General features: G+C 64.0%; 56 protein-coding genes and 2 pseudogenes (1 of these 58 only partly in view). 35 read left to right on the forward strand and 23 right to left on the reverse strand.

What is annotated here, in order from left to right; genetic code table 11:
• Positions 1 to 122: 122 nt before the first annotated feature.
• Entirely contained in the window at positions 123 to 326 is a 204-nt protein-coding gene (locus F0185_RS27055; protein ID WP_229477210.1) for a hypothetical protein, read from the reverse strand.
• A 466-nt stretch (positions 327 to 792) separates the two neighbouring features.
• Between F0185_RS27055 and F0185_RS27060 the strand changes: the two genes are divergently transcribed.
• The 3 genes and pseudogenes from F0185_RS27060 (at position 793) to F0185_RS27070 (ending at position 3826) form a co-directional block, all read left to right on the forward strand.
• On the forward strand, positions 793 to 1269 hold the full coding sequence (locus F0185_RS27060) for a pilin (RefSeq protein ID WP_308624525.1): 477 nt from the start codon (positions 793 to 795) through the stop codon (positions 1267 to 1269).
• A 488-nt stretch (positions 1270 to 1757) separates the two neighbouring features.
• A pseudogene (locus F0185_RS27065) lies at positions 1758 to 2790 on the forward strand (reverse transcriptase domain-containing protein).
• Between the two features lie 559 nt (positions 2791 to 3349).
• Positions 3350 to 3826, forward strand: a complete 477-nt coding sequence (locus F0185_RS27070; protein WP_223164591.1) for a pilin — start codon at positions 3350 to 3352, stop codon at positions 3824 to 3826.
• 18 nt (positions 3827 to 3844) lie between these two features.
• Here the strand turns inward: F0185_RS27070 and F0185_RS27075 are convergent, their stop codons facing one another.
• Complete coding sequence (locus F0185_RS27075; RefSeq protein ID WP_167229965.1) at positions 3845 to 4213, reverse strand: hypothetical protein; 369 nt, start codon at positions 4211 to 4213, stop codon at positions 3845 to 3847.
• Between the two features lie 58 nt (positions 4214 to 4271).
• Here F0185_RS27075 and F0185_RS35010 point away from each other — a divergent pair, with 58 nt between their 5' ends.
• Positions 4272 to 4715, forward strand: a complete 444-nt coding sequence (locus F0185_RS35010) for a pilin (RefSeq protein ID WP_167229968.1) — start codon at positions 4272 to 4274, stop codon at positions 4713 to 4715.
• A 90-nt stretch (positions 4716 to 4805) separates the two neighbouring features.
• Here the strand turns inward: F0185_RS35010 and moaC are convergent, their stop codons facing one another.
• Positions 4806 to 5306, reverse strand: a complete 501-nt coding sequence (moaC, locus tag F0185_RS27085) for a cyclic pyranopterin monophosphate synthase MoaC (protein ID WP_167229971.1) — start codon at positions 5304 to 5306, stop codon at positions 4806 to 4808.
• 84 nt (positions 5307 to 5390) lie between these two features.
• Between moaC and F0185_RS27090 the strand changes: the two genes are divergently transcribed.
• A complete protein-coding gene (locus F0185_RS27090) occupies positions 5391 to 6983 on the forward strand; it encodes a beta-barrel assembly-enhancing protease (RefSeq protein ID WP_502572708.1) in 1593 nt (530 codons plus the stop codon).
• A 105-nt stretch (positions 6984 to 7088) separates the two neighbouring features.
• Here the strand turns inward: F0185_RS27090 and F0185_RS27095 are convergent, their stop codons facing one another.
• The 5 genes from F0185_RS27095 to F0185_RS27115 form a co-directional block, all read right to left on the reverse strand.
• On the reverse strand, positions 7089 to 8102 hold the full coding sequence (locus F0185_RS27095; RefSeq protein WP_167229974.1) for an Rpn family recombination-promoting nuclease/putative transposase: 1014 nt from the start codon (positions 8100 to 8102) through the stop codon (positions 7089 to 7091).
• A gap of 65 nt (positions 8103 to 8167) precedes the next feature.
• The gene (locus F0185_RS27100) at positions 8168 to 8794 is read right to left on the reverse strand and encodes a DUF2946 family protein (RefSeq protein WP_167229976.1); all 627 of its coding nucleotides are present in this window, start codon (positions 8792 to 8794) and stop codon (positions 8168 to 8170) included.
• Positions 8787 to 9755 (reverse strand): YheT family hydrolase, encoded by a 969-nt coding sequence (locus F0185_RS27105; RefSeq protein WP_229477216.1) that lies wholly within the window; start codon positions 9753 to 9755, stop codon positions 8787 to 8789. Before F0185_RS27105 ends, F0185_RS27100 begins: the two co-directional genes overlap by 8 nt.
• A 67-nt stretch (positions 9756 to 9822) precedes the next feature.
• On the reverse strand, positions 9823 to 10248 hold the full coding sequence (locus F0185_RS27110) for a YybH family protein (RefSeq protein ID WP_167229981.1): 426 nt from the start codon (positions 10246 to 10248) through the stop codon (positions 9823 to 9825).
• 33 nt (positions 10249 to 10281) lie between these two features.
• A complete protein-coding gene (locus F0185_RS27115; protein WP_099874977.1) occupies positions 10282 to 10476 on the reverse strand; it encodes a zinc-finger domain-containing protein in 195 nt (64 codons plus the stop codon).
• A gap of 211 nt (positions 10477 to 10687) precedes the next feature.
• On the opposite strand from F0185_RS27115, the gene F0185_RS27120 reads away from it, so the two are divergent.
• The 13 genes from F0185_RS27120 (at position 10688) to F0185_RS27180 (ending at position 23738) form a co-directional block, all read left to right on the forward strand.
• Positions 10688 to 11464, forward strand: coding sequence for an AzlC family ABC transporter permease (locus F0185_RS27120; protein ID WP_167229984.1), 777 nt, complete (start codon positions 10688 to 10690; stop codon positions 11462 to 11464).
• Complete coding sequence (locus F0185_RS27125) at positions 11457 to 11786, forward strand: AzlD domain-containing protein (protein WP_166894634.1); 330 nt, start codon at positions 11457 to 11459, stop codon at positions 11784 to 11786. Before F0185_RS27120 ends, F0185_RS27125 begins: the two co-directional genes overlap by 8 nt.
• 62 nt (positions 11787 to 11848) lie before the next feature.
• Positions 11849 to 13054, forward strand: a complete 1206-nt coding sequence (locus tag F0185_RS27130) for a phosphoglycerate kinase (protein WP_167229986.1) — start codon at positions 11849 to 11851, stop codon at positions 13052 to 13054.
• 48 nt (positions 13055 to 13102) lie between these two features.
• Entirely contained in the window at positions 13103 to 14551 is a 1449-nt protein-coding gene (gene pyk / locus F0185_RS27135; RefSeq protein ID WP_167229989.1) for a pyruvate kinase, read from the forward strand.
• Positions 14552 to 14721: 170 nt separating this feature from the next.
• Positions 14722 to 15786 carry a class II fructose-bisphosphate aldolase gene (gene fba / locus F0185_RS27140; protein ID WP_166877905.1) on the forward strand — a complete coding sequence of 355 codons (1065 nt, stop codon included), beginning with the start codon at positions 14722 to 14724 and terminating at the stop codon, positions 15784 to 15786.
• A 102-nt stretch (positions 15787 to 15888) separates the two neighbouring features.
• Positions 15889 to 16248 carry a GFA family protein gene (locus F0185_RS27145; RefSeq protein ID WP_167229992.1) on the forward strand — a complete coding sequence of 120 codons (360 nt, stop codon included), beginning with the start codon at positions 15889 to 15891 and terminating at the stop codon, positions 16246 to 16248.
• Between the two features lie 17 nt (positions 16249 to 16265).
• Positions 16266 to 17162: a phosphoribosylaminoimidazolesuccinocarboxamide synthase gene (locus F0185_RS27150; RefSeq protein ID WP_167229994.1), complete on the forward strand. Its 897-nt coding sequence runs from the start codon at positions 16266 to 16268 to the stop codon at positions 17160 to 17162.
• A gap of 2 nt (positions 17163 to 17164) precedes the next feature.
• Positions 17165 to 17665: a 5-(carboxyamino)imidazole ribonucleotide mutase gene (gene purE, locus F0185_RS27155; protein ID WP_166894645.1), complete on the forward strand. Its 501-nt coding sequence runs from the start codon at positions 17165 to 17167 to the stop codon at positions 17663 to 17665.
• Entirely contained in the window at positions 17662 to 18855 is a 1194-nt protein-coding gene (locus F0185_RS27160) for a 5-(carboxyamino)imidazole ribonucleotide synthase (protein ID WP_167229996.1), read from the forward strand. The genes purE and F0185_RS27160 overlap by 4 nt, the downstream gene beginning before the upstream one ends.
• Entirely contained in the window at positions 18852 to 19883 is a 1032-nt protein-coding gene (locus tag F0185_RS27165) for an L-threonylcarbamoyladenylate synthase (RefSeq protein ID WP_167229999.1), read from the forward strand. The genes F0185_RS27160 and F0185_RS27165 overlap by 4 nt, the downstream gene beginning before the upstream one ends.
• A 12-nt stretch (positions 19884 to 19895) precedes the next feature.
• Positions 19896 to 21440: an alpha/beta hydrolase family protein gene (locus F0185_RS27170; protein ID WP_167230002.1), complete on the forward strand. Its 1545-nt coding sequence runs from the start codon at positions 19896 to 19898 to the stop codon at positions 21438 to 21440.
• Positions 21441 to 21675: 235 nt separating this feature from the next.
• The gene (locus F0185_RS27175) at positions 21676 to 23022 is read left to right on the forward strand and encodes an SGNH/GDSL hydrolase family protein (protein ID WP_167230004.1); all 1347 of its coding nucleotides are present in this window, start codon (positions 21676 to 21678) and stop codon (positions 23020 to 23022) included.
• A 35-nt stretch (positions 23023 to 23057) separates the two neighbouring features.
• A complete protein-coding gene (locus F0185_RS27180) occupies positions 23058 to 23738 on the forward strand; it encodes an OmpW/AlkL family protein (protein ID WP_187362665.1) in 681 nt (226 codons plus the stop codon).
• A 263-nt stretch (positions 23739 to 24001) separates the two neighbouring features.
• On the opposite strand, the gene F0185_RS27185 is transcribed toward F0185_RS27180, so the two are convergent.
• From F0185_RS27185 to F0185_RS27195, 3 genes are all read right to left on the reverse strand, one after another.
• Complete coding sequence (locus F0185_RS27185; RefSeq protein ID WP_167230007.1) at positions 24002 to 24496, reverse strand: GNAT family N-acetyltransferase; 495 nt, start codon at positions 24494 to 24496, stop codon at positions 24002 to 24004.
• Positions 24444 to 24767, reverse strand: a complete 324-nt coding sequence (locus F0185_RS27190) for a type II toxin-antitoxin system TacA family antitoxin (RefSeq protein WP_167230010.1) — start codon at positions 24765 to 24767, stop codon at positions 24444 to 24446. The genes F0185_RS27185 and F0185_RS27190 overlap by 53 nt, the downstream gene beginning before the upstream one ends.
• Positions 24768 to 24964: 197 nt before the next feature.
• Complete coding sequence (locus F0185_RS27195) at positions 24965 to 25276, reverse strand: hypothetical protein (RefSeq protein WP_167230013.1); 312 nt, start codon at positions 25274 to 25276, stop codon at positions 24965 to 24967.
• Between the two features lie 246 nt (positions 25277 to 25522).
• Between F0185_RS27195 and F0185_RS27200 the strand changes: the two genes are divergently transcribed.
• Positions 25523 to 25831 carry a hypothetical protein gene (locus F0185_RS27200; protein ID WP_167230016.1) on the forward strand — a complete coding sequence of 103 codons (309 nt, stop codon included), beginning with the start codon at positions 25523 to 25525 and terminating at the stop codon, positions 25829 to 25831.
• Positions 25832 to 25921: 90 nt separating this feature from the next.
• Here F0185_RS27200 and F0185_RS27205 read toward each other — a convergent pair whose 3' ends face one another.
• Together F0185_RS27205 and F0185_RS27210 are read right to left on the reverse strand one after the other, a co-directional pair.
• Complete coding sequence (locus F0185_RS27205; protein ID WP_167230019.1) at positions 25922 to 27118, reverse strand: acyl-CoA dehydrogenase; 1197 nt, start codon at positions 27116 to 27118, stop codon at positions 25922 to 25924.
• 99 nt (positions 27119 to 27217) lie between these two features.
• A complete protein-coding gene (locus tag F0185_RS27210; RefSeq protein WP_166898065.1) occupies positions 27218 to 27727 on the reverse strand; it encodes a flavin reductase family protein in 510 nt (169 codons plus the stop codon).
• Positions 27728 to 27870: 143 nt separating this feature from the next.
• Here F0185_RS27210 and msrA point away from each other — a divergent pair, with 143 nt between their 5' ends.
• The 5 genes from msrA to F0185_RS27235 all read left to right on the forward strand — a co-directional run bounded on the left by msrA (position 27871) and on the right by F0185_RS27235 (position 33200).
• A complete protein-coding gene (gene msrA, locus F0185_RS27215; RefSeq protein ID WP_167230022.1) occupies positions 27871 to 28410 on the forward strand; it encodes a peptide-methionine (S)-S-oxide reductase MsrA in 540 nt (179 codons plus the stop codon).
• 25 nt (positions 28411 to 28435) lie between these two features.
• Positions 28436 to 29485, forward strand: a complete 1050-nt coding sequence (locus tag F0185_RS27220; protein ID WP_167230024.1) for an HD domain-containing phosphohydrolase — start codon at positions 28436 to 28438, stop codon at positions 29483 to 29485.
• 6 nt (positions 29486 to 29491) lie between these two features.
• Positions 29492 to 31804 (forward strand): hybrid sensor histidine kinase/response regulator, encoded by a 2313-nt coding sequence (locus F0185_RS27225; protein ID WP_229477211.1) that lies wholly within the window; start codon positions 29492 to 29494, stop codon positions 31802 to 31804.
• Between the two features lie 361 nt (positions 31805 to 32165).
• Positions 32166 to 32705, forward strand: coding sequence for a hypothetical protein (locus F0185_RS27230; RefSeq protein WP_167230027.1), 540 nt, complete (start codon positions 32166 to 32168; stop codon positions 32703 to 32705).
• 141 nt (positions 32706 to 32846) lie between these two features.
• Positions 32847 to 33200, forward strand: a complete 354-nt coding sequence (locus F0185_RS27235; protein WP_167230030.1) for a hypothetical protein — start codon at positions 32847 to 32849, stop codon at positions 33198 to 33200.
• A 236-nt stretch (positions 33201 to 33436) separates the two neighbouring features.
• On the opposite strand, the gene F0185_RS27240 is transcribed toward F0185_RS27235, so the two are convergent.
• Positions 33437 to 34054, reverse strand: coding sequence for a hypothetical protein (locus tag F0185_RS27240; protein ID WP_167230032.1), 618 nt, complete (start codon positions 34052 to 34054; stop codon positions 33437 to 33439).
• 181 nt (positions 34055 to 34235) lie between these two features.
• Here F0185_RS27240 and F0185_RS34490 point away from each other — a divergent pair, with 181 nt between their 5' ends.
• Positions 34236 to 34529 (forward strand): recombinase family protein, encoded by a 294-nt coding sequence (locus F0185_RS34490; RefSeq protein WP_223164592.1) that lies wholly within the window; start codon positions 34236 to 34238, stop codon positions 34527 to 34529.
• A pseudogene (locus F0185_RS35015) lies at positions 34466 to 34972 on the forward strand (IS481 family transposase); the annotation flags it as partial. The gene F0185_RS34490 and the pseudogene F0185_RS35015, both read left to right, overlap by 64 nt.
• Here F0185_RS35015 and F0185_RS27250 read toward each other — a convergent pair.
• Positions 34931 to 36175 carry a class I SAM-dependent methyltransferase gene (locus tag F0185_RS27250; RefSeq protein WP_167230035.1) on the reverse strand — a complete coding sequence of 415 codons (1245 nt, stop codon included), beginning with the start codon at positions 36173 to 36175 and terminating at the stop codon, positions 34931 to 34933. The pseudogene F0185_RS35015 and the gene F0185_RS27250 sit on opposite strands and share 42 nt — an antisense overlap.
• Positions 36176 to 36225: 50 nt before the next feature.
• Complete coding sequence (pdxH, locus tag F0185_RS27255) at positions 36226 to 37440, reverse strand: pyridoxamine 5'-phosphate oxidase (protein WP_167230038.1); 1215 nt, start codon at positions 37438 to 37440, stop codon at positions 36226 to 36228.
• A gap of 250 nt (positions 37441 to 37690) precedes the next feature.
• Here pdxH and F0185_RS27260 point away from each other — a divergent pair, with 250 nt between their 5' ends.
• The 6 genes from F0185_RS27260 to F0185_RS27285 are packed head-to-tail and all read left to right on the forward strand — an operon-like array spanning position 37691 to position 41922.
• On the forward strand, positions 37691 to 38542 hold the full coding sequence (locus F0185_RS27260; protein ID WP_167230041.1) for a tRNA threonylcarbamoyladenosine dehydratase: 852 nt from the start codon (positions 37691 to 37693) through the stop codon (positions 38540 to 38542).
• Positions 38543 to 38602: 60 nt separating this feature from the next.
• The gene (locus F0185_RS27265; protein WP_229477212.1) at positions 38603 to 39178 is read left to right on the forward strand and encodes an FKBP-type peptidyl-prolyl cis-trans isomerase; all 576 of its coding nucleotides are present in this window, start codon (positions 38603 to 38605) and stop codon (positions 39176 to 39178) included.
• Positions 39179 to 39206: 28 nt separating this feature from the next.
• Positions 39207 to 40139 (forward strand): cysteine synthase A, encoded by a 933-nt coding sequence (cysK, locus tag F0185_RS27270; protein ID WP_167230044.1) that lies wholly within the window; start codon positions 39207 to 39209, stop codon positions 40137 to 40139.
• A 45-nt stretch (positions 40140 to 40184) separates the two neighbouring features.
• A complete protein-coding gene (locus tag F0185_RS27275) occupies positions 40185 to 40784 on the forward strand; it encodes a hypothetical protein (RefSeq protein WP_167230047.1) in 600 nt (199 codons plus the stop codon).
• Entirely contained in the window at positions 40781 to 41434 is a 654-nt protein-coding gene (locus F0185_RS27280) for an SMI1/KNR4 family protein (RefSeq protein WP_167230050.1), read from the forward strand. Before F0185_RS27275 ends, F0185_RS27280 begins: the two co-directional genes overlap by 4 nt.
• Entirely contained in the window at positions 41431 to 41922 is a 492-nt protein-coding gene (locus tag F0185_RS27285; protein ID WP_167230053.1) for a hypothetical protein, read from the forward strand. The genes F0185_RS27280 and F0185_RS27285 overlap by 4 nt, the downstream gene beginning before the upstream one ends.
• A 68-nt stretch (positions 41923 to 41990) precedes the next feature.
• Here F0185_RS27285 and F0185_RS27290 read toward each other — a convergent pair whose 3' ends face one another.
• The 7 genes from F0185_RS27290 to F0185_RS27320 form a co-directional block, all read right to left on the reverse strand.
• Entirely contained in the window at positions 41991 to 42926 is a 936-nt protein-coding gene (locus F0185_RS27290; protein ID WP_167230057.1) for a GGDEF domain-containing protein, read from the reverse strand.
• Positions 42923 to 48364: a PAS domain S-box protein gene (locus tag F0185_RS27295; RefSeq protein ID WP_167230060.1), complete on the reverse strand. Its 5442-nt coding sequence runs from the start codon at positions 48362 to 48364 to the stop codon at positions 42923 to 42925. Before F0185_RS27295 ends, F0185_RS27290 begins: the two co-directional genes overlap by 4 nt.
• A 224-nt stretch (positions 48365 to 48588) precedes the next feature.
• Positions 48589 to 49608 (reverse strand): cation diffusion facilitator family transporter, encoded by a 1020-nt coding sequence (locus F0185_RS27300; protein WP_167230063.1) that lies wholly within the window; start codon positions 49606 to 49608, stop codon positions 48589 to 48591.
• On the reverse strand, positions 49605 to 49922 hold the full coding sequence (locus F0185_RS27305) for an ArsR/SmtB family transcription factor (RefSeq protein ID WP_166898040.1): 318 nt from the start codon (positions 49920 to 49922) through the stop codon (positions 49605 to 49607). Before F0185_RS27305 ends, F0185_RS27300 begins: the two co-directional genes overlap by 4 nt.
• 68 nt (positions 49923 to 49990) lie before the next feature.
• Entirely contained in the window at positions 49991 to 50506 is a 516-nt protein-coding gene (locus tag F0185_RS27310; RefSeq protein WP_167230066.1) for a hypothetical protein, read from the reverse strand.
• Between the two features lie 6 nt (positions 50507 to 50512).
• Entirely contained in the window at positions 50513 to 51244 is a 732-nt protein-coding gene (locus F0185_RS27315) for a P-loop NTPase family protein (protein WP_167230067.1), read from the reverse strand.
• A 189-nt stretch (positions 51245 to 51433) separates the two neighbouring features.
• Positions 51434 to 51916 (reverse strand): CinA family protein, encoded by a 483-nt coding sequence (locus tag F0185_RS27320; RefSeq protein WP_502572709.1) that lies wholly within the window; start codon positions 51914 to 51916, stop codon positions 51434 to 51436.
• 341 nt (positions 51917 to 52257) lie between these two features.
• Between F0185_RS27320 and F0185_RS27325 the strand changes: the two genes are divergently transcribed.
• The 3 genes in view from F0185_RS27325 to F0185_RS27335 are tightly spaced (each overlapping or abutting the next) and all read left to right on the forward strand, a layout consistent with a single transcriptional unit that may run on beyond the window.
• A complete protein-coding gene (locus F0185_RS27325) occupies positions 52258 to 52830 on the forward strand; it encodes a TOL_0243 family YfiR-like periplasmic protein (protein WP_167230073.1) in 573 nt (190 codons plus the stop codon).
• The gene (locus F0185_RS27330) at positions 52827 to 54854 is read left to right on the forward strand and encodes a sensor histidine kinase, YfiR-like protein-associated (RefSeq protein WP_167230076.1); all 2028 of its coding nucleotides are present in this window, start codon (positions 52827 to 52829) and stop codon (positions 54852 to 54854) included. The genes F0185_RS27325 and F0185_RS27330 overlap by 4 nt, the downstream gene beginning before the upstream one ends.
• Positions 54851 to 56418 carry the 5' portion of an EAL domain-containing protein gene (locus F0185_RS27335; RefSeq protein ID WP_167230079.1) on the forward strand. The gene runs 1018 nt beyond the window's last position, so only the first 1568 of its 2586 coding nucleotides appear in the window; it begins with the start codon at positions 54851 to 54853; the stop codon falls past the right edge of the window. Before F0185_RS27330 ends, F0185_RS27335 begins: the two co-directional genes overlap by 4 nt.

Here is a 56418-nt window from a genome sequence, read left to right on the forward strand (position 1 = left end):
CTGCTCTGAGGTAGAATTCATGTCGGGCAAGGTGGCGTTTTTGTTGATAACTGTGTTTCTAGATAACTCACATTTTATCAATCACTTACGGCATTCTTGCCCCTTTTTATGCAAAATTCAGGCTAGCAGAGCGCGATCCAGATCGACACCGTCGCGTACGTAAATTCCAGTTGTTCGGCCACGTCTTCGCCCAAGTGGCGCAACCCACCACCGCAGGCCGAGCATGCATCAGCGTCGGGCGCATAGATCTTCTTGTCGCGCGGCAGGTACTCAGGCAGCGCCCTGCGCACCGATTTCCTGCGCGGCACCCGATCCACCTCTGGCATTTCCCCGCTTTGCCTCGGCTTCGTCTGCTTGCAAGTCTTCCAGCCGCAATTCGAGCTGCTCGATCTGGTGCGGAAGAGTAGCGGGGCGCAGTGACCTGGCCATGCTGCGCTTGCGAGATGAAAGTCTGCGATCCTTCGCTCCGGGCATATGGCGCCGTCACGGAGAGGATTGAAACAGGCGATGCCTTTGTATTGGAGAACGACGCTCCGTCCGGCGTATTCCGATGGTGTGCAATGCGTGCGGTGTGCTTGTGCATCACAGGAAAATGTCATTTATGACAAAAATTGGAGGGGGTGTCAAAAATTGTAGATACGGTAGTGTCAATTATTGTCGGCCTACCCCCCCTTTCGTCCTCAAAAAAATGAACCGCAGGCGAAAGCAGGCATTTTTAGAAGCTGGCACGGCATTTGCTTATACCTATTCGTGGTTCAAAATATGGCTTAAATTCACTCTTGGAGAAACAAAATGAAATCGATGAAAATGGTTAAGAAAGTACAAGCTGGTTTTACCCTGATCGAACTGATGATCGTTGTTGCAATTATCGGTATCTTGGCCGCGGTAGCACTGCCAGCGTACCAGGACTACGTTTCAAAGTCGCAAGTTGCTGCAGGCTTGGCTGAAATTACCCCAGGTAAAGTTCAAGCCGAAGCGAAGCTGGCAGAAGGTATCACCGCCGCGATCACCGATGTGAAAGAGATCGGCCTGAAGACCCCGACCAATCGCTGCGCAATCACCACCAGCATCGGTCCTACCGGTCTCAGCACCATCACCTGCACCCTGAAAGGCAACACCAACGTTGCAGCCAAAACCATCATCTGGTCGCGCGCAGCTGACACAGCTAGCACCGGCGAAACCGGCGCATGGAGCTGCGCTACGACCGTTGCCGCTAAACTGGCACCAAAAGAGTGCCCAGCTGCCGCCGCACCAGCACCAGCACCTTAAGTTAGTATAGGCAAATCCTCAGTCCGGATACGCCTTAAAAAGCCCCGCAGCGTGCAGCGCTGCGGGGCTTTTGGTTTGTGCGCCCAGCATGGGCGCAATCCTGCGGGGGCAATCCCGCCGTGAGCTGACGACAGCGAGCGAAGTGAAGCGCAACTGCGGAAGAGTAATTGACCGTGGAAGGAAGCGTGAATCGTCAATCATGAGCCGAGGTACACGAACTGCATAGAAGGCGCTGTCGATCAGGGCAAGCGGACCAATATTCGCGAAGCTCGTGTGGTCAAGCAGAGACGGCGTAGATGCGGCGGTTATGTGATGAAGGAGTGCGGCCCTTACCTGGAGACGTCCTGTCCCACTTCTGAAAGGACGGCGGCGCTGCCGTAGCAGGGTCTCAGCAGAGGTCATCGTAGTTGGTGGTAGAGCCGGAAAGGCGCGCCCCGCTGGCGAAGGACTCGGCGTACCCGACCAAACGAGTAGGAATGTTGTCCGACATGTCGATACAACAGGCAATGCGTCAGATGCCCGCGTCAGCGGGGCGCGAGGCCATCGGGCAGGGTGTAGCCTTGGCTACAACTTCCAGCGACGAAGCGTGCTGTCCGCGGCATGTGTCAGGAGACGCAGGATCAATGCTGCTGCGTGCAGCATTGAGAAGGAAGAGCCTGCTGCAAGCGTTCAAGCGTGTGCATCGCAACCAAGGCGCACCCGAGGTGGATGGTCGGGACATCGACGAAACCTCGCGCTATCTGGCTGTTGCATGGCCGGATGGTTGATACGTGAACAACTGCTGGCGGGACGTACCGGCCCACCCCGGTACGCAGGGTGACAATCCCGAAGCCCGATGGTGGCGAGCGCGAGCTCGGCATTTCGACGGTCACGGATGGGCTGATCCAGCCAGCACTGCTCCACGTGTTGCAACCGATTCTTGATTCCACATTCAGCGAGCACAGCTACGGTTTCCGTCCGGCGGATCGTGGTGGACGTGGACCTGTCGACGTTCTTCGACCGGGTCAACCACGACATCCTGATTGACCGCCTACGGAAACGCATCGATGACGCCGGAGTGATCCGGCTGGTCCGTGCCTATCTGAACAGCGGCATCATGGACCATGGCGCGGTGCAGTCGCGGCACGAGGGCACGCCGCAAGGCGGTCCGCTGTCGCCGCTGCTGGCGAACGCCCTGCTCGGTGAGGTGGATAAGGAACTGGAGCGGCGCGGACATTGCTTTGCGCGCTACGCCGACGACGCGAACGTGTACGTTCGCAGCAAACGCGCTGGCGAGCGGGTGCTATGCCAAGTTGCACCTCGTGGTCAACGAAGGCAAGAGTGCGGTGGTCAGTGCCCACTCAAGCAATGGAAACGCGGAAAAACCATGCATCGAGAATTGCTCGGGCTTGGGCGGCGCCTTCGGTCGCAAAGCAGGTAGCGGCAAATAGCCGCCGCTGGTGGCGAAACACGGATCGACTGCTGAAAACAGTCCTCGCGATTGCCTACTTCGATGCGCTTGGCGTACCTCACCTGTCCTAACCTCAACTACTCGAACCGTCCGGTGCGGACCCCCATGCCGGCCTGTGGCAGGGGACGGTCCATTTGAACCGTCCCCTATGCCGATTTGCGCCTTGCATGGAAGAACGCTTGGGTGGAAGTCCCGTCCCAAGCCGGCCCCGGCGGGCAAAGTGAAGCGCAATTCGGAAGAGTTAGTAGCGGGGCGCAGTGACCTGGCTACGCAGCGCTTGCGAGATCAAAGTCTGCGATCCTTCGCTCCGGGCATATGGCGCCGTCACGGAGAGGGTTGAAACAGGCGATGCCTTTGTATCGGAGAACGACGCTCCGTCCGGCTTATTCCGACGGTGTGCAATGCGTGCGGTGTGCTTGTGCATCACGAGAAAATGTCATTATGACAAAAATCGGAGGAGTGACAAAAATTGTAGATACGATAGTGTCAATTATTGTCGGCCTACTCCCCCTTTCGTCCTCAAAAAGATGAACCGCAGGCGAAAGCAAGTGTTCTAAAAGCTGGCACGGCATTTGCTTATATCTATTCGTGGTTCAAAATGTGGTTTAAATTTACTCTCGGAGAAATAGAATGAAATCGATGAAAATGGTTAAGAAAGTACAAGCTGGTTTTACCCTGATCGAACTGATGATCGTTGTTGCAATTATCGGTATCTTGGCTGCGGTAGCACTGCCAGCGTACCAGGACTACGTTTCAAAGTCGCAAGTTGCTGCAGGCTTGGCTGAAATTACCCCAGGTAAAGTTCAAGCCGAAGCGAAGCTGGCAGAAGGTATCACCGCCGCGATCACCGATGTGAAAGAGATCGGCCTGAAGACCCCGACCAATCGCTGCGCAATCACCACCAGCATCGGTCCTACCGGTCTCAGCACCATCACCTGCACCCTGAAAGGCAACACCAACGTTGCAGCCAAAACCATCATCTGGTCGCGCGCAGCTGACACAGCTTCCACCGGCGAAACCGGCGCATGGACCTGCGCTACGACCGTTGCCGCTAAACTGGCACCAAAAGAGTGCCCAGCTGCCGCAGCACCAGCACCAGCACCTTAAGTTAGTATAGGCAAATCCTCAGTCCGGATACGCCTTAAAAAGCCCCGCAGCGTGCAGCGCTGCGGGGCTTTTGGTTTTTTGTCCGGCGCGAGCGCGGCCTGGCCGATCCGGCACGGTGCCGATAGAAAAAAGACCCTCGTCATCGGCGGAATCGGTCGATGCCGCCAGCACGTGTCGTGCCACATGAGCATCAGTGAAGCGCTTGAGGGCCGGTCTCGATGCTGATTGATACGCGGCCACGCAGCGATTGGGCCGGATCCGATATTTGCCCAGGATTGGCAAAATTGCTTCGGCTCGCCATGGCATGATCTGGCACAAGGAAAAGCAGACTACCTTAATAACCAGCTGAACCTTCAGTAGAGGATGGGGTCGAACTTGCGTGGTCATCAGATGTTCGCAAGTCTTCACTCTTTTCTCGACAAACAGCAATAACTTTGGAGGTCTTATGACATCAACAGGAAAGTGCGGCCGTTCGCCGCAATGCGGCTTTACGCTCGTTGAATTGATGATCGTGGTCGCGATCATTGGCATTCTGGCGGCGCTGGCGCTGCCCGCCTATCAGGATTATGTCGCAAAGGCGAAGGTCGGCTCGGCAATCGGGGAGTCGGCTGCCGGCAAGACCGGTATCGACGTCGAGCTCGTAATGAAACCTAGCTTACCTGCCGCCGAGGTATTTTCGGCAACGCGACTGCCAGCATCAACATCCAACTGTGTCTATACTGCCACTGATGCGGCCGTTGGCGTCACCACGCTGATGTGTACAATCGTTGGGGGGCCGGCCAGCGTTGATGGAAAGAAAATCACTTGGGCGCGCGATACCAACGGAGGCTGGTTGTGCTCGACAGAAGTCATGAAAAAACACGCGGGGGTGGCGTGTACCGGGGTATAAGCTTTCTTTCTCCTGCACGCCACACGCGCCTGTCGCCGTGCCAGGAGAACAGGCCTTTCTTCGTGCAAAGCGGTTTGTGGGTTGGAGTGATTACGTTCCCAGGGCGGCGTGCCAGTCGCCCGACTTGCCGCCCTGCTTCTCCAGCACCCGCACATTGGTCATCACCATGCCGCGGTCGACCGCCTTGCACATGTCGTAAATGGTCAGCAGGCCGACCTGGACCGCAGTGAGCGCTTCCATCTCTACCCCGGTCTTGCCGACTGTTTCGACCTGGGCGCGGCAGTGCACGCTGTTGGCCGCCTGGTCGACCTCGAAATCGACGGCGACCCGGGTAATCGCCAGCGGATGGCACAGCGGCACCAGCTCGCTGGTTTTCTTGGCGCCCATGATGGCGGCGATGCGCGCAATGCCGAGCACATCGCCCTTTTTTGCGCTGCCCGACAGCACCAGCGCCATGGTGGCCGGCTGCATGCGGATGGTGCCGGCGGCCACCGCGATGCGGTGCGTGTCGCTCTTGCCGGCAACGTCGACCATATGGGCCTGGCCGGTGGCGTCGAAATGGGTAAGCTGGTCGTTCTGGGAGGTCGTCATCGGTTCAAGGGGAAGTAGGGCTGTTCAGGTTATCGCTAATGCGAGGCCGCTGCTTTGCGGCGCACTTGCGGTTATCATAGCACCGTGAAATCCAAAACCGCTCCAGCCAACCCGCGCCCGCCGCGCCGCTCGTCCGCGCGCACGCTGCTTTCCATCGCCCTGGCAACGACGCTGGGCGCCCTGGCGCCGTCAGCTCCCGCCCAGAACAATCTCAATGCCACCAGCCTGCCGACCCTGGGCGACACCGCGCGCGAAGACCTCTCGCCGGTGCTCGAACGCCGGCTCGGCGAGGAAATCATGCGCGACATTAAGCGCGACCACGATTTCCTCGACGACGATCCGATCCTGGAATACCTCAACGAATTCGGCGGCGGCCTGGTGGCGTCATATCCCGGCGCGCGCGGCGAGACCAACGCCGATTATTACTTCTTCGCGGTGCGCGATCCGATGCTCAACGCTTTCGCGCTGCCCGGCGGCTTCATTGCCGTGCACTCGGCGTTGCTGCTGGCCGCCCAGAGCGAATCCGAACTGGCGTCGGTCATGTCGCACGAAATCGGCCACGTGGCGCAGCGCCACATTGCGCGCATGCTGGGCCAGCAAAAGCAGGATGCGTTGATTCCCCTGGCGGCCATGATTCTGGCCGCGCTCGCGTCGAAGGGCGGCTCGGACGCCGCCATCGGCGTATTCATGGGCGGGCAGGGCTTGCAGATCCAGCGCCAGCTCAATTTCAGCCGCGACGCCGAGCGCGAGGCCGACCGCATCGGCTTCCAGATCATGGGCGCCGGCGGCTACGATACCTCCGGCATGGTGGCGTTTTTCGGGCGCATGCAGGCGGCCAGCCGTGTCTACAGCGACCTGATGCCGGCCTACCTGCGCAGCCACCCGCTGACCTCGGAGCGCATTTCCGACATCCAGGCGCGCATCCGCGAGACCCCCTACCGCCAGCGCGTCGACAGCCTGGAATTCCACCTGGTGCGCGCGCGTGCCCGCGTGCTGCAGGACGAAAGCACGCAGGGACGGGTGGATGCGGCCGCGTTTTTCGATGCGCAACTGATCCAGCAAAGCCGCCAGCAGCAGGCCGGCGCGCAATACGGACTGGCCTTCCTGGCGCTCAAAAAAGGCGAACTGGCCAAGGCCCAGACCTGGTTTGAGAAGGCGCGTGGCACCATGCGTCCGACCGAGGGCGCGGTGTTTTCGACCGGGCAGGCCAGTTCCGACGGCGCCGCCATGTTTGCCAGCATGGGATTGGAAATCAAGCTGGCGGCCGGCCAGCCGGCGTCGCTCAAGCAACTGGCGCTCAAGGAGGCCGAGCAGGCGCATCTGCGTTATCCATTGTCGCGCGGCATTGCGCGCCAGTACGCCGATGCCATGATTGTCAACGGCAAGCTTGAGGAGGCCGCGCGCTTCCTGCGCGACCAGGCCCAGTTGTACCGCGAAGAGCCGAAGTTGCACGAGTTGCTGGCCAAGACCTACGCTGCGCAGGGCAAGATTGCCTTGCAACACCTGGCGCTGGCCGAATCGTACGCGCTCAGCGGTGGCATGCTGGCCGCGCTCGACCAGTTGACCATTGCGCGCAAGGCCAGCGATGCCTCGTTCTACGACATGGCCGTGATCGACGCGCGCGAACGCGAATTGCAGGCGCGCCGGCGCGAAGAGATGAAGGAAGCGAAAAAGTAAGCGGGCCGTATCGTCAAGATCGGCTTGTTACCGCTGACGTACATCCCCGGCGCCCGGCCTTGCCGTGGCTTAGCGTCCGTGCTGCCATTGCGCACCATGGCGGTCTCAGTCAGGCATCCCTTGGGAATCGCTCGCATCTTCGCCAAATATCGCAGTCAAGCTGGGCGCAATAAGGCTGCGCTCGAACCACTGTTCAAGCTGCGCCTGCGAGGCCTGGCCGATGCGTTGCGCCGCCGACTGCGGCACATTGCCGAAGCGCCCGCGCAGCAAGCTGCCCAGCGCCCGGCGCAGCGCGATTGCCTGGCCTTCCTCCACGCCTTCGGCCTTCCCTTTCGCGCAACCTTTTTGAAAGCCGGCTTCCTCAATCTGCTCGGCCCACGTTCCGACTTTACCTTCCATCTCCGCCACCTCCTCCGCATTGTCCAGGTTAAACAATTCCGGCTTGCCGGTTGTGCGTGCCAGCAAGGCGTTGATCCACCGCTGCACCGAGTTGCGCAGGCTGGTTTGGTGCGAGTCCTTGTACCAGGTCGCCAACGCTGGCAAGACCTCATATGAGACATCGGAAAAGAGTGAAAGTTCAAGCCGGAACAGCAGCGACAACACGTTGGCATTTTTTTCCAGCGCCGTCTTGTCCATCCGTTGCTGGTCGATCAGCACGTAGCGCTGGGATGGCTGGAAGGCCGCCAGTTCGGCTGGCGCTTGCATGAGCAAGTGCGCCAGATCCACGCTGGCGCTCCAGCGCGGCGCGCCGTTGTAGAACACGAGCGGCAGTACCGGCGGCAACAGCAAATCGGGCGACAATTCGTGGCGCCTGACCAGGTCCTGGTGCAGCAAGCCGACGTAAGTCTGCATGCGCAAGGCCATCCAGCGGTCCACGCCGGACTGGCATTCGAGCAAAATGTACACGTACAGGAACTGTTCGCCGATGCGCACGCGCCAGACGACGTCGCCCTGGCGCGCCGACGGCCGCTCGCTCACATACACGGAATTGACGCGTTCGAAAGCCGACAGCGCGACCCCGTCCAACAGCGTGAGGGAAGTAAAGTCCGTCACCAGTTCGCGCACCAGCTCCGGGTGCGAGAACAGCGAACGGTATCCGAGGTCGTGATCGGCAGTCATGGGGCATTGTAGCGAGCCAAACTGCCCAAGCTTTGCGCTGCGTCAGTCGTGCGCCGGGTGCGCCGTCAATCCGCCGGTACGGAATTCGTGCCGGCCGCGCCGCTGGATAGCGCCGGCATCCTGACAAAGCGCATGCGCGTCGCCACGTCCTCGCGCGCGATGCGTTCGACTGGCGCCGCGTGGCCCTTGTAGCGCAGCGTCAGCTGGCCTGTGCCGCCGCCGAGCCAGCCCATCAGCGCCTCATCCGAGGCAAGGGCGCCATCGATGTCCAGGGTTGCCATCAGCTGCGCCACGTCGCGGTCGTCGACCTGCGCGATTTTGCCGGCGCTCTCGACAATCAGCTCGCCGTTGTCGGTCATCCACGCGCGCGCGATCGACGCCACCGGTTCGCCCGTGTGCAGCACCAGCCCATGCGCCGGATCGGTGCGCGCAATGAACGGCGTCGCTTCCAGGTTGACGAATACGCGCTGCGGCCCGTTCTGGAAATACCAGCAACCGCGCTCATCACACAGGTAGTTGCGATTGATAAAACCCAGCAGCGCCACCTGCACCACCTTGTCGCCCGCCAGGTCCAGATGCTGCGCGCGCTCGTCGCGCATGCGCCAGTTGCCGCGTGCGTCGAGCGCCAGCCAGCCGTAGCAATGCGGCACGTCCGGCCATTTGGCCATCGCTTTTTTTACAATATCATCCATGGGCCGCAGCTTCGCATAGTTCATCCCCGCCTGGCGCGCGCGTCGCATTGTGCGTCGCCTCGCGTTTCGCTGTGGCGGCGTCGAAAAAGCCCAGGATGCGGCGCGGCAGCCAGTCCAGCCGTCCCGGCGGATTGCCGACCGCAAAGCCGACATGCCCGCCCTGCGCCGGGTACTCCAGGGTCACCGCGTGCGCGGCGCTGGCCGGCAGATACTTCCCCGGCAAGAACGGATCGTTGCGCGCATTGAGCACCAAGGTCGGCACCGTGATGTCGCCCAGCACGTGCCTGGCGCTGGCCCGGTTCCAGTAATCGTCAGTATCGCGGTAGCCGTGCAGCGGTGCGGTCACCACGTTGTCAAATGCATACAGGTCGCGCGCGTCGAGCAGCGCGTCGCGCTCGAACAAGCCCGGAAACTGTTCCAGCTTGGCCAGGCACTTGGGTTTGAGTGTCTTGAGAAACATGCGCGTATAGACCATGTTGATGCCCGACGAGAGCGCCTCGCCGCCGCGCGCCAGGTCGAGCGGGGCCGACACCGCCACCGCCGCATCGACGATCTCGGCTTGATGCTGCGACTCGCCCAGCCAGCGCAGCAGCGCGTTGCCGCCGAGCGAGACGCCGGCCGCGTACAGCTTGCCTTGCGTGCGTGCGCGCAAACGCCGCACGATCCAGTCGACCTCGTTCGCGTCGCCCGAATGATAAAAACGCGGCGCCCGGTTCGGCTCGCCCGAGCAGCCCCGAAAGTGCGGCACCGCGCCCGACCAGCCGCGCGCGGCCACCGCCGCCATCAGGGCGCGCGCATAGTGGCTGGCGGACGAGCCTTCCAGCCCGTGAAACAGCACCACCAGCGGCTGGCCCGGCTCCCCATCGACGAAATCGACATCGACGAAGTCGCCGTCCTGCGTTTCCCAGCGCTCGCGCCTGAACGCCACCGCCGGCTTGGCGATGGCCACGGCGGGAAACATGGTTTGCAGGTGCCCGCCGGGCAGCCACAGCGGCGCTGTATATATACTCAAAGTGGGCAAGGTCAAATCAGTGCAGGCTGGAAGTCGGATGCTCGTGCGCCGGCACGACGCCGGGCGCGACCGACACATGGTGCAGCACGATGCGCCAGCCCTGCGGCGTCTTGATATAGACATTGGTGGCGAGCAGGTGCGCCGGTTCGCCGCCGCTCGAGGTCACGCCTTCGATCACGGTATGCACCGAACTCATCAAATTATGGGTCTCGTGCAGCTGCGACGGCCGGATCTGCAAGCCGCCGCGCTCGAGGATCGCTTCCCACGAAGCCTGGATCGCCGCATGCCCGTGCAGGCGCGGCCCGCCCGGGTGGATGCAGACGATTTCCTCGTCGTCGGCCCACAGCTGCATCAGCGCGTCGATGTCGGCGCGGTTGAGCGCTTCGTAGAAGGCGGCTTCGACCTCGGCCGCGCTACCATTGAGTTGTTTTCCTCGTTTCATGCGGCCTCGGCGATGTGGGGGAAGGGGGAATTTCTAGTGGTGCGCCATCACCGTACCCGGCTTCAGGCGGTATTCGGTGCCGCAGTACGGACACTTGGCCAGGCCGTCATGGCCAAAGTCGAGGAAGACGCGCGGATGGGACGACCACAGCGTCATCGCCGGATTCGGGCAATGGGCCGGCAAGTCTTTGTCGCCGAGTTCTACCGCTGGCGTTTTCGTGGCGTTCATGGATTCTCCGTCAGGCATGCAAAACCTCGATTTTAGCGGATTCGGGCAATTAGCCGAAATGATCGGTAAAATAGTCTCACGACTTTACGGCCGCGTTCGCTTCTTTCCCTATGAAAACAGGCATTCCGGCGCCCACACTGATTGCGCTTCATGCCAGACCGCACTGTTTCATTTGTACCACCGCCGCACCCATGTGTGGCAAGAAAACCACATGAATGACGTGACTCCGCCACCGGCCGCGCTGCGTCCTCCCGATGAAGATCAGGCCATCTGGCGCGAAGCGTTCAAGACCGGCCTGCCGACCCTGTTCGGCATCGGCGCCTGGGGCCTGGTGGTGGGCATTGCGATGGTCAAGAGCGGCCTGACCGTGCCGCAAGCGCTGGGCATGACCCTGATCGTCTTCGGCGGCTCGGCCCAGCTCGCCTCACTCCCGCTGATCGTGGCCGACGCGCCGATCTGGGTGGTGTTCGCCACCGCGCTGGTGGTCAATTTACGTTTTGTCATCTTTTCCGCCTTGCTGGCGCCGCACTTTGCCCATTTGCCATGGCAAAAGCGCTTTTTGCTCGGCTACACGGCGGGCGACCTGACCGTGGCTCTGTTCCTGCAACGCTTTCCGAGCGAAGAACCGGCCCTGGGTAAGGTGTCTTACCTGAAAGGTTTGCTGTATCCGAACTGGGTTTCCTGGCAAGTCGGCTCGATCGCCGGCGTGTTCCTCGGCAGCGCCGTGCCGACCGAGTGGGGCCTGGGCTTTGCCGGCACCCTGGCGATCCTGTGCATCATGATTCCCCTGACAGTCAATCGCGCCGCCCTGTGCGGCGTGCTGGTGGCCGGCGCCACCGCCGTGCTGGCCTACGAATTGCCGTACAAGCTGGGCTTGCTCGCTGCCGTGCTGCTCGGCATGCTGGCGGCCATGACGGTCCAGGCGTTGAATGAAAAGCGCGAAAAACGCGAAAAGCGCCTCGCCGCCAGGGGAGAGCCGCGTGTCTGATGTCGAGATCTGGATCACCATCATCGCGCTGGCCTTTGCCACCGCCGCCACGCGCAGCTCGTTCTGGCTGATCGGCCACCACATCACCATCCCCAAAAAAGTCCAGGAAATGCTGCGCTTCGCCCCGGCCTGCGCGCTGGCGGCCATCATCGCGCCCGACTTGGTTCTGGGCAACACCGGCCAGTTGCAATTGGGCCTGGATAACTTCAAACTGATCGCCGGCATTGCCGCCACGGGTTATTACCTGCTGAGAAGAAATATGCTTGAAACCATCATTTTCGGCATGCTGTTCTTTACGGTCCTGCGGATCTGTTTACAGTAGGGTTTTCGGGCTGGGCTTGCGGTAAAATAGCGTTCTTTCATCATTTGACTCGTGGATCGCCAATGCACGCTGTTCTGAACTTCACCCGTTTGCAAGACCTGATCGACCAACACGCCCTGCAAGGCAAGCGCGTGTTCATCCGCGCCGACCTCAACGTGCCGCAGGATGACGCCGGCAACATCACCGAAGACACCCGCATCCGCGCCTCGGTGCCGGCGATCGCCGCCGCCGTCAAGGCTGGCGCCGCCGTCATGGTCACCTCGCACCTGGGCCGTCCGACCGAAGGCGAATTCAAGCCGGAAGACAGCCTGGCGCCGGTCGCCGCGCGCCTGTCCGAACTGCTCGGCCAGCCGGTTGAACTCAAGCAAAACTGGGTCGATGGGGTCGAGGTTGCACCGGGCCAGGTCGTGCTGCTGGAAAACTGCCGCGTCAACAAGGGTGAAAAGAAGAATTCAGATGAGCTGGCCCAGAAAATGGCCAGCCTGTGCGATATCTACGTCAACGATGCTTTCGGCACCGCCCACCGCGCCGAAGCGAGCACCCACGGCATCGCCAAATTCGCCAAGGTGGCGTGCGCCGGTCCGCTGCTGGCCGCCGAACTCGATGCGCTGGGCAAGGCGCTGGGCGCGCCCAACCGTCCGCTGCTGGCCATCGTGGCCGGTTCCAAGGTTTCGTCCAAGCTGTCGATCCTGAAGGCCCTGGCCGACAAGGTCGACAACCTGATCGTCGGCGGCGGCATCGCCAACACCTTCATGAAAGCCGTCGGCCTGAACATCGGCAAGTCGCTGGTCGAAGCCGACCTCGTTGCGGAAGCGAAAGCCATCATCGACATGATGGCCGCGCGCGGCGCCCAGGTGCCGATTCCGGTCGATGTCGTGTGCGCCAAGGAATTCTCGCCAACGGCGGCGGCCACCGTCAAGGACGTCGCCGACGTGCTTGACGACGACATGATCCTCGACATCGGCCCGAAAACAGCGGCCATGCTGGCCGCCCAGATCGCCAAGGCCGGCACCATCGTCTGGAACGGCCCGGTCGGCGTGTTCGAATTCGACCAGTTCGGCGAAGGCACCAAAACGCTGGCGCTGGCGATCGCCGACTCCAACGCGTTTTCCATCGCCGGCGGCGGCGACACCCTGGCCGCGATTGCAAAATACGCGATCAGCGATAAAATTGGCTATATCTCCACGGGCGGTGGCGCCTTCCTCGAATTTCTCGAAGGAAAAACCCTGCCGGCAGTCGAAATCCTGTTACAACGCAGTTCCCAGTAAGCCCACAGCGCAGCCTTCCCGGCTGCGCTTTCACTTCAAGGACTCTCTATGTTTCGTGGTACCAAGATCGTCGCAACGATTGGCCCGGCTTCGACCGACTTCGATATTCTCGTTCGCATGATTGAAGCGGGTGTCGATGTGGTCCGGCTGAATTTTTCGCATGGCAAGGCGCAGGATCACATCGACCGCGCCAACCTGGTGCGGCGCGCCGCCGCCCAATGCGGGCGCGAAGTGGCGATCATGGCGGACATGCAGGGTCCCAAGATTCGTGTAGGTAAATTTGAGCAGGGCAAGATTATCCTGGAAACGGGCGACAAGTTCATCCTCGACGCCAAGTGGGGCGAGAACGGCGAACTGGGCAACCAGGAACGCGTCGGCCTCGACTACAAAGCCTTGCCGCGCGACGTACGCACCGGCGACAAGCTCTTGCTCAACGATGGCCTGATCGTGCTGGTGGTCGAGCGCATTCTCGGCCACGAGATTTTCACCGTGGTCAAAGTGGGCGGCGAGCTGTCCAACAACAAGGGCATCAACCGCCAGGGCGGCGGCCTGACCGCGCCGGCCCTGACCGCCAAGGACATGGAAGACATCAAGACGGCCATGAGTTTCCAGGCCGACTATCTGGCCATTTCTTTCCCGAAAAGCGCGACCGACATGGAAATGGCGCGCCAGCTGGCCAATATCGCCGGCGAGCCCTACCACCATAAACCGATGATGATCGCCAAGATCGAGCGCGCCGAAGCAATTCCTGTGCTGCAAGAAATCCTGGACGCATCCGATGGCATCATGGTCGCCCGTGGCGACCTGGCCGTGGAAGTCGGCAACGCCGCCGTGCCGGCGCTGCAAAAACGCATGATCCGCATGGCGCGCGCCTCCAACAAGCTGGCCATTACCGCCACCCAGATGATGGAGTCGATGATCGTCAACGCCGTGCCGACCCGCGCCGAAGTGTCGGACGTCGCCAACGCCGTGCTGGACGGCACCGATGCCGTGATGACCTCGGCCGAAACCGCGTCCGGCCGCTACCCGATCGAAACCGTCGAAATGATGGCCGCGATCTGCCTGGAAGCCGAGCAGTCCGAATACAACAAGCTCGACGCCGACTTCCTGAACGTCACCTTTACCCGCATCGACCAGTCGATCGCCTATGGCGCCCTGTTTACCGCGCACCATTTGCGCGTCAAAGCCATCGTGGCGCTGACCGAGTCCGGCTCGACCGCGCTGTGGATGAGCCGTCACAGCATCGACACGCCGATCTACGCGCTTACGCCGAGCACCACCACGCACCGCAAGGCCGCGCTGTACCGCAATGTGCGCGCCTACAACCTGATGCAGGAAGGCGACAGCACGGCGGTGCTCAAGCAAGCCGAGGATTTGATGGTCGCCAAGGGAATCGTCAAAAAGGGTGACATGATCGTTGTCACCTGGGGCGAGCCGATGGGGCAGGTCGGCGGCACCAACGCACTGAAGATCGTGCGCGTCGGCGAATTTAGTTAATGTAATCTGTGTAACCTGGCCGCGTCCTTCGGGGGCGCGGCATGCAGCGATTTTTGCGGCCGCGGCTGAATCACAGCCCGTCGTCGCCGCCGTCCACACGCGTTGCGCGCTACCCGCGCGGTCTGCGCTTTCGTGGCGGCACCCCGCTTTCTATTGTTTGGAGTATTACCATGTCCCTCGTATCCATGCGTCAACTGCTGGACCATGCCGCCGAAAACGGTTATGGCCTGCCTGCGTTTAACGTCAACAACCTCGAACAGGTGCAGGCCATCATGGCTGCCGCCGACGCGGTCGGCTCCCCGGTCATCATGCAAGCGTCCGCTGGCGCGCGCAAGTATGCCGGCGAAGCGTTTTTGCGCCACCTGATCGACGCCGCCGTCGAAGCCTATCCGCACATTCCGGTCGTCATGCACCAGGATCACGGCCAGTCGCCGGCGGTCTGCATGACCGCGATCCGCTCCGGTTTTACCTCGGTGATGATGGACGGCTCGCTCGAAGCGGACGGCAAGAGCGTCGCTTCCTACGAGTACAACGTCGATGTCTCGCGTGAAGTGGTCAAGTTCGCGCACTCGATCGGCGTGACCGTCGAAGCCGAACTGGGCGTGCTCGGTTCGCTCGAAACCATGAAGGGCGACAAGGAAGACGGCCACGGCGCCGACGGCCTGATGACCCGCGAACAGCTGCTCACCGACGTGGCCCAGGCCGCCGACTTCGTGCAGCGCACCCAGTGCGACGCGCTGGCGATCGCCATCGGCACCTCGCACGGCGCCTACAAGTTCACGCGCAAGCCGACCGGCGACATCCTCGCCATCGACCGCATCAAGGAAATCCACGCGCGCATCCCGAACACCCACCTGGTGATGCACGGTTCTTCGTCGGTGCCGCAGGAATTGCTGGCGATCATCCGCGAATTCGGCGGCGACATGAAAGAAACCTACGGCGTGCCGATTGAAGAAATCCAGGAAGGCATCCGTCACGGCGTTCGCAAGATCAACATCGACACCGATATCCGCCTGGCCATGACCGCCGCCGTGCGCAAGTACATGTTCGAGAACCCATCCAAGTTCGACCCGCGCGACTTCCTCAAGCCTGCCCGTGAAGCGGCGACCGAGATTTGCAAGGCGCGCTTCCTGTCGTTCGGCTGCGAAGGCCAGGCCGCCAAGATCAAGGTCATGACCATGGACCAGATGGCCGAGCGTTACAAAAAAGGCGAGCTGGCGCAGATCGTCAAGTAAACAAGTAAACTGTAGGCCGAACACCGTAACACCCGCACGCGCCCTTGGGCGCGTGTGTTTTTTGTCCTGTCATTATTGCTGTTTTTTTGACCATCTTTCATCATGTACACAGGCAGCTGCCTCTGCGGCGCGGTCCGCTACGAAATCCACGGCGATGTCGATCGCACCAGCCTGTGCTGGTGCAGCATGTGCCAGAAGCAGCACGGCGCCGCCTGCGGCCCGTATGCGAACGTGGCATCAAACGCTGTGCGCGTCGTCGCCGGGCTCGATGCGATCACGCGCTACGCGTCCTCGCCCGGCGTCGAACGCGCGTTCTGCGGCGTGTGCGGATCGAACCTGACCTGGCAGATGGCCGAGCACAGCGACCGTATCGCCGTCACCCTCGGCACCTTCGACACGCCCTACGAAGGCCGGGTGACGCATGAATTGCACACCGATAGCAAGCCGGGCTGGCTGCCCTAACCACCTCAAGGATTCACATGTCTGGCGTTCTCGAAACAAACCTGAAGTCCCTGCCTTTCCTGCACCGTGGGAAAGTACGCGACATTTACGCCGTCGGCGACGACAAATTGCTGGTCATCCAGACCGACCGCCTGTCCGCCTTCGACGTCATTTTGAATGAGCCGATCCCCGAAAAGGGCAAGATCCTGACGGCCATGTCCAATTTCTGGTTCGCCAAGTACAAGGACCTGATGCCCAACCACGACACCGGCATCGACCCGGTGTCGCTGGTCTCGCCCGAGGAGCGCGCGCAGGTCGACGGGCGCGCCATCGTGGTGAAAAAAATGACCCCGCTCGGCATCGAAGCGATCGTGCGCGGTTACCTGATCGGTTCCGGCTGGAAGGATTACCAGAAGACCGGCAAGGTCTGCGGCATTGACCTGCCGGCCGGCCTGCAGGAAGCGCAAAAATTGCCGACCGTGCTGTTCACGCCATCGACCAAGGCCCCGGCCGGCGCCCATGACGAAAACATTTCCTTCGACGAAGCCCAGAAGATCGTCGGCGCCGACATCGCCACCCAGGTGCGCGACTACGCGATCAAGCTCTACACCGCCGCCGCCGAATATGCGGCCACGCGCGGCATCATCATCGCCGACACCAAGTTCGAATTCGGCCTGGACGAGCACGGCACAGTGCACCTGATCGATGAAATCCTCACGCCGGACTCGTCGCGCTTCTGGCCGATGTCGAGCTACCAGGTCGGCATGTCGCCGCCGTCGTACGACAAGCAGTTCGTGCGCGACTACCTGGAAACGCTGACCGACTGGAACAAGGCCGCGCCAGCCCCGGCCGTGCCGGACGAGGTGATCGCCAACACCCGCGCCAAATACGTCGAAGCGCTCGAGCGCCTGACCGGCGAAACGCTGAAGGCTTGATGATGAGCAATACTGAAAACAAGCCCCTGGTCGGCATCGTCATGGGTTCCTCGTCGGACTGGGAAGTCATGCAGCACGCCGTCAACATGCTCAAGGATTTCGGCGTACCGTTCGAAGCCCAGGTCGTCTCGGCCCACCGCATGCCCGATGAGATGTTCTCGTATGCCGAAAGCGCCCGCGCGCGCGGCCTGCGCGCCATCATCGCCGGCGCCGGCGGCGCCGCCCACTTGCCCGGCATGATCGCGGCCAAGACCATCGTGCCGGTGCTCGGCGTGCCGGTGCCGTCGCGCTATCTGTCGGGCAAGGATTCCCTGCTGTCCATCGTGCAGATGCCGAAGGGCATTCCCGTGGCCACCTTCGCCATCGGTGAAGCGGGCGCGGCCAACGCGGCGCTGGCCGCCGTTGCCATGCTGGCCTGCACCGACGACGCCCTGGCTGCGCAACTGGAACAATTCCGCGCGCGCCAGACGGCCGCCGCCAAGGCATCGGTATTGCCGGTATGACGCAACAGCATTCTCCGTCGTTTTCTCCCTTCCTGCCGCCGGCCCGGCTCGGCGTCATGGGCGGCGGCCAGCTTGGCCGCATGTTCGTGCACGCCGCCCAGGCCATGGGTTTCAAGGTGGCCGTGCTGGAAGCGGCGCCCGACAGTCCCGCCGGGCACGCCGCCGACAGCCTGATCGCGGCCGATTACAACGACCCGCAGGCGCTGGCCCGGCTGGGCCAGTCCTGCGTGGCCGTGACCACCGAATTCGAAAACGTGCCGGCCGACAGCCTGCGCCTGCTGGCCACGCACGCCTTTGTCGCCCCCGGCGCCGATTGCGTCGCGATTGCCCAGGACCGTATCGCCGAAAAGCGTTTCCTGGCTGGCTGCGCGGCCCGTTCCGGCGTGCCGCCGGCGCCGCACAAGACCATCGCCACGTTGAGCGATATCGACAGCATCGACGACTTGCTGCTGCCAGGCATCCTGAAAACGGTGCGCATGGGCTACGACGGCAAGGGCCAGGCCGTGGTCCGCAGCCGTGACGATGTGCGCGCGGCCTTCAATGGCATGGGCGGCGTGACTTGCCTGCTCGAAAAAATGCTGCCGCTGGCCTACGAAGTGTCGGTCCTGACCGCGCGCGGCGCCGATGGCGAGTCGGTGGTCTACCCGATTGCCGAAAACGTGCACCGCGACGGCATCCTGTTCACCACCACCGTGCCCGGCCCGAATGTGTCGGTCGAGAGCGCCGCCAGGGCGCAACAGGCTGCCAAAGTCATCGTCGACCAGCTCGCCTACGTCGGCGTGCTGTGCATCGAATTTTTCGTGCTCACCGACGGTTCGCTGGTGGTCAACGAAATGGCGCCGCGTCCGCATAACAGCGGTCACTACACGATGGACGCCTGCGTCACCAGCCAGTTCGCGCAACAGGTGCGCGCCATGGCGCGCCTGCCGCTGGGCGAGGTGCGCCAGCATTCGCCGGCCGTCATGCTCAACCTGCTCGGTGACATCTGGTTTGCATCCGGATCGGACACGCCGCTTGAGCCGGCCTGGGCCGAGCTGCTGGCGCTGCCCGGCGCCTGCCTGCACCTGTACGGCAAGGAAGATGCGCGGCGCGGCCGCAAAATGGGCCATGTGACCTTCATCGCGCCGACCCTGGCGCAAGCGCAAAGCCAACTGGCCGCCGCCTGCGCCATTCTCGGGATCGCGGCATGACCGACCTTGCGCTGGACCTGGCCGCCATCGACGCGGCCGCCCGCCTGCTCGAACAGGGCAAGCTGGTGGCCCTGCCGACCGAGACCGTCTACGGCCTCGGCGCCGACGCCGAAAACCCGGATGCGGTCGCCCGCATCTACCAGGCCAAGGGACGCCCGCAAGACCACCCGGTGATCGTGCATGTCGCGCCCGATGCCGACCTCGGCTACTGGGCGACGGAGATCCCCGCCGAAGCCGGGCAACTGGCGGCCGCCTTCTGGCCCGGTCCCCTGACCATGATCCTCAAGCGCGCCGCCAACATTCCGGACGCCGTCTCGGGCGGCCAGGATACGGTCGGCCTGCGCTGTCCCTCGCACCCGGTCGCCATTGCGCTGCTGCAAGCGTTCAAGGGCGGCAGGGGAGGGGTGGCGGCGCCCTCGGCCAACAAGTTCGGCCATGTCAGCCCGACCACGGCCCGCCATGTCATCGACGAGTTCGGCGCCGACGGCACGGTTGACGCCGTGCTCGACGGTGGACAGAGCGCGGTCGGGATCGAGTCGACCATCGTCGACCTGTCGCGCCTGGCAACCCACGGCCCGGTGCTGCTGCGCCCCGGCCACATCAGCGCTGAAGCGATCGCGGCCGTCATCGACGCCATGCCGGCCGCTCCCGACGCGGCCGCTCCGCGCGCTTCCGGCACCCTGGAATCGCACTACGCGCCGCACACGCCGGTGGCCATGCAGGCCAGCGCGGAACTGGCCGATACCCTCGCACGATTGAATAATGCGGGAAAGAAAGTAGCTTTGATACACTACTCGCACTTCCCGGATGTGTTCGCTGAGACTCAGCTGCCCACAAGCCCGGAAGGTTTCGCACACGCACTGTATGCGGCGTTGCGTGCGATGGATACGGCCGGGGCCGACCTGATTCTGGTCGAAGCACCGCCGCAGGACGATGCCTGGCTGGGCGTAAACGACCGTTTGCGCCGCGCGGCGCATGGATCGACCGGCATCGTACACGGCCTGCTCAACCACGAACCCTTTTCCTGACGGACTAAAACCATGCGCCTCGCTTTCGCTGCTCTCCTCACCCTATCATTAACGGCTTGTGGAGGCGGCGACGACGCGCCCACCCCCACACCCACGCCGACGCCGACCCCGACGCCCACCCCGGTGCCGACGCCCACGCCAACCCCGGCCGCGCGCGGCAGCGTCATCGGCGGCGGCGCGGCCGTCATGCCGGTCAGCGCCAACGGCGCCAACGTCACCACCCTCGACCCGGCCGTGTTCGGCAAGCTGCTCGACTCGCTGCAGCTGGGCACCACCGCCATCACGGGCGAGCTCAAGTGTGCTGTGACGACCTACAAGGTGCGCTACAACACCGTCGGCGGCGCCAGCGAAGCGACCGATGCCAGCGCCGCCATCATGGTGCCGTCCGGCACGAACCCGGAATGCAGCGGAGCGCGCCCGGTAGTGCTGTACGCGCACGGCACCTCGGCTGAACGCAACTACGACATGTCGACCCTGGCCAACACCGAGTCGCGCCTGGTCGCCGCCATGTTCGCCGCGCGCGGGTTCATTGTGGTGGCCCCCAACTACGCCGGCTATGCCAGCTCCTCGCTGGCCTACCATCCCTACCTGGACGCCGCCCAGCAATCGAACGACATGATCGACGGCCTGCGCGCCGCGCGCAGCGTGTTCGGCGCCATCAAGACCGCCGACTCCGGCAAGCTGTTCCTGACCGGCTACTCGCAGGGCGGTTACGTGGCCGTGGCCACCCAGCGCGCCATGCAGGGCCTGGCCGGCGAATTCAAGGTCACGGCCGCAGCCGGCATGTCCGGTCCGTACGCGCTCGGCCAGTTCGGTGACGAGATGTTCAACGGCAAGCCAGGCAAGGGCGCCAGCGGCTTCCTGCCGGCGCTGATCAATGCCGGCCAGCGCGCGGGCGCTGGCGTGTACGTCGCCTCCAGCGACTTGTACGAAGCCCCGTTCGCGGCCGCCGTCGACCAATTCGCCAGCGGCGCCATCACGGTGGAAGCATTGCTGAAAACCCCGGGCTGGCCCGACAACGCCCTGTTCGCCAAGGAGTCGCAGCCGCAGGCGGACGGCTACGGCGATTATTTCGGTGCAGGCAACCTGTTCAAGACCAGCTATCGCAACGCCTACCTGGCCGACCTCAAAGCCCATCCATGCAACGTCAGCGCCGGCGCCCCGCTGGCCTGCGCCCCCGAGCATCCGCTGCGTAAACTCTTCGTCAAGAACGACCTGCGCACCTTCGCGCCGAGCGCGCCGCTGCTGCTGTGCGGCGGCCATGAAGACCGTACCGTCGCCTACAGCAACACGCGCGCCGCGGTCGATTATTTCCGCGCCGGCAGCGGCAGTGCGCTGGTCACCGAAGTCGACGTCGACGACACCCCCGGCAGTACCGATCCTTACCGCTCGGTCAAGACCAACTTCGCCACCGCCAAGCTGGCCGTCAAGCTCAACGCCATCAAGAGCGGCGACTCGGGCGACCGCGCCGTGGCCGACACCTACCACGCCGGCCTGGTGGCGCCATTCTGCCTGAGCGCCGCGCGCGGTTTCTTCAACGCCGCGCTCGCGCCTTGAGGTGACTTGGAGCCTGCCGAGACAGGCTCTTGACCCCGCCTTAAATGTCCACACGGTTGCCGGGAACGATTGATATAATCCGGCAACTTTTTTATAGCGTGATCTGTTGCGTTCAACTGACGTTTTGCTAATGTGTTTTCCTATACAAGTAGGTGGAAGACTGGCATATTAGTTGGGTAGGGAATAGCACGGCCGTTCGTTTATAAAAACTATACAAATTTCACCAGGAGACACAATGCGTCACATCAATTTTGCGCTGACTTTGCTCACCGCAGCCGTCCTGACTGCCTGCGGCGGCAGCGAGACCGGCAATCAAGACCTCAAAACCAAATTCTCGTCCCAGGTCTCGTTCGGCGACAGCCTGGCGGACGTGGGTACCTACAACGTCGGCACGGTCAAGACACTGGGCGGCGGCAAGTTCACGATCAACGGCGACAACACCGCCAAGAACCCTGCCCTGAACGGCAAGAACTGGACCGAATACATGGCTGCCCAGTTCGGCCTGCCCGCACCGTGCCCGGCCCAGACCGGCCTGGACGGCGACGCCAGCAAAGGCTTCTCGGTACCCGTGGTCAACAACAACGCTTGCCTGGGCTATGCCCAGGGCGGCGCGCGCGTGACCAATCCTGTCGGACCCGGCAACAAACTGACCGGTTCGGCCATCGGCCAGCTGACCGTGCCGATCGCGAGCCAGGTCGCCAATCACCTGGCGCGCAACGGAGGCAAGTTCAAGGGCGATGAAGTGGTACTGATGATTGGCGGCGGCAACGACGCGCTGGCCATGATGGGCGAGTTGTCGGCCTACGCCACGGCGGAAGGCAACAAGTTTTTCGCTGGCAATCTGACCGCCCAGCTGGCCGCTGGCGCGACCAATCCGGCCACCGCCGCGCAAGCCATCGGCGGCGCCATCCTGGCCGAGTCGCAGCGCACCGGTTCGACCCAGGAAAGCATCGTCGGCGCTGCCGTCCAGGCCGCCGCTACCCAGCCAGGCAACCAGATGGTCGGCCAGCAAGCCGTGTACGGCCCGATGGTCGCCAAGGCCCTGGCTGCCGCGAAAATCGAAGGCGCCAAGGCTGGCGCCGCGTACGTCACCGCCCAGGGACCGAAAATGATTGCCGCGATGGGCGTGGCGGGCGACGAAATGGCGGCACTGGCAAAAACCCAGGTGGTGGGCAAAGGCGCCAATTACGTCGTCGTCAACAACCTGCCGGACCTGGGCCATGCGCCTGCTTCGAAGAAGGAAGGCGTGCCGCAGGCGCTGGTGATCGCCATGGTCGACAAGTTCAACGCCCAGCTCAAGGCGGGCGTGGCCGGCGAAGCCAAGATCCTGTACGTCGATCTGTGGGCCATCAGCAACGACCAGATCGTCAATCCGGCCCCGTACGGCCTGAGCGAAACCGGCAAAGCGGCCTGCGGCGACAATGCCCTCGGACACACCTCGCTGGCATGCAACGGCAGCAACACGATCGCTGGCGATGTCAGCCGCTACATGTTCGCCGACGACGTCCATCCGACCCCGTTCGAAAATTCGCTGATCGCGAAATACGTGGCCGAGCAGATGATCGTCAAGGGCTGGCTGTAAGCCGGACGCACACATAATAAGAACCTGGAGAAAAAATGAAATTACGTATGAGTAGTGTCGGCAAGGCAGTCGCCGCGGCGGCCGTGATGGCTGTCGCGTCGGGCGCATCGGCGCAGTCGGCCGGCCAGTGGACTGCCAAGGTCGGCGTCGCCGAAATCACGCCGAAGGTCAAGAGCGGCGACGTCAGCGCCCCCGCGCTGCCGGGCACCAAGGCCGACATCGGTTCCGACACCAAGCCGATCTTTTCGTTCTCGTACAGCCTGACCGATAACGTCTCGGCCGAGCTCGACCTGGGCATGCCGTTCAAGCACACCCTGTATGGCGACGGCGCCATCAAGGGCACGGGCAAGCTGGGCACGGTCAAGGCACTGCCGCCGACCTTCCTGGTGCAGTACCGTTTCTTCAAGCCGGACGCGATGCTGCGTCCCTACATTGGCGCCGGCGTGACGTACGCGTATTTCGCCAAGGAGACCGGTTCCGGCCAGCTGACCGCGATCAGCGACATCGGCGGTCCGGCCACGACCTTCAAGGTCAAGAACAAGCTGGCCAGCAGCCTGCAGGCCGGCCTGGTGTACAACATCAATGACCGCTGGTTCGCGGACGTGGCGTACATCAAGAGCTTCCTGAAGACCAAGGTCGACTTCTCGTCCGGCCAGACGCAGGACATCACGCTCGACCCGCAGGTGATCAGTGTCGGGATCGGCTACAAGTTCTGATGTAAGGAACTGAGTAAGTGTGCAGAAATTACAAGAATTTCTGCGCGGGTACTTAGAGCCTATTCTTGTAGGCAAGGCGCCGCTTGCTGCCGGCCCCTCGGAAGCGGGGACGGCGTTGCTCGTCGTAGCATGGCTAGCCATGCGTCCTCCTCCCGCCTTGTCCGCGCTCCCGCTGGACCGGCATCCAGCTACGCTCCCTACAAGAATAGGCTCTTAGCCGCTTGCAAAGTAATGCCGCCCAGGTGCAAACCGGGCGGCATTTTTTATGGCGGCATGTCGCTGAAAGGCATGAATAGAATGAAGGGATTCTCGTGAAACGGAACGTATCCGAACTTGCGATAAAACGCGGCTACCTGCGCGTCTTTGGCGTCGACAAACAGTGCATATCCACCTACGCGTTCCGCCGCCACCGCCGCACATTGCATGGCCTCGAACAGCAGGAATGTGCCGTAGCCCCTGTGCTTTTCGGTGTGGTGTACCGCCAGCCGCGCGAGCGAAAACGCAGGCACTTGGCTTGGCATACCCTTTGCCCATCCCGGCGGAAATGCCTGCGCGGGAACCATCTTGCGTATGGCAAGGGTATAAAATCCGATCACGTCGGCAGGAGCATGCTCATGCGCAAGAATGTAAGTTTTTGAGATGTACTTTCTCTGGTGCTGCCGCGCCGTCTCTCTTAGGTACTTGTTTAATTCGATATCTCCGCAATCAAAGTTCTTCAGGTTGTGCAGCCGGCTCAATGGTGTGACCCGCGCTGCCATTTTTCATCTCCTTGAACCGTTTGTACGCTTTCATCATGGCGGCATTCGGCTTGCGCGGATTGTCGAGCATCTTGATGAGCATTGCCGCATCATTCTGGGAAAAATAGATCGTTCGTTCAGGATCAAGAAGGGTGTCGGCTTTTTCGAGCGCGGCCTGGACGATGAACTCGTTTAAGGTGACGCCCGACCGATCAGCCGCTGCCTGCAATTTCATTGTGTCAGGGCGGGGCAAGCGCGCCGTGATTAGATCTGTTTCTTTGCTCGATTCCATGAGAGACACCTCATATTTGAAATGGTGTTTGTCCGGGCGTTGTCATTACAGGACAGCGATCTGGCGCTAGCGGTCTGGAACGCGCACGCGCAAGATAATTGTATACGTTGGACTGTGTATGCCCGGCCAAGTTCCCTGAGCCGCGCTTCACGCCGCAAAAAGACCGCTGCGGCGGTTCTTTTAGGATGTGCCTGCGCTTATCGCAGCACACCAAACGGGTTCGCCACCTTGACCGAGGTGGCCTTGAGCAGCTCCGGGTCCAGCCCAAGTTCTTCCCAAGAAAAACTGAGTTCGACCACGTGCGTCGTGGTCTTGCACAGGTCCGGCGTGGTCCGCACGATCTCCAGGCCCAGCGTGATTTTTCCGGTCGTGCCCTTGGTCACGCGGATGTCGAAGTCGTCCTTGCCGGTGCAGCCGGTCGAGGTTACCCACATGATCAGGCTTTTTTCATCGAAACGCAGGCCATGCAAGCGTTCCAGCACGTTCTTTTTAGCGATCATCGTGTCCATATCTTCTCCATTGAAATGTTCAGGTCAGCCGGGACGGCCCTGATAGCAAATCATAGGAAAGCACGGCGTCCAGCGCTTAACCTGCGTCACGCCCGAGCCACATGGCGCGATTTGGCCGCGAAGACGAACGGTTCCTCATGGCTTTCTGGCGAAATGATGTTGCCTCTAGATTATTTATGTTGCTTTGTGAATATTTCGTAACGTATCATGGACGGTTTTGCCCTATTCAAATGAAGGATGATTGAGATGAACGTTCGCGAAAAAGCCATGGTGAAGCTGGTGGGAGGCTCGATCGGCTTTGCCATTTTGTATGCGACCCTCCTGAAAAACGGGCTGGGCGATTCGGGGTCGGGATCGCGTCTCAAGATGATGGCCGTGGCGGTCCCGGGGGCTTTCCTGCTGGCCGGCCTGATCGAACTGGTGACCGGCGCGCCGTTCCAGCAGGTGTCGTCGCACTGGGACAGCCTGGAGGGCTGGCAGCGCGGTGTGTTGGGAATCGTGATTGTGATCGTGTCTGCCATCGTCCTGATGGGAGCGATGGTGATGTTTGCATAGCAGGGGCAGGGCGCCCCTGGTGGCCGGGTAGGCGCCCGCCCCGGCTGGCGGGGCGGGCGCGGCGTTGCCGACGCGGCGTTGCCGACGCGCTTACTGGAAGGCCTGGATGCCGGTCTGCGCACGCCCCAGGATCAGCGCATGGATGTCATGCGTGCCTTCGTAGGTGTTGACCACTTCCAGGTTGACCATGTGGCGGATCACGCCGAACTCGTCCGAAATGCCGTTACCACCCAGCATGTCGCGCGCCACGCGGGCGATGTCCAGCGACTTGCCGCAGGAATTGCGCTTCATCATCGAGGTGATTTCCACCGCCGCCGTGCCGGCATCCTTCATGCGGCCCAGTTGCAGGCAACCTTGCAGGCCGAGCGTGATTTCGGTCTGCATGTCGGCCAGTTTCTTTTGCACCAGCTGATTGGCCGCCAGCGGACGGCCGAACTGCACCCGGTCCATGGTGTACTGGCGCGCGATGTGCCAGCACGCTTCGGCCGCGCCCAGCGCGCCCCAGGCGATGCCGTAGCGGGCCGAGTTCAGGCAGGTGAACGGACCCTTCAGGCCGCGCACGTCCGGGAAGGCGTTTTCTTCCGGGCAGAACACATTGTCCATCACGATCTCGCCGGTGACCGAGGCGCGCAGGCCGAACTTGCCGTGGATCGCAGGCGCCGACAGACCGGCCATGCCTTTCTCGAGCACGAAGCCGCGGATCGCGCCTTCATCGTCCTTGGCCCAGACGACGAACACATCGGCCACCGGCGAATTCGTGATCCACATCTTGGAACCGCTCAGGGCGTAGCCGCCGGGAACCTTTTTAGCGCGGGTAATCATCGATCCCGGATCGGAACCGTGGTTCGGCTCGGTCAGGCCGAAACAGCCGATCCATTCGCCGGTGGCCAGTTTCGGCAGGTATTTCTGGCGCTGTTCTTCGGTGCCGAATTCAAAGATCGGCACCATCACCAGCGACGACTGCACGCTCATCATCGAGCGGTAGCCCGAATCGATGCGCTCGACTTCGCGCGCGATCAGGCCGTAGGCCACGTAGTTCAGGCCCGGGCCGCCGTACTGTTCCGGAATGGTCGGGCCGAGCAGGCCCAGCTCGCCCATTTCGCGGAAGATGCTCGTGTCCATGCGCTCGTGGCGGAAGGCCTCGAGGATGCGCGGGGCCAGCTTGTCCTGGCAGTAGGCGGCGGCGGCGTCGCGCACCATGCGTTCATCATCGCTCAGCTGGAGGTTGAGCAACAGCGGGTCGTCCCAGTGAAACTTGGCTTTGCTCGGCGCATCGGATCGGGTCATGGCGGTTCCTGTCTCTGTTTTAGTATTGGAAATTGGAAAATGGTGCGAATGGCTGGATAAACCAAACTTGTATAGACTGCTTTTTGGGTGGTTCGGATTTTACCGCGTTTGGGTGCTGCCGAATTGCCCGCCATGAAAAATGAGCGAGGCTTGCGGATGCACCGCGCATTCTTCGACTTCGCCCACGAAAATCACGTGGTCGCCTTCGGGATAGCGGCTGCGGTTGTGGCACTCGAACCACGCCGACACGCCCTTCAGGATGGGCTGGCCGGTGCGCGAGAGCTCGTATTCGATATCGCCGAACGGGTTTTCGCTGCGCTTGGCGAAGCGTTGCGCCAGGTGCGCCTGGTCGGCGCCCAGCACGTTGATGACGTAGTGCGAATTGCCGCTGAAGATGGGCAAGCTGTTGGCAACGTTGCCGAGGCTCCACAACACCAGCGGCGGGTCGAGCGAGACCGAATTGAAGGAGCTGGCCGTCAGGCCACGGAAAGTGCCGTCGGCCAGGCGCGTCGTAATCACGGTGACGCCGGTGGCAAACTGCGACAGTGCCTGGCGAAACTGCGCCGTGTCGAATGCGCGCGAATCGGCGCGGGGTGAGCTAGTGTTCATTGTTGCCCTGTGGTTTATGACATTATGCCAAATTTTGGCGCCATCGGGCTTTTCCGACGCAGCCGGCCGCATCGATTGCAGGTGCATGCGGGGGCGCTTTGCGTTACAGTGATTCATATATCTATCCGTAACCGGAGCGAGCAATGAAAAACCAATCTGCGACCCAGGTGGCCATTCTGGGCGGCGGCTGCTTCTGGTGCCTGGAAGCGGTCTTTCTGGAAGCGCGCGGCGTGCTCAAGGTCGAGTGCGGATACATGGGCGGACAGGAAGAGCAGCCAACGTACGAGCAGGTGTGCGCCGGGGCCACCGGCCACGCCGAAGTGGTGCGCATCGTGTTCGATCCGGGCGCCGTCGATTACCGCGACCTGCTCGAAGTGTTTTTCACGATCCACGATCCGACCACCCCCAACCGCCAGGGCAACGACGTCGGCGCCCAGTACCGCTCGGTCATTTTCGTCGATTCGCCCGAGCAGGAAGCGACCGCGCGCCAGGTGATCGCCCAAATGGCCTGCGTCTGGGACGCGCCCATCGTCACCGAGGTGCGGCCGGCGTCGACCTGGTACAAGGCCGAGGACGAGCACCAGAATTACTTCAGCCGCAATCCGCTGCAAGGCTATTGCGCCCTGGTCGTGGCGCCCAAGGTCAGCAAGTTCCTGGCCACCTTCGGCGGGCGCCTGGCATGAGCGCCGCCGCCACCCGGGAACGCCGATGAAGGTCGTGATCGTCGACGACACGCACATCAACCTGGTGCTCATGTCGCGCCTGCTGGAAAAACTCCCGGACGTCGAAACGGTGGCCTTCCAGTCGGCGCCCGACGCGCTGGCCTGGTGCCGCGCCCATCCCTGCGACCTGCTGGTGCTCGACTACATGATGCCGGACCTGAACGGGCTCGATTTCATCGCCGCGCTCGGGGGCGAGGCGCGCGAGCGCCCGCCGGTGCTGATGGTCACCGCCAGCCAGGAGGTGGAAGTGCGCCACCGCGCGCTGGAAAACGGCGCCAACGATTTCCTGATCAAGCCGATCGACAAGATCGAATTTTTGGCGCGCACCCGCAACATGCTCGAACTGCGGCGCGCCACCCTGGCCCTGCAAAGCCGCGCCAGCACGCTGGCCAGCGAAGTGGGCAAGGCCACCGCCGAACTGCGCGCGCGCGAACAGGAAACCATCTTGCTGCTGTGCCGCGCCTCCGAATACCGCGACCCCGAAACCGGCGCCCACATCCAGCGCATGGCCCATTACTCCTGCCTGATCGCGGCCGAACTGGGCCTGTCGAACGAGGAGCAGGCCTGCATCCTCAACGCCGCGCCCATGCACGATATCGGCAAGGTCGGCACGCCCGACCACATCCTGCTCAAGCCGGGCCGCCTCACGCCCGACGAAATGGACATCATGCGCCAGCACGCGGCGATCGGCTACAACATCCTCAAGGCCAGCGAAGCGAGCATGCTGCAACTGGCCGCCGTGATCGCCCACACCCACCACGAGCGCTTCGACGGCCAGGGCTACCCCAACGGCTTGCAGGGCGACGCCATTCCGCTGGTCGGGCGCATCGTCGCCGTGGCCGACGTGTTCGACGCCCTGACCAGCGTGCGTCCGTATAAAACCGCCTGGACCCTGGACGCCGCGCGCGCCTACCTGCTTGACAACAGCGGCACTCACTTCGACCCGCAATGCGTGGACGCGTTGCTGCGGCGCTGGCCGGGGGTGCTCGAAATCCGCGAGCGCTTCCGCGATTGCGCGCGCCAGGACGCGGCGTAAGGGCCCATGCGGCACAAGCGACTGCTGCGCCAGCTGCGGCGCACGCTCGGCGTCAACAGCGAACGCGCCTTGCAGGAGCGCCTGGGCGGCTTGCGCGCGCTGGGCGATGCGCCCCTGGCCGAGGGCTTGAGCGCTTTGTTCGACGCCGTCTCGCGCAGTTACGAAGACGCCGAGCGCGACCTGCAGGTGCGCACCCGCATGCTCGACATCAGCTCGGCGGAACTGAACGGCGCCAACGACCAGTTGCGCGCCGAAGCGGCGCGCCAGGGCGAGGTGCTGCGTTCGCTGCAAGCGAGCCTGGGACGCCTGGCCATGCCGTCCGCCCGCACGGGTGACGAGGGCGCCACCGCCGATGACGATGATGACCTGCTCGGCCTCACCCGCGCCCTCGAGCAACTGGTGCGGCAGCGCGAAAGCGCGCGCGAGCTGACCGAGCAGATTCTCGACCAGTTGCCCATCCCCGTATTCCTGAAAGACCGCCAGGGGCGTTTTGTCCGCTGCAACCGCCAGTTCGAGCAGTTCGCACAGCGCACCCGCGACCAGATCGAGGGCCGCACCATCGACGACATCGGCCCGCGCACCTGGGCCGGCCTGACCCACGACGAAGATGAACGCGCCTGGCACAGCGGGCGCATGGTCACCAGCGAGCGCCGCCTGGCGCAGCGCGATCCGCCGCTCGACGTGGTGGTCAACCGGGTGGTGATCCGCAGCGGCGGCGAGCCATACCTGCTGGGTTTTTCGATCGATGTCAGCGAACAGCGCGCCGCGCGCGACGCCCTGCAGCACGCGGTCGAATCGGCGCAGGCGGCCAGCCGCGCCAAGAGCGACTTCCTGGCCAATATGAGCCACGAAATCCGCACGCCGATGAACGGCATCCTCGGCATGACCGAACTGGTGCTCGAATCGCAGCTGGAACCGCAGCAGCGCGAAGACCTGGCGCTGGTCAAGGGCTCGGCCGACGCGCTGTTGACCATCATCGACGACATCCTCGACTTTTCCAAGATCGAAGCGGGCAAGCTCGAGATCGAAGACGTGCCCTTCGACCTGGGTGCGCTGGTGCGCGACACGGTGCGTTCGCTGGCGCTGCCGGCGCGCCGCAAAGGGCTGACGCTCGATTGCCAGCTGCCGCCGCACCTGCCGCCGGCGATGAAGGGCGACCCGGGCCGGCTGCGCCAGGTGCTGATCAACCTGCTCGGCAACGCCATCAAGTTCACCAGCGAGGGCGGCGTGACGCTTGGCGTGAGCCTGCGGCGCGTGCTGGAACCGCGCTGCGAAGTCGAATTCGCGGTGCGCGACAGCGGCATCGGCATTGCGCCCGACAAGCAGAAACTGATCTTCGACGCCTTTTCCCAAGTCGACGGCTCGACCACCCGCCAGTACGGCGGCACCGGCCTGGGACTGACCATCTGCCGCCGCCTGGTGATGCTGATGCAGGGCGATATCGCCGTCAGCAGCGAACCCGGCATCGGCAGCGTATTTCGCTTCACCGTGCCGCTGGGGCAGATGGCGCACGCCGTGCCGCAGGTGCGCGGCGCGCTGCCGCACGCCGTGGCCGCTCCGGCGGCGGGCGCGCCGCCGGTGTCGAAGGCGGGCCGCCTGCACATCCTGCTGGCCGAAGACAACCCGGTCAACCAGCGCCTGGCGCTGCGCCTGCTGGAAAAAATGGGCCATCGGGTGACCCTGGCCGACAACGGCGTCGACGCGCTCGAACACGCGCTGCACGGCGGCGTCGACCTGGTGCTGATGGATGTGCAGATGCCCGCCCTGGACGGCTTGGCGGCCACGCGCATCCTGCGCCAGTGGGAAGCGTCGGCGCCCGAGGGCGGCCATCTGCCGGTGGTGGCGATGACGGCGCGCGCGATGCAGGGCGACCGCGAACGCTGCCTGGAGGCGGGCATGGACGATTACCTGTCCAAGCCGGTCGACAGCGCGCGCCTGCGCGAGGTGGTGGCGCGCTTTCATGGCCGCCAGGCCGGCGCGGTGCTCGATTGGAACGGCGCCTTGCTGCGCCTCGACGGCGACTGCGAGCTGCTGCTCGAACTGGCCGCGCTGTTCATCGGCGACGGTCCGCAACTGCTGGACGCGCTCGAGCAGGCGCTGGCGGCGGGCGATCAGGAAGCATCGCAGCGCGCCGTGCACAGCCTGCAGGGCGTGCTGGTCAACTTCGGCGCGCAGCGCGCCATCGCTTGCACCGAACGGCTGGCCGCGCGCCTGCGCAACGGCGGGCCAGGCCTGCTGGCGCCTGCGCTGATGCACGATCTGGCCGCCGCCCTGCACGACGTCTACGCGGCGCTGGGCCAGCACCTGGGCGGCGCCTGAGGCTTAAGGCTTTGCCGGCAGATTGCCTGCATCAATTCCTGATTCCCCTTCCCGTTTTTTCGATGGCCGGTCCGCGTGTCGATGCCGCCCGCCGCCGTTTGTCGCCTGTCGATTCGGATAGGGGAGGCCCTATACGAAGCGTCAGGTACCCCGCCATGACGCTCGGCTTATGCTGGGTCACGACTGCTGATCGTTGCCGACACCAGTCGGTCGCGCCGCCAGTCGCAAGCAATTTTTTTCAACGCGTCATTGTTGATTTTTTTCAAATCCAGAGGAGTGCACGGACATGAATGAACAAGGCTTGGTGTTAGCGCTGAACGAAGATCAGATTCGGCAAATTCACGCCCTTAGCGGACAACGGATGACGTCGATCCGGATCGTCCCCGACTTCCCTGGCGTGCAGGGAGTGCAGGGCGCGCAGTCGGTGCAGGGCTATCAGGGCGGGCAGGGATACCAGGGGCCGCAGGCTTCCGGCGGTTTCCAGGGGACGCAGGCCGTCATCGGCCCGCTCGGCTTCCAGGGCTCGGTCGGGCCGTTCGGTTTCCAGGGGCCGCAGGCGATGGTCGGCTTCCAGGGGCCGCAAGGTTTCTTCGGACCGTTCGGCTTCCAGGGCGCGCAGGGACCGGCAGGCTTTTTCAACCCGTTCGGCTTCCAGGGCAGCCAGGGACAGCAAGGTTACCAGGGGCCGCAGGCGGTGTTCGGCTTCCAGGGGCCGCAAGGCTTCGTCGGGCCGCTCGGATTCCAAGGCTTCGTCGGGCAGCAGGGCTACCAGGGACCCCAGGGCACGTTCGGTTACCAAGGTGGGCAGGGCTTCCAGGGACCGTCCGGCTTCCAGGGCCAGGGCTTTCCCGGCCAGGGCTTCCAGGGCTTCCCGGGGTCGCAAGGATATCAGCGCTACTAAGCTGACCCGGTAGCGGCGCTTCCCCATGGCTTGGGTGATCTGGCATTGCCCAGGCTATGTTTCCAGCTTCTCGCTAAGCCGCGCGGCGAGTGTCAGCAAGGTTCTTCTTCACCACCACAAAGTCAACAAGGGAGCTTTATTGTGAATTCATCAGAGGTATTTTTTCCGGCCGGATGGCTGGCCCTGAGCAGCGAGCAGTCGGCGCAGATCAAATCGGTGCTGGGCAAGGATGTCAGCGCCGTTCCCGTGTATAACGTCGTGGCGCTGGCCGGAAATAATGGCTACCAGCCGCTCAATGTGGTGCCGGGACTGGCCTGCCTGGTCGTGCACGAGGGCGCCCGGCAGCAATTCGGGGCGCACGACGAGTCGTTGCGGGCGCTGCCGGACGACATGGGGCGCGAATCTGGCGGATCGTCGTTTGGCAGGGATGCCAGGTCGATGACGCACCAGGGCGATGACGAGGCCGCCAAGAACGCCAAGCTCAAACAAAAGTAACCGGGCCGTGCCGGGGCGGGATTGGCATCGCGCTAAATGGAAGGCGATCCTTGCCCCACGCCAGGCGCCTTGCGGACGTCCGGGGGAGAGTGGCTTTCAGTCAAGGTGAGACGGTGCCCGTAAGATCGATCAGAGTCTCGTAATGTCCTCTCAGCTCCAGAACCAGTTCATCGAAGGTAAAGCAGTGAAGATGCTGACTGTTAATCACGGTGGATTTTCTGCGTCACTCGATCTGCTCAGTTTGCGTGGTCTGGGCCGATCGTGCAATTAGCGCCAAGCTTACCGACTAGTTGCTGATCGCGAAGAGCGGAAATCCAGTTCAGACCTGTGACGAAATTACCCTGCTCGAGCAATAGCTTGCGTACTTCTGACTGATCGCGATGATACGCTCCGGCAAGAGCGCAGGCCACTTCTTCCAGGTCCAGGCCAGGCTCAACACCTTGCACATAAATCCGATAGCGCCGGTCCAAATACATATTGGGATCGCTCCATCGGATCTTCCCCATCTGCTCATCGAGCACGTTGATTCCCAACTCCGTCGCAATATTGTTGACAAAGCCACGAATGCTGATGAAGTCGGGACTATCTACAATCCCGAGGCTTCCGGATTGCTCCCCAAAATTGTCTATCAAAGGGCCGTCGCTCCAGGGACATTCGTCGATCGCCATATCGTCGTCAGCATACGAGCTCAAACACGGGTAAACGGACGTGATGATGTCATGTAAGCGAACAAATGCAGGATGTGGCGGACCATTCTGCGGCGCCGCCTCAATTATCTTGCGCGCTAATTCCCAGGCAGTCGCCGCGTCATCTTCCGGCAGCGGGGCAACAATAAACTCAAGCACGTAGCTCATTAAGATAAATTCCTTTCAGTTGCTTCTTTGCGTTGGAAGCGGATCGTAGCAGGCGCTGCAGCGGCACACAACACCCCTGCGCCGGGGTGATGTCGCGTTGTTGATCAAATGGCGGAAATTGGCCGAAAGCGGGAGTTGCCTGTAGTCGATTGTAGCGTACAGGTAAACCCTATCGAACCACGTGAGCGAGTCAATCTTTGTTGTCTCAACAGGGTTGTTTTATGTTTTCGAGATGCCAACTTTGAAGGGGCTACATCCTAACGAGACAAACCAAGCCATGGCGCTCTACGGAGATGCCCGCGTTTCCAGCAGCGACCAGGATTTCACCCTGCAGGAGCAGGCGCTGCGCGCCGCCGGTTGTGATGTCGCGAGGGCCGAGAAGGCGAGTGGCACCAGTCGCGCCGGCCGCACCGTGCCGGCCACGGCAAGCCGCGACTGTGGCCGCATGCGGAGCTGGAGCGCTATTGCGAGCTGATCGCGGCGCTTAAACTGCGCATCACCAACAAGGCCGGGCGCCACCTTTCCACCGGGCGGTCCATCGAGCTGATGGAGGACTATGGCGTGGAGACGGCGCAGGGCTTGGTCAAAGCGCCGAAGGGCCCGCTGCGGCGTCCGACCGTCAATCGCCATCTTTCGCTCTTACGCCTCGATCAGCCCCGTCTGCTGCGCGAACCGCCGGCCGTGCGCTTCCAGGCCGGACCAAGCAAGGACTGCTGGCAATCCGACATGTCGCCGTCGGACCTCAAGCACATCGACAAGCCCGATCGGATCGATCCGTCGAAGGCTGTGCCGACCTTGATGCTGTTGAGCGTGGTGGACGCCCGTAGCGGCGTCTGCTACCAAGCGTACCAGTGCGTGAACGGCGAGGACGCCGAGTCAACGCCACGTCGCCTGCCCGTACATGTAGCGCCGCGACCATGGCAGCGCGGCCGGATCGCGTCCCGCCCTGCCGCACACGATCTGGTACAAACTGATCCAGTCATGGGTGAACGCATGCGTGCATCCGGCCAGGTACACCTGCCAGATGCGAAAGCGGCGCGCGTCCGTCAAGCCTTTGATGCGCTCGGCATTGGCCTCGAAATTCTCGGTCCACATGGCGCATGTGCGCGCGTAATGGCGCCGCAGGTTTTCCACGTCGCGCACCTCGAGCCCGCCTTCCTGCATGGCCTTGACCACCGTGCCCAGGTGCGCCAGCTCGCCGTGCGGAAACACGTACCGGCTGATGAAGTCGCCGCCTCCGTGCGGCACGCCATGGCTGTCCGGATTGGTGGTGGTCAGCCCGTGGTTCATCGCCACCCCGTCGGGCGTGAGCAGCGTTGCCATGCGGCGAAAGTAGGCGGGCAGCTGGCGCACGCCCACATGCTCGAACATGCCCACGCTGGTGATGCGGTCGAACTGGCCGCCGACATCGCGATAATCCTGCAGGCGGATCTCGACCTGCCCTGTCAAGCCGGCCCGCTCGACCCGCTCGCGGGCCAGCCGCGCCTGGTTATCGGACAGGGTGACGCCGACGCAGCGCGCCCCGTGCCGCTGGGCCGCGCGGATGGCCAGCGCGCCCCAGCCGCAACCGATGTCGAGCAGGCGGTGTCCGGGCCGCACGCCGATCTTGGTGAGGATATGGTCGATCTTCCTGAGCTGCGCCTCGGCCAGCGTTTCGTTGCCGTTCTCAAAATAGGCGCACGAATACACCATGTCCGGATCGAGCCAGGCGCCGTAGAATTCGTTGGACACGTCGTAGTGATAGCGCACCGCTTGCGCATCGTGCTTGCGCGTGTGGCCGCCGCCGAGCGCGTCGCCGACCGCGCCGAGCAGGCGCCCCAGCCCGAGTGCGGGCAGCTTGTTGGCCAGTGCATGACTAGCCAGCGCATTGACCACGGCAATCATGTCGTTGGCGCGCCCGCTGACGTCGATCGCGCCTTCCACGTACGCGCGGCCGAGCTTGTACAGCGATGGCGCCAGCAGGTAGCGCAGCGAACTGGCGCGCGGCACGCGCACGGTTACGCGCGGCGGATCGGGCGAAAAATCGAAGCGCTGGCCGTTCCACAGCTCCACCCGCAAAGGAAGCGATGGCTGGCTGCGCAGGCCTTCGCTCCAGGCCTTCAGTTTGATCTGGTTGAACACGCACACCTCCGGACGATTGTTGCCGGCCGCTGTGCGCGCACACCGGCCGGTTAGGGTTGCAACCGTTCGCGCGCCCAGCTGCCGTCGCTTTGCAGCGTGTACACGATGCGGTCGTGAAAACGCGAGCGGCGTCCCTGCCAGAACTCGATGCGTTCAGGTACCAGGCGGAAGCCGCCCCAGTTGTCGGGACGTGGCGGCTCCTCGCCGTATTGCTTGGCTACAGCGTCGTAGTGTTGTTCCAGCGCGCCACGATTGGCAATCGGCTCGCTTTGCGCGGACGCAATCGCGGCCAGCCGGCTTTTCAGCGGACGGCTGTGGAAATACTTGTCGCTTTCTTCCGCAGAAGTGCGCTCTACCCTTCCTTCGATCCGGATCTGGCGTTCGAGTTCCGTCCAAAAGAACAGTAATGCCGCATGCGGGTTGGCGGCCAGCTGGCGCCCCTTCTGGCTGTTGTAGTTGGTGTACCAGGTAAAGCCGCGCGGATCGAACTGCTTGATCAGCACGATGCGCGAGCTCGGCCGGCCCTGTTCGTCCACGGTCGCCACGCTCATCGCGTTCGGCTCGTTGACCTGGGCCTTGAGCGCTTCCTCGAACCAGGTGGTAAATTGCACGAACGGATCATCCGCCACGTCGCTTTCGTTCAGGCTGGCCTGGCCGTAATCCTTGCGCAGGCTGGCCACGGCGTCGCCGGTCGATGCCGGCTGCGCCGCCGGCGTGGCGCTCGGGGCGCCCGGGGCGATACCGCGCCGTTGCTGCATGGCCTGGCCCAGGGTCGCCATCTGCGCGGCGCTGAACAGGCGCTTGGCCATCGGCGCGATATGGCCTTCCTCGCGCTCCATGTGGGCGCGGTACATGCTGGCGAAGCGCTGCACGTCGTGCTCGCGCAGCAGCGCGGCGCTGCCGTCGGCGATGGCGGACAGTTGCTCGTGCAGTTCTTGCCACATGCCGTCCATCTGGCGGTGCTCGTCGAGGATGCCGGGCACGAGCTGGGCCAGCAGCTCGGCGTCCGCGCCGCTGGCCGTGCTGCGCAGCATCGGCACCAGGTTCTGTTCTTCGTCTTCGTGATGGAGCGGCGCGGCCTGGTCGAAATACTTCATCACCGCGCGCGCGGCATGGCGCGCTTCGTCGTCGGCGCCGTGGCTGGCCAGGTGCGGCAACAATTTTTCCAGGGTGGCCAGCTGTTTGCGGATGCGGTCGTGACAGTGTTTCAGCACCGCGATCGGCTGGTCGAAACCGGGGGCGCTGTCGGGCAGGGCGTAGCTCATGGAGATTTCTCGCTTGTGGCTGGTGGCAAATACCTCATTGGCGCTGACATGAGCTCTTTCGAGCCGATCGTTACACTCAAAACCGTCGTTCCCGCGCAGGCGGGAACCCAAGTTCGTTCCGCAGCCAGTGGCGGTTCGACAAAACTTGGGTTCCCGCCTGCGCGGGAACGACGGAGTGACGTCACCGCCATCGGGAACATATTGCACATTTTAGAGCAGTCTGTCCGGCCGCGTCCGTTAAAATGGCGGCATGAATACCATCACCACCCCCTCACTTCCCCCCGATACCAGCGAGGTCGACTTCGAGCGCCGCTTCGGCGGCATCGGCCGCCTGTACGGCGCCGCCGCGCTGGCGCGTTTCCGCTCCGCCCATGTGTGCGTGATCGGCGTCGGCGGGGTCGGCTCCTGGATCGTCGAGGCGCTGGCCCGTTCCGCCATCGGCCAGCTCACCCTGATCGACCTCGACAACGTGGCCGAATCGAACATCAACCGCCAGATCCAGGCCCTCACCGATACCGTCGGCCAGGCCAAGATCGGCGCGCTGGCCGAGCGCATCGCCCAGATCAATCCCTTCTGCAAGGTCAAGCTGATCGAAGAGTTCATCGATCCCGACAACCTCGACCAGATGATCGGCGCCCACCAGTACGACTACGTGGTCGACGCCATCGACAACGTCAAGGCCAAGGCCGCGCTGATCGCGTATTGCCGCGACCACCAGTTGCCGATGGTGATCATCGGCAGCGCCGGCGGCAAGACCGACCCCACCCGCATCGAACTGCGCGACCTGTCCAAAACCGAACAGGAGCCCTTGCTGAAACTGGTGCGCAAGCGCTTGCGCAACGATTACGGCTTTCCGCGCAGCCTGAAAACCAAGTTCAACGTCGATGCCGTGTTTTCGATGGAACCGCTGAGGATGCCCGAAGGCGAGAGTTGCGAGGTCGATGGCGACGGCATCACCGGCCTCAATTGCGCCGGCTTCGGCTCGAGCATGGTCGTCACCGCTACCTTCGGCATGGTGGCCGCCGGCCACGTGCTGCGCCGTCTTGCCGACGGTGCAATTCACGCGCCTTCTGTGCAGGCGCCCGAGGCCTTGCTATCATAGCGTTGCAGAATTACCCAGTTTGACCGTTGTTCACTGAATCTTACTGAAAGAGATCACCTCATGCGCCGTCCTATTTCCGTATTCCTGATGTGCGTCGCCGCCGCATCGATGGCCCAGGCCGCCGGCCAGACGCCGCCCGCACCCGAGACGCCGCCGGCGGCGACCCAGGCCACGCCGCCCGCCGCTGAGCCGGTGGCCCCGGTCACGCCGGCGCCAGCGGCCCAGCCGCCCGCGCAAGCCCAGCCTGCCACGCCGCCAGGCACCGTGCTGCTGGCCGAGCCGGTGCTCGATCCCCTGGTCGCCACCGACATCAAGGTCGGCAGCGGCGCCGAAGCGACCGCCGGCAGCAAGGTATTCGTGCATTACACCGGCTGGCTGTACAAGCCAATGGCGACGCGCCAGCGCGGCCGCCAGTTCGACTCCTCGCTCTCGCGCGGGGCGCCGCTCGAATTCGTGCTCGGCACCGGCCGCGTGATCAAGGGCTGGGACCAGGGCGTACTCGGCATGAAGGTGGGCGGCAAGCGCACCCTGGTCATTCCGAGCTACCTGGCCTACGGCAAGCGCGGCGCGCCGGGCGGCGGCATTCCGCCGGATGCCGATTTGATCTTCGACGTGGAACTTGTCAACGTCAAGTAAGTCCAACCATGACAGCGGGAGAGTGAGCATGAGAATCGCAAACGACGTCACTGAGTTAATCGGTAACACCCCGCTGGTCCGGATTCGCAAACTGGCGCAGGGCGCCGGCGCGGACATCCTCGCCAAGCTGGAGTTCTACAACCCGGCCCACAGCGTCAAGGACCGCATCGGCCTGGCCATGGTCGAAGCGGCCGAGGCGGCCGGCAAGATCGGCCCGGACACCGTTATCGTCGAGCCGACCAGCGGCAACACCGGCATCGCGCTGGCCATGGTGTGCGCGGCGCGCGGCTACCGCTGCAAGCTGGTCATGCCCGACACCATGAGCAGCGAGCGGCGCATGCTGCTGCGCGCCTACGGCGCCGAGCTGGTGCTCACGCCGGGTCCTGAAGGCATGCTCGGCGCCATCAAGGTGGCCGAGGAACTGGTGGCGGCCAATCCCAACTACTACATGCCGCAGCAATTCAACAATCCCGCCAATCCCGATGTACACCGCCGCACCACGGCCGAGGAAATCTGGCGCGACACCGACGGCAAGGTCGATATTCTGGTGGCCGGGGTCGGCACCGGCGGCACCATCACCGGCGTGGGCGAAGTGCTCAAGGCGCGCAAGCCGGGCTTCCAGGCCATCGCGGTCGAGCCCGAAGCGTCGCCCATGCTGTCCAAAGGGACCAAGGGTCCGCACCCGATCCAGGGCATCGGCGCCGGTTTCGTGCCGCAGGTGCTCAACCGCGCGGCCTTTGACGAAGTCATTTGCGTGAGCAACGACGCCGCCTTCGAGACCGCCCGCGCGGCCGCGCGCGAAGAAGGGCTGCTGGTCGGCATTTCGTCGGGAGCGGCGCTATGGGCCGCGATCGGAGTGGCGCGCCGTCCCGAAAACGCGGGCAAGGTGATCGTGACGATTATTCCATCGTTCGGCGAACGCTATTTGTCCACGGCCTTGTTTGCCAACCTGGCGGGCTGAGGTGGTGAGCGGCGCTGGCGCTGCCTGACGCCCGGCGGGCGCTGCGTGTTCTGGCTGTTTTTCTGCGTCTTGCTCGCTACGCCGTTGGCCAGCCCGGTGGCGGCGTGGTGGCTGTCGCGGCAAGCGCCGCTGGTGCAGCGCCGCACGCTGGCGCTGCTCGCCGCCAGCGTGGTCGTGGTCGTGGGGTCGCTGGCGCTCGGCTTGTCCACGGCGAGCGTCGGACTCAACGCGCTCTTGTGGCTTGTGGCCTGGCTGGCCTTTGCGGTGCTCGGCATGTCGGCCTACCGCCTTCGCCCGAAGGTGCTCGCTTACCTGCTTGGCTCGGTTGCAGCGATTCCCGGCATCGCCGGATTGCTGTTCGCCACCGTTGGCGTGATGGGACTGATGGGCGCCGTGGCCGAGATCACTGGGCGGCATGCCGAACAGCTGGCGCCGCGCCTGCGCTGCTATGTCGATGTCGTTGAAGACCGGGATACCAGCCAGCCGGCCTACGAGGTCACGCTCAAGCGCCAGTCGCCCGTGCTGCCCTGGTTCGAATACAGCCCGCGCACCGTGCGCCTGGACGACGTCGACATCGAGGCGACCCAAGCCTGCCGCCGCGCCTTTCCACCTTCCACAATCGAACCAACCGGAGCATCACAATGAATGAGCTGCTCGACCGTCTGCAAGCCTGCATCGCCTCGCGTTTCCCCACCATGGCGGCGAACCTGAACCAGGGCGCCGGCGAGGCCGACCTCGACGCCTTCGAGCGCGCCATCGGCAGGCCGCTGCCAGCATCCGTGCGCGCGCTTTACCGTTGGCATGACGGCAGTGCCGACAAGGGCGGCCACTACGTGCCTGGTCTGTTCTTCGGCCTGCCGTTCCTGAGCCTGGACGACGCCTTGCGTCACTGGAAGAGAGACACGGATATCCTCGCTGAGTGTACGGATGAGCAACTCGCCAGTTTTGCCGCCGACTACACCTGCCTGCCACCCGCCACCATTCGCCAGTGCGCCGCCAGCAGGGCCTGGATTCCGCTGGCCGACGACGGCGGCGGCGCGTATCTGGGCATCGACCTCGACCCGGACGCGGCCGGCAGCGTCGGCCAGGTGATCTCGTTCGGGTGCCGCGAGTTCACGCGCGTGCGGGCGGGCGCGAGCCTGGAACAATTCCTGGAAGGCTTGCTCGGTTTGTACGAAAACGGCGAATACGAGATCGTGCAAGAAGATGACGACGTGTTCAGCCTCGCCAGCGTAGGGCCGTACGCCACCCATTTCCTCGACTACCTGCGCCTGAAGGCGGAAGGCGCGCGATGATCGCCGTGCAAGTCATCGAAATCCGCTGGACCAAAGCCACCCGTGGCGCCCCGCGCGCCAACGAACGGGCGGTGCTGCCACGCGCCTTTGCGCTGTTGCAGGCCGGCGCGGCGTATTGCTACCAGTATTACCTGATGCATGAGCGCGACGGTTTTGCCGCCGTCTTGAAGAAAGAAAAACAGGTCGATCATGCCCCGCTCAAGGAGCGCAGCCTGGTGCTGTCGCCGCGCGACGATGGCGCGCTGGCGCTCGGCCTGAAATGGGACCCGTCCGAAGGCCAGCCGCGCCGCTGCGCGAGCAACTCGGCCATCCGGCTCGCCCCCGGCCAGACCGCGCGCCTGGTGCTCAACGGCCGCCACGCCTCGTACATCGGCCAGGAATACGCCGAAGTGATCTACAACGTGGCCTATGGCGACACCATCGCGCGCGATTGCTTCCTCGGTCGCGAGCCCGACCAGCAATTGAGCCTGGCCGCGCACCTGTTTTAAGCAATCAGCAGATCGGAACGCAAAAGCGGCGCCATCAAGGTGCTTTTTCGCCATTCGGAACGAGGTCTTCACCGTTCCTGTATCTCGTCATCGGGCGCCTGTTTTTCGGTTCCGGGCCAGGGCGCCGCGATGACGCAATTGCGTCCCTGCATCTTGGCCGCATACAAGGCGCTGTCGGCGCGATGCAGCAGTTCGGTCATGTCCATCGCATTGGCGGCGTTCATCGAGGCGATGCCGATGCTGACCGTGACGGCGATCACGCCATACGCGGTCGGCACGCTGGTGTCGGCCATGACGCTGCGCATCCGTTCGGCGACGAAGAGGGCATGTTCCGGATCGCAGTCGGGCAGCACGGCGAGCAGTTCCTCGCCGCCGTAACGTCCGAACGCGTCGTAATTTCTCAGCGCGGACGCCATGCGGCGCGTCGCTTCGCGCAGCACCTCGTCGCCCGCGAGGTGGCCGTAGCTGTCGTTGATGCGCTTGAAGTGATCGAGGTCGGCAAAGATCAGGGACAGGCAATTGGACGCCCTGGCCTGGCGCGCCATTTCCTTTTGCAGCAGGTCGAGGATCGCGCCACGGTTGAAGATGCCGGTCAGGGCGTCGCGCGTGGCCTGCCTGCGCAATTCCTGTTCCAGGTCGACGATGCGGCGCCCCGCGCGTACGCGCACCCGCATTTCTTCGGCGATGAAGGGCTTGGCGACATAGTCGTCGGCCCCGGCGTTCATGGCCGCGACGATGAATTCGGTCTCCGTGCGCGAGGTCAGCATGATCATGTAGACATAGCGCGCCATGCCGGCCTGGCGGATGTTGTGGCAGACGTCGATGCCGTCCCGTCCCGGCATCATCCAGTCCAGCACCGCCAGCAAGGGGCCGTCCTCCTGGCGCAGGATCGCTTCGGCGGCCAGGCCGTCGGTGGCGACCACGACCTCGTAGCCCCATTCGGAGAGCACGTCCTGCAGATAGAAGACAGAGACCGGATCGTCATCGGCGACAAGTACTTTCATTGGTTCAATTCCAGGGTCGTGGCAAGGGTGGCGGCCAGTTCATCGATGCACTGCGCCAGGTGGCGTGCCGCACTGTCGAGCTCCTCATGGCTGGCCTGCTTGCCGTGGCGCGCCAGCACTTCGAGCGCTCCCGCGGCCTGCGCCGTGGCCTCGCCGGCCAGCGTCGCGGCCGCCCCCTTGACCCGGTGCGCCGCGCGTTCGAGCAGGAGGACATCGGGCCGGTCGCGGGCGCCGTGCAACTGGCGCACCAGTTCGGGAGCGGTGTCGATGAACGATCTTGCCATGAGAATGAGCAAATTGCGTTTCCCGCGTGCGCGTTCGAGCGCCAGGTCGTGGTTGAAGACGCATGCGGCGGACGCCACGGCCACTTGCGGGAGCGGCGTGTCCGGCGCCGCCGCCCGCGCCGCCCATGGGCGTTCCAGGCAGGCGTACAGATCGAGCGGCTCGATCGGTTTCGACAGGTAGTCGTCCATGCCCGCGTCCAGGCAGGTCTGGCGGTCGCCCGACATCGCATGGGCGGTCACCGCAACGATATGGATATGCGCGCCGCTCAGCGCTTCGCGGCGGCGGATTTCGGCGGTGGTCTGATAGCCGTCCATCTCCGGCATCTGGCCATCCATCAGGATGACATCGAACTCTTCGCGCTCGAGTATCCGCAACACCTCGACGCCGTTGCCGACCACGCTGAAGGCGTGCCCACGGCTGCGCAACAATTCGCTGATCAGCATCTGGTTGATGGGATGGTCGTCGGCGACCAGCACGCGCAAGCGCTTTTGCAGGGGCGGCGCGGGTGGCTGCGCGCTATGCGACGTGCTATGCGAAGCGCTAGGCGACGCGCCAGGCGAGGCCCCCGCCTGCACGGCGGCGCGCAGCGGGCCGCCGGCCTTGCCCTGGACGATCCCCAACAGGGCGTTGAACAGCTCCGAGTGCCTGACGGGCTTTTTGATAAATTCCGTCACCCCCGCCGCCATGCAGGCTTGCAGCACGCCGCCGCCGTCCTGCAGCGGCAGCATGGCGATGACCGATGCCGGCGCCAGCCCGGCGGCGCCAAGTGCGCTGGCCAGGGCTGCGCCGTCGTCGAGCAGCGTTGCGCTGCAGATGGCGGCGCAAAACGGTTCCGCCGCCGGCGCGCCGCCGGCCCGTTGCAGATGGCCGGCCAGGGCGGCCTCGCCTTGCACCAGGGTGGGCAGCATTTTCCAGCTGCGCAGCAGGTTGACGATAATCTGGCCGGAGGTGGCGTTGTCATCGACCACCAGGACCGGCTTGTACTGCAGTCCGGCGTGGCCCGGACCCGACTCCAGCCCGGCCGGGTGCTGCGCGAGCTGGACCGAGACCGTGAAATAGAATTGCGTGCCCATGCCCGGTTCGCTGTCGACCCACAGACGGCCGCCCATCAGGTTCACCAGCTGCGAGACGATGGCCAGTCCCAGCCCGGTACCGCCGTACTGGCGGGTGGTGGAGGCGTCGGCCTGGACGAACGACTCGAAAATATGCTCCTGCTGCTGGCGTGAAATGCCGATACCCGTGTCGCGCACGCCGAGCAGCAGTTCGGCGCGCCCGCCATGCTGCGACTGCAGGGCGACCGTCAGCACGACTTCGCCGCGCGCGGTGAACTTGATCGCGTTGCTGGTCAGGTTGATCAGGATCTGCGCCAGCCGGCCCTTGTCGGCGACGATGATGCGCGGTACCTCGGGTGCGATGTCGAAGGCCAGTTCCAGGCGCTTTTCCGCCGCGCCCGCCGCCAGGGTGCGGCACATATTGGCGATTTCTTCGCGCAGGTCGAACGCCGTTTTCTCCAGAACGAGTTTCTTGGCCTCCATCTTGGAAAAGTCGAGGATATCGTTTAACAGGCGCAGCAGGGAGTCGGCCGACGATTCGATCAGTTGCATGTACTCCCGCTGCTGGTCGGAGAGCCCGGTTTTCAGCACCAGCCGCGTGAAGCCGATAATGCAATTCATGGGCGTGCGGATTTCATGGCTCATGTTGGCCAGGAATTCGCTCTTCGCTTCATTCGCCGATTCGGCTTTGTGCTTGGCTTCCTGCAACTGGATTTCAAATTTCTTGATGGTGGTGACGTCGTGGTCGGTCCCTCGGTAGCCGAGGAAAGCGCCGTCGGGGTCGAACACCGGTACCGCCGACGATTCCAGATAACGATCGCTGCCGTCGCGGTGGCGCCAGCGTATCAGCCAGCTGCTCCACCCTTCGCCTTTCTGTTGCAGATGCAAGATCCTGGCGCCGACGCCAGCCCGTTCGTCGGGGTGGACGTAGCGCAGCATGCCCTTGCCGGTCAGTTCATCCGGCGCGCGGCCGAGCATGGCCTCGACCGCCGGGTTGGAATACAGGATGCGGCCGTCCCTGTCGAGCGACCATATCCAGTCTTTGGTGGTCTCCACGATCGAGCGGAACTTTTCCTCGCTCAACCTGAGCCGGTCTTCGGTCCGCTTGCGGTGGGTGATGTCGTTGTACAAACACAGCAAATGGGGCACGCCGGACAGCTCCACCACGTCGGCCGACAGCAGCACGCTGATCACGGCGCCATCGGCGGTGCGCATGGCCGCTTCCACGTCGCTGATCGAACCTTCCCGGCGCAGCCGCTCCATCATGGCCGCATGGGCCGCCGGCGCGAACCAGTCATCGAGCGGCGCGGCGGGACGGGTCAGCAGCACGCCGCGTTCCTGGCCGATCAGTGCGCAAAATGCATCGTTGACTTCCAAAAAGGCGCCATCGGCCATGCTGCTGACGGTAATCGCAACCGGACTCATACTAAAAATCTTGGAGAAACGTTCTTCCAGCTGGCGCATGCGTTCTTCGACATTCTTGCGCTCGCTGATGTCCATCATGGCGCCGATCATGCGCACCGCCCCGCCGTGCGCGTCGTGGATGATGTAGCCGCGATCGTGGACATAGGCAAACGTGCCGTTCGCCAGGCGGAAGCGGTACTCGCCGGTCCAGTACTGGCTGCCCGCGTGGATTTCATGCTCGACTTCGCGCGTGACCCAGTCGCGGTCATCCGGATGGATCTGGTCGACCCACCACTGGGCCGGCGTTGCCGTGGTGGCCAGTTCGTGACCGAAGGTGTGCGCAATGCCCGCATTCCACCAGATCTCGTCGGTCGCGAAGTCCCAGTCCCACACCGTATCGTTGGTGGCGCGCGCGACCAGGTTGAAACGGTCCAGCGTCTTGCGCAGGTCGTCTTCGGCGCGCTTGCGCTCGCTGACATCGACCCCCACCATCGCGTACGAACCGGCTTCGCCCTCCAGATGCTCGATGCGCACCACCGAAAACAAGAAGGGGACCACGGCGCCGCTGCGCGTGCACAAGGCAAATTCGCCGCGCCAGGCGGCCAGCGACGCTTCAAGAAAAATATCCTGCAAATAGCCGCTGGCGCTCCCGGGGCAAGCGAATTGATCCATCGACAGGCTGGCGCAGTCTTCGTCCCCGGCAATGCCAAGCAGGTCGCGCCCGGCGCCGTTGAGATACAAGATACTCTGCTCGGCGGAAACGAAGGCCACCAGGTTGGGGGTGGCGTCGAGGAAGGCGCTAAAGCGCGAACTGACTTCGGACGCCCGCCGCTCATCGCTGATGTCGCGCAGGATCGCCACCGACAAGCGTCCCCCTTCGTGCAGCGCTTCGCGCACGGCAATGTGCAGGGGGAACAGACTGCCATCCTTGCGTTTGCCGTGCACTTGCATCCCGCGCGCGCTGTCCGGCCGCGCCGCTGCGCCTGGCTGCCCGCTCGATGGCGGGCCGGCTGGAATCAGCCCGGCGAGGGCGGTATCGAGCAGCTCCGGCGCGGCATAGCCGAACATGGCGGCGGCGGCCGGATTGATCGACTTGATGCGGCCATGCTCGTCGATGGTCAGCAGACCCTCGGCCATATTGTCGAGCACCGCCTGGATCTTGCCCTCGCCCGCGCGCGCCTTTTGCTTGGCCGCCAGCAGCGCCGCGATCAGCGGGGACACTTGCCAGTGCAAGAGAAACATTCCGCACATAAACAGTACGGCCAGCACCGCCACCATATACGATATTTGCGTGCGGATCGGCTCGTACAATTCGACGGCGTCTTCCTTCACCACCAGGCCCAGGCCGGTGGCGCCGATCGGCCCGTAGGCGGCGACCACCATCCGTCCCCGGTAATCTTTTGCCACGGCCAGTCCGGTGTGGCCATCGAGTGCCAGGCTCATCGGCAGGCTGCTTCCCTCGCGCATCCGGGGCGCCTCGGTAAAGCTGCGCGGGTGCAGGCGGGTCGGCAGGCAATTCATGCGGCCGCTGCCGCTGGCCGCGCAAATCGCAATATCGCCGCTTTTTCCCAGGAGTGCGGCATCGGCCAGCAGGGTTTGTACGATGGGCAAGTTGCGTTCGGCCCGGAGGGTGCCGATGACGCTCGTTCCCGTGTGCACCGGCACCCTTATCTTCAATATGGGCAGCGTCGACCAGGAAAGTTCCTGCTCATTGTTCAAGCGCAAGGTGACGGACGCGCTGGTCGCGGGCGCGCCGGCACGCAGCAGCGCGGTGCCCTCGCTGGTGAGAGCGGCCACCGAGGAGTAGCCGTCGCTGAGCAAGTGACTCCCGAGCTCGGTCTCATCGGCCGCCGGGCCGGCGCCGGCGGCGCGCGCGTATTCCTTGAGCAGGGCAGGGTCGCTGGCAAGCGCACGGGCCTGCAAGCGGGTGTTTTCCAGCACGAAGTTCAACAGCTGGGCGCGATTCGAATGCGCCACCCGCATATTCAGGTGCAAGGCGGCCTCGGTGCGGTGCGCCGACAGGACCGAGCTGATCATCCCGGCCGTCAGCGCCATCGAGAGCAGGATGACGGTCGCGATCGCGGTGATGCGCTGGTCGCCGCGCTCGCGCCGGAAGCCGCTTTCCTTGACGCTGCGGTACCAGCGCAGCCACAGCGCACTGCCCAGCAACAGCACGCCGAACGCCGTGTGCGGCGCCATCCCGACGAACTGATACCCTTCGTAGAGCAGCGCCAGCTTGAGCGAGTGGCCGGTCATGCCGATGATCCCGAGCGATACCAGCGCCAGGCACAGCAGCTGGATGGCCCAGCCGGCGGCGCGCGTCGCGCGTTGCCGCTCCTGCAGCAAGAGACAGGCGCCGGCCAGCCAGAAACCCACGCAAGCGAGCGGCGACATGCGTCCCGGATGGGGGTTGGGGTCGGCCAGCCACACCTGGACGAACAACTGGTCGATATGCAGGTCGATGCCGAGCAGGTTTTGCAGGCCGACCACGCCCGCCACGCCCAGCATGGCCGCGCAGGCCCCGCCACGCACGGCGCGCGCCAGCGGCGCTTGCCGGTCGGAAATCGCGAGGGCGATACCGGCAAGTATGAAACACAGCGCCGTGTTGAACACCATCGCGACCGCGCCGGGCAGCGGTTGCACCAGATCGCGCAGGCGCAGGCCCCAGCCGGCCATCACGACAGCGCCCAGCAGCATCAGCAATGCCCCAAGCGCTCGTTGAAGCTGTGAGAATGTCAACACTGGAGCCTTTCCGACATGGATGGCCGCAACGGGCCACCGGCGTCCCTGGCCACCGGTGGCACTCGGCAAAGATGTCTTTCACGAAATTGTTAGCCGACTATACAAGATCGCTCCCGGCTTTCGACCCGATTCGGATGGGTTCGGCAAAAAAACCACGTCGCCTCCGGCTGGCGCCGAACCTAGGCTGGCTTGGGCGCTTCCCCATGTAGAACGCAGCTGTGCTCGCTCGTCCCCAGTTCCACCTGCAAGGTGCAGTGGGCGATCGCATAATCGGCCTTGAGCGCCGCCACGATGGCGTCCAGCGCGGCGTCGCCCGGGTAGCCGGCGGGCATGACCAAATGCGCGGTCAGGGCCGTTTCGGTCGTGCTCATGGCCCAGATATGCAGGTCGTGCATGCCGGCCACGCCCGGCTGCGCCAGCAGATAGTCGCCCACCGCGCCGGCATCGACATTGGCCGGCACCGCCGCCAGCACCAGGTCGAGCGATTCGCGCAGCAAGCCCCAGGTGGTGACCAGGATCAGCAGCACGATCACGATGCTGACCGCCGGGTCGAGCCAGGTCCAGCCGGTGAAGATGATCGCCACGCCCGACACCACCACGCCCAGCGAAATGGCGGCGTCGGCCGCCATGTGCTGGTAGGCGCCGCGGATGTTCAGGTCGTCCTTGCTGCCGGCCATGAACAGCCAGGCCGAAAAGCCGTTGACCAGCACCCCGATACCGGCCACCACCGACATCGTCATGCCCTGCACCGGGGCCGGATTGGCGAAGCGGTGCACGGCTTCCCAGCCGATCGCGCCGCAGGCGAGCATCAGCAGCAGGGCGTTGAGCAGCGCCGCCAGGATCGAGGAACTGCGCAGGCCGTAGGTGTAGCGCCCGTTCGGCGCGCGCCGGGTGAGCATGGCCGCGCCCCAGGCCAGCATCAGGCCCAGCACATCGGACAGGTTGTGGCCGGCGTCGGCCATCAGCGCGGTCGAATTGGCCAGGAATCCGTAAAAGAATTCGATGCCGACAAATACCGTGTTCAGGCCGATCGCCAGCGCAAAGGCGCGCCCGTTGCCGTTCGGATCGAGCTGGTGATGGTGGTGGCCATGCCCGTGCCCATGGTCGTGCCCGTGGTCGTGCTTGTCCACCGCTTTGGCCGGCGCGTGCGCGTGGCTGGCGTGGTCATGGTCGTGATCGTGGTCGTGGGCGCTGGTCATGGGTCGATTCCATTGGTGGGTTCGGCGATGTGTTCGAGCATGTCGGTCAGCACGCCGCTGATGTGGGCGTCCGCCGTCGAATAGAACACCTGCTTGCCCTGGCGCTCGGCCTTGACGATGCGCGCGGCGCGCAGCAGGCGCAGGTGGTGGCTGACCAAGGAGCTGCTCAATTGCAGGCCGGCCGCGATGTCGCCCACCGCAATCGGCCCTGGCAAGCACGACAATACGATGCGCAGCCGGGTCGGGTCGCCCAGCAGATGGAACAGGTCGGCCAGTTGGGCGATCGAGGCGTCATTATCGGGAGAAGGTTTCATAGTCAACATGTGAAGATATGTAGATATGATAGCGCATATCCGGAACACATGGCTGCGCTTGCCGGAAATTACGGCTTTTGCATCTCGGCGGCAATGGCCGCGCGGGTTTTGGGATCGAGTTTGGCCACGGCTTTGGCCAGCTTGTCGCCATCGCGCAGGGCGCTGCTTTGCTCCGGCGTGAGTTCCCTGGCGACGAGCACCGGTGCCGGGGCAGGCGCGGGGCGCAACAGCAACGCCTGGCCGGCCAGCACCACGAACGCGCACAGCAGCGCGGCGCCGCCGACGATGGCGATCAGGCGTTTTTCCTGCGCCGCGGCAGCCTGGACGGGACCTGGCGCCGCCGTCACCAGCGCCGCCGGACGGGCGCTGGCAGGGACGGCATGGCCAAGGTAGCCGGTGTCCTGCAGCGCCCGCACCTGGTCGGCCAGGTCGGCGGTCGCGTCGTCGAGCAATTCCACGTGGCGCTCGACCGCTTCGGCCAGCACCGCCTCGTTCAATGCCACCAGCGCGAAGATCGGATCGTCGATATCGATCCGCACGCCGGTCTTTTCAAAGACGAGGGTGCGCAGTTTTTGCTGGTCCATGCCGGCTTACCACTGCACTTTGTCGAGTTGTTCGAACAGGTCGCGGAACACCACCTTGATGCGCTGCTTTTCCATCACGTTGAATTTGTCGCTTTCGCGCACTTCCTGGGCGGTCAGGCGCGCGATATTCATCTTTTTGATGTCGGCGCCGAAGGTGTCGGCGTTGCGTTGCGACAGCACCACGCGCCCGCACACGCGCGCCGCGTTGTCGGCGTAGGTCTGGGACTCGGTAAACACCTTGCCGGTGGCCGATTGCAAGGGGCCGAAGTGCTCGTTTTCCCACAGCACCAGCGGCACCGTGGTCGACTTGGCGGTCGAGACGAAACCCATGGCCGTATCGTGCAAGGTGTCGCCGCCGCCGACGATGGTGTGGATATACACCTTGCGCCCGGATTCCTTGAGCAGGTCGAAGCAATCGTTTTCCAGCAGGTAGCCCATCAGCGGCGAAAAGGTGTTGGCGCCGTTGTCGATGACGCAGTTGCCTTCTTCTTCCAGCAGGTCGATCATCAGCGCGTCGAAGCGCTTGGGGTCGATGTTGCGCGCATCGGTCATGACCGGCACGTGTTTCACGTCCATCGCCTTGTAGCGCGAAAAGGTGGCGTTTTCCTGGTCGGTATCGTAGCAGCGCAGGGGGCGCTCCTCGTCCTTGCCCGCCAGCCACTGCGCGAGGATGGTCGAGACCAGGGTCTTGCCGATGCCGCCCTTGCCCTGCAAGATGAAATGAACCGTGTTGTGCATCGAATTGCTCCAGAAAATGACTCACCCGTCATTCCCGCGCAGGCGGGAATCCAAGGTCCTGCCGTTTAGCAGACATGCCTTGGATTCCCGCCTGCGCGGGAATGACGACGCTTAGGTTAGCGGCGTTTGCATCAGACAAAGGGTTGAAAATGGCGATGGCGCCGCGGCGCCATCGGCGTCGTGTTCGCGCTATTCGATGATGCGCAGCAAGCCTTGCAGCGCATGCAGCACGGTCTGCTCGCGCACCGCCTGGCGGTCGCCGGCAAACACCAGGCGCTCGGTCTGGACCGTGTCGCCCCTGGCCCAGCCGAAGCAGACCGTGCCGACCGGCTTGCCCGGCACCGCGCCGCTCGGGCCGGCGATGCCGGTGGTCGACAGCGCCACATGCGCGTTGCTGTTCGCCAACGCGCCCGTGGCCATGGCGGACGCCACTTCCTCGCTGACCGTGCCCAGCTGCGCGATCAGCGCGGCCGACACATCAAGCAGCTCGGTCTTGGAGGCGTTCGAATAGGTCACGAAGCCGCAATCGAACCAGGCGGTCGAGCCGGCCACCTCGGTGACCGCCTGCGCCACCCCGCCGCCGGTGCATGATTCGGCGGTTACCAGCAGCAAACCTTTCGCTTGCAGCGCGCGGCCGACTTTGGCGGAAAGTTCGAGAATGTCGTTCGTCACGTGTTGCTCCTTTTGGACGGTCATGGGGGGATCGGATTACCTATCGAAATTCATATCGACATTCATATCGACATTCAGATCAGGGGAGGGCGCGCGCGACCGCGCGGCCCTGCGATTCTACTTTACCATGCCGTATGCAACACTGTTCGTCCACCCTGTTGCAATGTTTCACAAGGGATATCCAAGAGACCCAAAAAAGCGTAGAGTGGACCTGGGGAAATCGTCCTGCCGTGCGCCACGGGCCTGCTGCTCTGCTATGCTGGCCTTTACCGCTGAGTTTGCTTTTTGTCTGATCCGGATTGGAGTCCCATGTCCCCGATTCTCTTGCTGGCCGAACTGCCATGGCGGGCCTGAGCTGGTTCGCATTGCGCCGGCGCACGCTGGCGCTGCCCATCGTGCTGGCCCTGTCGGCCTGGAGCGGCCCAATCGCGGCCCAGTCGCCGCCCAGCGTCGAAAACCAGGTCAAGGCCGCCTACCTGTTCAAATTCGCCGGCTTCGTCGAGTGGCCCGACGGCAGCTTCGCGCGCGCCGACAGCCCGCTCCAGATTGGCGTCTCCGGCAATGACGGCCTGGCCGACCAGCTCGAACAAATGGTGGCCGGGCGCACCGTCGGCGGGCACGCCGTGCTGGTGCGCAGGCTGCGCCGCGGCGACCCTGTCGGCGGCGTCCACATCCTCTTCATCGGCGCCGGCGAACGCGCCGCCGTGATCGACATGCTGGCCGCCGCGCGCGGCCAGTCGGTGCTGACCGTCTCCGACGCCGAGGACGGCATCGCGCTTGGCTGCATGATCGCCTTCGTCGTGGCCCAGGACCGGCTGCGCTTCGACGTCGCCCTCGGCCAGGTCAATTCCAGCCGCCTGCGCATCAGCGCACGCATGCTGGCCGCCGCCAACCGTGTGCAGGGGGTCACATGATCGTGCGCTCGATCCGCGAAAAACTGGTCACGGTGGTCATGCTCACTACCCTGGCGGCGCTGCTGGTGTCGATCGGCACCGTGATCGCCTACGACCTGCGCAACTACCACAAGGCCCTGCTGGGCGACATGGCGACCCAGGCCGAACTGCTCGGCCACATGACCTCGGCCGCGCTGACGTTCGATGACGCCCGCCTGGCCACCGAAAACCTGGCGCTGCTGCGCATCCGCCCGTCGGTGCGGGCCGGCGCCATCTACGACGCCAAGGGCGCGCTGTTCGCCTCCTACCGCGCGCCGGGCGAACAGCAGGCCTTCCCGGTCAGCCCGCAGACCGACGACCTGCGCGTCTCCGGCGACGACCTGCTGCTGTACCGGCGCGTGGTCGAAAACGGCGAACTGCTCGGCACCGTCTACCTGCGCGCCGAATACACGCTGGTCGCGCGCGCGGTCGACTACCTGAGCATCGCCGCCGGCGTGATCGCGCTGGCCATGCTGATCGCCTGGCTGATGACGCGCCGGCTCGGGCGCATCGTCACCGCGCCGATCGTGGCGCTCACCGAAACCGCGCGCGAAGTGGTCAGCACGCGCGACTACTCGCGGCGCGCCCCGCGCATCAGCGACGACGAAGCGGGCGAACTGGTGGACTCCTTCAACGCCATGCTGGGCGAAATCGAACAGCGCACCGGCGCGCTCGAAACGTCGCACCACGCGATTGCGCGCGAAGCCGAGGAACGCGCCCGCGCCCAGCAGGAAATCATGGACCTCAACGAGCGCCTCGAAGTGCGGGTGCACGAACGCACCATGCAGCTCGAACTGACCAACGCCGAGCTGGAAGTGGCCATGTCCGCGGCCAAGAACGCCAACCAGGCCAAGTCGGCCTTCTTGTCGTCGATGAGCCACGAGTTGCGCACGCCGCTCAACGCCATCCTCGGCTTCGCCCAGATATTGACGTCCGAATCGCTGCCGTCCACACTGCCGCAAAAGAAGGAGTTCGCCGGCCACATTCTCAAGTCGGGGCGCCACCTGCTTACCCTGATCAACGAAATCCTCGACCTGGCCAAGGTCGAATCGGGCACCGTGACCCTGTCGATGGAACCGGTGGCGCTGGCCGACATGCTGGTCGAGTGCCGCAACATGACCGAACCGCTGGCGCAGCAGCGCAAGATCCGCATGCTGTTCCCGGACGCGCCGCCCGCCGTGGTGCAGGCCGACCGCACGCGCCTCAAGCAGGTGCTGCTTAATCTGCTGTCGAACGCCATCAAGTACAACCGCGAGATGGGCGCGGTGGTGTGCGACTGCAGCGTCGTCACCGCCAACCGCGTGCGCCTGTCGGTGCAGGATACCGGCATGGGCCTGCGCCCCGAGCAGATCGATTCGCTGTTCCAGCCGTTTAACCGCCTGGGCCAGGAAAACGGCAGCGAAGAAGGCACCGGCATCGGCCTGGTCGTCACGCGCCGCCTGGTCGAACTGATGGGCGGCGAAATCGGCGTCTCGAGCAGTGTCGGCGTGGGCACCGTGTTCTGGATCGAACTGGGACTGACCCAGCCGGTGCCGTCGGTGGTGGGCGAGGCGACCGTGCTGGCGCTCGAGCCCAAGGCAGCGAGTGCGCCGCGCGCCGACCACACCTTGCTGTACGTCGAAGACAACCCGGCCAACCTGAAGCTGGTGCAGGAGATCGTGCGCTACCGGCCCGACCTGCATTTGCTCACCGCGCCCGATGGCCACCTCGGCATCGAAATGGCCAAGGCGCACCTGCCGGACGTGATTTTGATGGACCTGAACCTGCCCTGCGTGAGCGGCGCCGACGCCCTCAAGGAATTGCGCAGCGACCCGCGCACGGCCCACATTCCCGTCATCGCGCTGACCGCCAGCGCGATGCCGCGCGACGTCGAGCGCGGGCTGGCCAGCGGTTTTTCGCGTTACCTCACCAAACCGATCAACATTGACGAATTCAACGAGGCGATCGACACCACCCTCGCATTCGCCGACACGCGGCAGCTTGCGCAGAAAGCGCGAAATCCATGATAGCCCTCGAAGACATCCATCACGCCGCCATCCTGATCGTCGACGACCAGATGGTCAACGTCCAGCTGCTCGAGTACCTGCTCACGACCACCGGCTACACCAACGTCAGCAGCACCACCGACCCGCGCGAGGTGGCGGCGCTGCACATGAAGCACCGCTACGACCTGATCATCCTCGACCTGCATATGCCGGGCATGAACGGCTTCCAGGTGATGGAGGCGCTGGCGCCCATGGAAACCGAAGCCTACCTGCCGGTGCTGGTGGTGACGGCCGAGCCGGACAAGAAGCTGGCCGCGCTCGACGCCGGCGCGCGCGACTTTGTCGGTAAACCCTTCGACCCGGTCGAGGTGCTCACGCGCATCCGTAACATGCTCGAGGTGCGCCTGCTGCACCGCGAATCGAAGAACTACGGCGCCGTGCTCGAACAAACGGTGCGCGAGCGCACCGCCGAACTGCAGCGCTTTCGCAGCGCCATGGACGCCACCGACGACGCCATCTTCCTGATCGACATCGGCGCCATGAAGGTGGTCGACGTCAACGACGGCGCCTGCCGCATGCTTGGCTACCAGCGCGACGAACTGCTGCGCCTCGACCCCACCGTGTACGGCCTGGCCGGGCGCGGCCAACTGGCCTGCCAGGCCGATCCCGCGCGCGACGCGCTGCGCTACCCGGACCTGGTCGAAGACCAGCTCACGCGCGCCGACCTGCGCGAAGTGGCGGTCGAAATCTACTGGCAGACCCAGAACGTGGGCGGCACGCGCATGCTGATCGCGGTCGCGCGCGACATCAGCGAACGGCTGGCCGCGCGCCAGCGCCTCAAGCACCTGGCCAGCTACGACAGCCTGACCGGCCTGCCCAACCGCACCCTGTTCTACCAGACCTTGCGCGAAGCGATCGAGCTGGCGCAGGACAAGCACTGGCGCATCGTGGTGCTGTTCATCGCGCTCGACCGCTTCAAGACCATCAACGATTCGCTCGGCTCGGCGCTGGGCGACGAGTTGCTGCGCCAGTTCAGCACGCGCCTGGTGCAGTGCGTGCGCATCCGCGACACGGTCGGGCGCCTGGGCGGCGACGAATTCGCGCTGATCCTCACCATGACGCGCAACCAGCAGGACGCCGTCAACGTGGCCAACGAAGTGCGCGACACCCTGCGCGCGCCGTTCGACCTGCACGGCCGCCAGGCGGGTCTTACGGCCAGCATCGGCATCGCCATGTATCCGGACGACGCCCTCGATCCCGAAACGCTGATCAAATATGCCGACACGGCCATGGGCCGCGCCAAGGAAGCGGGGCGCGACGGCTACCGCTTCTTCACCGCCGGGATGAACGTGCAGGTGCTGGCCCGGCTCGACCTCGAACTGGCGCTGCGCCACGCGCTCGAGCATGGCGAGTTTTTGCTGTACTACCAGCCCAAGGTCAATTTGCGCACCGGCCGCATCGCCGGCGCCGAAGCGCTGCTGCGCTGGAACCGGCCCGGCTTCGGCCTGGTGTTCCCGGCCGAATTCGTGCCGGTGATGGAAGAAACCGGCTTGATCGTGCGCGTCGGCGCATGGGTGATCGAAGA

This window comes from Massilia rubra (assembly GCF_011682065.1).
GTDB lineage: Bacteria > Pseudomonadota > Gammaproteobacteria > Burkholderiales > Burkholderiaceae_D > Telluria_A > Telluria_A rubra.

Coding starts and splice junctions, on each gene's coding strand:
- F0185_RS27205 (WP_167230019.1), bottom strand. CDS start 27,118: ATGACCCGATCCGATGCGCCGAGCAAAGCCAAGTTTCACTGGGACGAC.
- F0185_RS27070 (WP_223164591.1), top strand. CDS start 3,350: ATGAAATCGATGAAAATGGTTAAGAAAGTACAAGCTGGTTTTACCCTG.
- pyk (WP_167229989.1), top strand. CDS start 13,103: ATGTTTCGTGGTACCAAGATCGTCGCAACGATTGGCCCGGCTTCGACC.
- F0185_RS27105 (WP_229477216.1), bottom strand. CDS start 9,755: ATGTTTCCCGCCGTGGCCATCGCCAAGCCGGCGGTGGCGTTCAGGCGC.
- F0185_RS27145 (WP_167229992.1), top strand. CDS start 15,889: ATGTACACAGGCAGCTGCCTCTGCGGCGCGGTCCGCTACGAAATCCAC.
- F0185_RS27130 (WP_167229986.1), top strand. CDS start 11,849: ATGCACGCTGTTCTGAACTTCACCCGTTTGCAAGACCTGATCGACCAA.
- F0185_RS35010 (WP_167229968.1), top strand. CDS start 4,272: ATGACATCAACAGGAAAGTGCGGCCGTTCGCCGCAATGCGGCTTTACG.
- F0185_RS27185 (WP_167230007.1), bottom strand. CDS start 24,496: ATGGCAGCGCGGGTCACACCATTGAGCCGGCTGCACAACCTGAAGAAC.
- F0185_RS27225 (WP_229477211.1), top strand. CDS start 29,492: ATGCGGCACAAGCGACTGCTGCGCCAGCTGCGGCGCACGCTCGGCGTC.
- F0185_RS27300 (WP_167230063.1), bottom strand. CDS start 49,608: ATGACCAGCGCCCACGACCACGATCACGACCATGACCACGCCAGCCAC.
- F0185_RS27285 (WP_167230053.1), top strand. CDS start 41,431: ATGATCGCCGTGCAAGTCATCGAAATCCGCTGGACCAAAGCCACCCGT.
- F0185_RS27095 (WP_167229974.1), bottom strand. CDS start 8,102: ATGACTGCCGATCACGACCTCGGATACCGTTCGCTGTTCTCGCACCCG.
- F0185_RS27160 (WP_167229996.1), top strand. CDS start 17,662: ATGACGCAACAGCATTCTCCGTCGTTTTCTCCCTTCCTGCCGCCGGCC.
- F0185_RS27190 (WP_167230010.1), bottom strand. CDS start 24,767: ATGGAATCGAGCAAAGAAACAGATCTAATCACGGCGCGCTTGCCCCGC.
- F0185_RS27310 (WP_167230066.1), bottom strand. CDS start 50,506: ATGGACCAGCAAAAACTGCGCACCCTCGTCTTTGAAAAGACCGGCGTG.
- F0185_RS27175 (WP_167230004.1), top strand. CDS start 21,676: ATGCGTCACATCAATTTTGCGCTGACTTTGCTCACCGCAGCCGTCCTG.
- F0185_RS27280 (WP_167230050.1), top strand. CDS start 40,781: ATGAATGAGCTGCTCGACCGTCTGCAAGCCTGCATCGCCTCGCGTTTC.
- F0185_RS27115 (WP_099874977.1), bottom strand. CDS start 10,476: ATGAACGCCACGAAAACGCCAGCGGTAGAACTCGGCGACAAAGACTTG.
- F0185_RS27240 (WP_167230032.1), bottom strand. CDS start 34,054: ATGAGCTACGTGCTTGAGTTTATTGTTGCCCCGCTGCCGGAAGATGAC.
- msrA (WP_167230022.1), top strand. CDS start 27,871: ATGAAAAACCAATCTGCGACCCAGGTGGCCATTCTGGGCGGCGGCTGC.
- F0185_RS27110 (WP_167229981.1), bottom strand. CDS start 10,248: ATGAAACGAGGAAAACAACTCAATGGTAGCGCGGCCGAGGTCGAAGCC.
- F0185_RS27100 (WP_167229976.1), bottom strand. CDS start 8,794: ATGGATGATATTGTAAAAAAAGCGATGGCCAAATGGCCGGACGTGCCG.
- F0185_RS27330 (WP_167230076.1), top strand. CDS start 52,827: ATGATCGTGCGCTCGATCCGCGAAAAACTGGTCACGGTGGTCATGCTC.
- F0185_RS27315 (WP_167230067.1), bottom strand. CDS start 51,244: ATGCACAACACGGTTCATTTCATCTTGCAGGGCAAGGGCGGCATCGGC.
- F0185_RS27265 (WP_229477212.1), top strand. CDS start 38,603: ATGCGCCGTCCTATTTCCGTATTCCTGATGTGCGTCGCCGCCGCATCG.
- F0185_RS27210 (WP_166898065.1), bottom strand. CDS start 27,727: ATGAACACTAGCTCACCCCGCGCCGATTCGCGCGCATTCGACACGGCG.
- F0185_RS27120 (WP_167229984.1), top strand. CDS start 10,688: ATGAATGACGTGACTCCGCCACCGGCCGCGCTGCGTCCTCCCGATGAA.
- F0185_RS27180 (WP_187362665.1), top strand. CDS start 23,058: ATGAAATTACGTATGAGTAGTGTCGGCAAGGCAGTCGCCGCGGCGGCC.
- F0185_RS27075 (WP_167229965.1), bottom strand. CDS start 4,213: ATGACCACGCAAGTTCGACCCCATCCTCTACTGAAGGTTCAGCTGGTT.
- F0185_RS27295 (WP_167230060.1), bottom strand. CDS start 48,364: ATGCTGCTGGGCGCTGTCGTGATGGCCGGCTGGGGCCTGCGCCTGCGC.
- F0185_RS27220 (WP_167230024.1), top strand. CDS start 28,436: ATGAAGGTCGTGATCGTCGACGACACGCACATCAACCTGGTGCTCATG.
- F0185_RS27290 (WP_167230057.1), bottom strand. CDS start 42,926: ATGAAAGTACTTGTCGCCGATGACGATCCGGTCTCTGTCTTCTATCTG.
- F0185_RS27200 (WP_167230016.1), top strand. CDS start 25,523: ATGAACGTTCGCGAAAAAGCCATGGTGAAGCTGGTGGGAGGCTCGATC.
- F0185_RS27325 (WP_167230073.1), top strand. CDS start 52,258: ATGGCGGGCCTGAGCTGGTTCGCATTGCGCCGGCGCACGCTGGCGCTG.
- cysK (WP_167230044.1), top strand. CDS start 39,207: ATGAGAATCGCAAACGACGTCACTGAGTTAATCGGTAACACCCCGCTG.
- purE (WP_166894645.1), top strand. CDS start 17,165: ATGAGCAATACTGAAAACAAGCCCCTGGTCGGCATCGTCATGGGTTCC.
- F0185_RS27150 (WP_167229994.1), top strand. CDS start 16,266: ATGTCTGGCGTTCTCGAAACAAACCTGAAGTCCCTGCCTTTCCTGCAC.
- moaC (WP_167229971.1), bottom strand. CDS start 5,306: ATGACGACCTCCCAGAACGACCAGCTTACCCATTTCGACGCCACCGGC.
- pdxH (WP_167230038.1), bottom strand. CDS start 37,440: ATGAGCTACGCCCTGCCCGACAGCGCCCCCGGTTTCGACCAGCCGATC.
- F0185_RS27195 (WP_167230013.1), bottom strand. CDS start 25,276: ATGGACACGATGATCGCTAAAAAGAACGTGCTGGAACGCTTGCATGGC.
- F0185_RS27230 (WP_167230027.1), top strand. CDS start 32,166: ATGACGTCGATCCGGATCGTCCCCGACTTCCCTGGCGTGCAGGGAGTG.
- F0185_RS27060 (WP_308624525.1), top strand. CDS start 793: ATGAAATCGATGAAAATGGTTAAGAAAGTACAAGCTGGTTTTACCCTG.
- F0185_RS27165 (WP_167229999.1), top strand. CDS start 18,852: ATGACCGACCTTGCGCTGGACCTGGCCGCCATCGACGCGGCCGCCCGC.
- fba (WP_166877905.1), top strand. CDS start 14,722: ATGTCCCTCGTATCCATGCGTCAACTGCTGGACCATGCCGCCGAAAAC.
- F0185_RS27170 (WP_167230002.1), top strand. CDS start 19,896: ATGCGCCTCGCTTTCGCTGCTCTCCTCACCCTATCATTAACGGCTTGT.
- F0185_RS27055 (WP_229477210.1), bottom strand. CDS start 326: ATGCCAGAGGTGGATCGGGTGCCGCGCAGGAAATCGGTGCGCAGGGCG.
- F0185_RS27305 (WP_166898040.1), bottom strand. CDS start 49,922: ATGAAACCTTCTCCCGATAATGACGCCTCGATCGCCCAACTGGCCGAC.
- F0185_RS27260 (WP_167230041.1), top strand. CDS start 37,691: ATGAATACCATCACCACCCCCTCACTTCCCCCCGATACCAGCGAGGTC.